The sequence below is a fragment of the Novosphingobium mangrovi genome, from assembly GCF_022818885.1.
GTDB lineage: Bacteria > Pseudomonadota > Alphaproteobacteria > Sphingomonadales > Sphingomonadaceae > Novosphingobium > Novosphingobium mangrovi.
Genome location: NZ_JALHAT010000002.1, coordinates 1 through 56905, shown reverse-complemented (window position 1 = coordinate 56905; position 56905 = coordinate 1). Strand labels below are relative to the sequence as shown.

The following is a 56905-nucleotide window of genomic DNA, read 5'->3' as shown; positions in this document are numbered from 1 at the left end:
ACGATCCTCTCGCTCCAGGGTGTGACCAAGGCCTACACCGGCCAGACCGGCGACGTGACGCGGGTACTCGACGGCATCGACCTCGATGTCGAGGAAGGCGAATTCATCGCGATCCTGGGCTTCTCGGGGGCGGGCAAGACCACGCTGATCTCCACCATCGCCGGGCTGGTCGAGCCCGACGCCGGGCAGATCCTCCTGCACGGTCGCCCGGTGGACGGGCCGGGCAAGGACCGGGGGCTGGTGTTCCAGTCCTACTCGCTCTTTCCCTGGCTGACGGTGGAGAAGAACGTCGCGCTGGCGGTCGATGCGGTGCACAAGGATCGCTCGCGCGCCGAACGGGCGGCACTGGTGCGCCAGAAGGTGGAGCTCGTGGGGCTGGGCCATGCGATGGACCGCAAGCCGGGGCAGCTTTCGGGCGGGATGCGCCAGCGCGTCTCGGTCGCCCGGGCGCTGGCGATGGAGCCCGAGATCCTGCTTCTGGACGAGCCGCTCTCCGCGCTCGACGCGCTCACCCGCGCCAAGCTTCAGGACGAGATCGAGCGTATCCGCAAGGAGGAGAAGCGCACCATTATCCTCGTCACCAACGACGTGGACGAGGCGCTGCTGCTGGCGGACCGGGTCGCGGTGCTCACGCCTGCACCCGCGGCCCATATCGGCAGGATCTTCACCGTTGACGTGCCGCGCCCGCGTGAGCGCGAGGCGGTGAACGACGATACACACTTCCAGTCGCTGCGGCGCGAGATCGTAGGCTATCTGGGGCACCTCAACGAAGCGGGATCGAGCGTGGGCGAGGCCAGCGTGGCCCTGCCCGAGGTGACCCCGCTCGACCTCTTCGTGAAGAGCGAGCCGAAACTGCCCAAGGCCTATGTCGAGGCGGGGCAGTCCGCGGTCGAGCAGCGCTATCTTGAATTCTTCAAGCTCAACAAGGTCTACCCCACGCCCAAGGGGCCGCTGACCGTGGTGGAAGACTTCAACCTCCTGATGGAGAAGGGCGAATTCATCTCGCTCATCGGCCACTCGGGCTGCGGCAAGTCGACCGTGCTGACCATGGCGGCGGGCCTCAACGCGATCAGCAGTGGCGGCATCGTTCTCGACAACCGCGAGATTTCGGGGGCGGGGCCGGACAAGGCGGTGGTCTTCCAGGCGCCGAGCCTGATGCCCTGGCTGACCGCGCGCCAGAACGTCTCGCTGGGGGTCGAACGGGTCTATCCGCACGCCAGCAAGGCCGAGCGGTCGGACATCGTCGACTACTACCTGGAACGGGTGGGGCTGGGCGATGCCATGGACAAGATGGCGGCCGAGATGTCGAACGGGATGCGCCAGCGCGTGGGCATCGCGCGCGCCTTCGCGCTCTCGCCGCGCCTGCTGCTGCTGGATGAACCCTTCGGCATGCTCGACAGCCTGACCCGCTGGGACCTGCAGGACGTGCTGGTCGAGACCTGGAACCGCACCAAGGTGACCGCGATCATGGTCACCCACGATGTCGACGAGGCGATCCTCCTGGCCGACCGCGTGGTGATGATGACCAATGGACCTCGCGCGACCATCGGCAAAGTCCTGAAGGTGGACCTGCCGCGTCCACGCGACCGCAAGGCGCTGCTCGAGGACCCGAAGTTCTATCAGTATCGGCAGGAGGTTTTGCACTTCCTCGCCGAATACGACCACGGTCCGGCCTCCAAGGCGGCCTGACCAAACGGGCCGCACTGCGCGGCCCGGGAACCCTGTGTCCGGGGGAATGGTACGGACGAAGTTGTAGTCCTGCCCGAAAGGGGCGGGGCCCGGCGCGCGCTCATGAGGGGCGGGGGGCAGGCAAGGACGCCTGCCATCCGAAGCGCAGGAAACAGGCTGCGAAGGCGCGAAGAACGCCCGGCCTGGTGCGGCGGACAACGACGTCTGCCTTCGATCCAGTTTCTGGAAGCAAACGGCGTGCCCGCGTGGGGGTGGGGCGCCATCGGAGGTACACGACGATGAAGACCGCGTATTCCACTTTTGTCACGCTCGCAGCCGGCACCGCCGCACTCGCGCTCTCGGCTCCGGCCCTTGCCAAGGCGGGCGCGCCTGTCCCCGTGGCGGACGGGGTGACCATCGATCCGATCATCGATGGCATGCTGCGCTACGAACATGTCGACCAGGATGACCTGGGGCGCGATGCCGACGCCCTGACGCTGCGCCTTCGCGGCGGTGTCGAGGTGAAGGCGCACGGCTTTTCGGCGCTGGCAGAGGCCGAGAGCACGCTGGCGATCCTCGACAATTACAACGACACGATTCCCGGCAATAACGGGTACCTGGGTGCCGAGCCGTACTCGGTCGTGGCCGATCCCGAGAACGTGGAAGTGAACCGCCTGCAGGTGGGATATTCGGGCAAGATCGGCTCGATCACCGTGGGGCGTCAGCGCATTATTCATGACGACGCGCGCTTTGTCGGCAATGTCGGCTGGCGCCAGAACGAGCAGACCTTCGATGCGGTGCGTGCGCAAGGAACTCTGGGGCCCGTCGTCCTGGATGCCACCTATTCGCTCTCGCAGCGCTCGATCTTCGGCGCCGACAGCCCGAACAAGTATTGGGACGGCGATTTCGTCCTGCTGGACGGCGGTGTGAAGGTGAAAGGCATTGCGTTCAAGGGCTTTGCCTACCTGCTCGACTATGATGAGCGCCTCGCCATGTCGAGCCAGACGTATGGCGCCATGGCCGCGGGCGCGATCCCGCTCGGCGGCACGGCGAAGATCGACATCAAGCTGCGCTACGCGCGCCAGAGCGACTACGGCGCCAATCCCATCAACTACGCGGCCGACTACTACGACGCCGAACTCGGCGTTTCGGTCGCGGGCTTCGGCTTGAAGGGGGGCTACGAGGAACTGGGGAGCGATGATGGCATGGCCGCCTTCCAGACGCCGATGGCAACCGCACATGCCTTCAACGGCTGGGCGGACCTGTTCCTGACCACGCCGTCGACGGGCCTGCGCGATTATTTCGGCGCGGTCTCCAAGGGCTTTGGCGATGTTGGCCCGCTCAAGGGGCTGAAGGGCATGGTGGCCTACCACCAGTTTGACAGCGACGTGGGCGGGATCGACTACGGGCACGAGTGGGACGCGAACCTAGGCTTCAAGGTCGCGGGCTACGGGGTCCTCTTCAAGTACGCCAACTACACGGCCGACAGCTTTGGCACCGACACCGAGAAGTTCTGGGTCCAGTTCGGCTTTTCGTTCTGATCACGCGGGGAAAGGGAGTAGTTACCGATGGCCTATCTTGCACCAACTGAATTCGTCACCAAGCTCATCGACGCGGGCGAATCCAAGATCATGATGTCGACCAAGGACACGCTGGTCCGCGCCTACATGGCCGGCGCCATTCTGGCGCTCGCGGCGGCCTTTGCGGTCACCATCAATGTTCAGACCGGACAGCCGCTGGCGGGCGCGGTGCTGTTCCCGGTCGGCTTCTGCATGCTCTATCTGCTTGGTTACGACCTCCTGACCGGGGTCTTCGTGCTGTGCCCGATGGCGGTCTGGGACAAGCGGCCGGGCTGCACCTGGGGCGGGGTTGCGCGCAACTGGGGCCTGGTCTTCACCGGCAACTTTGCCGGCGCGCTCACCACCGCGGTCCTGATGGCGATCTACTGGACCTATGGCTTCTCGACCGAACCGGCCGAAGTGGGCGCCAAGATGGCCGTCATCGGTGAGAACCGTACGGTCGGTTACGCGGCCTATGGCGCGGCGGGCTGGCTCACCATCTTCGTGCGCGCGGTCATGTGCAACTGGATGGTCTCGACCGGCGTCGTCGGCGCGCAGATCTCGACCACCGTCTCGGGCAAGGTCATCGCCATGTGGATGCCGATCATGCTCTTCTTCTACATGGTCTTCGAGCACTCGATCGTGAACATGTTCCTGTTCCCCACCGGCCTGATGCTGGGCGGCAACTTCACCATTGCCGACTACCTGGTGTGGAACGAGATCCCGGTGGTGCTGGGCAATGTCGTGGGCGGTCTCACCTTCACCGGCCTCATGCTCTTCAGCACGCACCGCAAGACCGCGCCGTCGCGGGTCGTCAAGATCGCTGCCTGAGCGTCCCCTGGCAGTGCGAAGGGGTGGGAGTGGGTGCTGGCATGCCACCACTTCCGCTCCTTCCTTGCCATCTGCGAAAGGGAGCGTGATGGGAGCGCGGCTTGTCGTCCGCCTTGGCTATTGCTCCGATGCCGGAGCCAAGGAGGCCAACCAGGATTTCGGGGATGCCCTCGTGCCCGAGGACGCAGCGAGCCTTGCCACCAAGGGTATCGCGCTGGCGCTTGCCGATGGCATCAGCACCAGCGCGCAGGGGCGCGAGGCGGCCGAGCTTGCGGTCTCCTCCTTCCTCACCGACTACATGGCGACGCCCGAGGCCTGGTCCGTGCCGACAAGCGCCGAGCGGGTCATCGCCGCGATCAATTCCTGGCTCTTTGCCCGCAACACCGGCGGGCAGGGCCCGGCGCTGGAGGACAGCGCGCGCGAGCGCGGCCTGGTCACGACCTTCAGCGCGCTCGTCCTCAAGGGCCGGTCGGCCTATATCTTCCACGTGGGCGATGGCCGTGTCGCGCATCTCTCGGACGGAGCCTGCCGGATCCTGACGCAGCCGCATCGGGTGGATCTGGGTGGAGGGGAGAGCCTTCTGGCCCGCGCGCTCGGCATTGATCGCCGGGTCGAGGTGGATCACGTGCAAACAGCCATCGCTACGGGCGACGTCTTCGTCCTGACAAGTGATGGCGTGCACGAGCACCTTAGCGATGCGGACATGCACAGGCTCCTTGCCGAGCCCGATCCCCAGCGCGCCGCCGAGGCGCTCGTGGCAGCCGCCCGGAGGGCGGGGAGCGGGGACAACCTCACCGCGCAGGTCCTGCGCGTGGAGGCGCTGCCCGAAGGCGACCTGGCCGATGTGATCGGGGATGGGCGCGAGTTGCCCCCCGCCCCGCCGCTGATGGCCGGGCAGAGCTTCGAAGGGCTGACGGTGCTGCGCACGCTCCACGCTGGGCACCGCAGCCATGTCTATCTGGTGCGCGAGGAGGCGAGCGGACGCCGCCTTGTCCTCAAGGCCCCGGCGACCGAGCAGGCGGGTGACGCGCACGAACTTCAGCGCCTGATGCTGGAGGAATGGGTCGCGCGGCGCGTGACAAACAGCCACCTGCTCTGCGCCCCGCCGCCGCGCAGTGAGCGCCGTCACGCCTACGCCCTGTTCGAATATCTGCCCGGCCAGACGCTGGAAGAATGGGCCCACGCGCAGATCGCGACTGACCTTGCGGCCGTGCGCAGCCTCGTCAAGCAGGTGGCGCGGGGGCTCCTGGCGCTCCATCGCCGAGAGATCCTGCATGGTGACCTGCGGCCGGCCAATGTCATCGTCGATGCCGATGGTACGGCGCGGATCGTCGACTTCGGCTCCGCGCTTGTCGCCGGGCTCGAGGAGCTGGCCCCGCGCGCAGGTGAGGCGCTCTATGCCGGCACGATGCAGTTCACTGCGCCCGAGATCTGGCTCGGTCATGCGCCCACGCGCGCCAGCGATCTGTGGTCGCTGGGTGCGCTCGCCTATTTCCTGCTCACCCGCAGCCTGCCTTATGGACCGCGCCTCAGTACAGCGCAGACGCGGGCCGCGCAGCGCAAGCTGCGCTATGTTCCCGCGAGCGAGATCAATCCCGAGGTGCCGGACTGGATGGACGCCGCGCTGGCCTGCGCGCTCGCCCTCGATCCTGCGCAGCGTTACGCCGAGCTATCGGAGTTTACCTACGATCTTTCCCGCCCGAACGCGGCGCTGCGCCCCGTCACCGCGCGGCCGCTGCTGGCGCGGCGGCCCGAGCGGGTGTGGCAGGCAATCAGCGCGCTTCTCGCGCTGGCGCTGGCCGCCTCGCTGCTGCTGGGAGGGCAGATCGCCGGGCGTCCTTCCCCCATTCCATCCCGAGACGTAAAGGAGAGAGAGCGATGATGACCAAGTCCGATGTCACCACCATGATCCGCGCCGCCAAGCGCGAGAAGGGGATCGGCTGGGCCGCGATTGCCGAAGAGGTAGGCCTCAGCGAGGTCTTCGTGACCTCCGCGTGCCTTGGCATGAACAGCCTTCTGCCCGACGCGGCGGGCAAGCTGGTGGACTTCCTGGGCCTGCCGGCCGAGGCCGCCGTGGTGCTGAGCGAGTACCCGACCAAGACCTTTGCCCAGACCGTTCCGACCGATCCGTGCATCTACCGCTGGTACGAGATTACCGGCGTGTTCGGCGAGGCGTTCAAGGAACTGGTCCAGGAGAAGTTTGGCGACGGGATCATGAGCGCGATCGACTTCGACATGCAGATCAACCGCGTCGCACATGAAAAAGGCGACCGGGTAGAAGTCGTCATGAGTGGCAAGTTCCTGCCCTACAAGAGCTGGTAATCGTTTGGAAAAGTCGTCTTCGGGGAGGAGGCGGCTTTTCCCTTTTTCGCTGCAGGTGCAAAAACAGTCTTGCCGGGAACTGTGCGAATCAGTTAAAAACGAGATCAGCGAGAATGCGCCGTCCGCAGAAGGACGATGTAAGCGCCTCGCCGCACTTTCTGACAACGCGTGGCAACGAAGCCGCCCGTACCATCCCTGCAAAGGGCATGGTCCGAGGCGGTTTTTTTGCGTGCGCGTCACGAACGGAGACGCCGACGTGAATGCACCTGTGAACTTCGAGGGGAATGCCTTTCCCGAAGGGCCGCGCGAACGGCTCGTGGTGATCGGCAACGGCATGGCCGGGTGCCGCGCGGTGGAGGAGATTCTGGCGCGCGAGCCCGAACGCTTCGAGATCACGATCTTCGGCGCCGAACCGCGCGTGAACTACAACCGCATCATGCTCTCGCCCGTTCTCGCAGGTGAAAAGACCTTCGACGAAATCGTCATCAACACGCCCGAGTGGTACGCCGAAAACGGCATCACGCTGGTGTCAGGCGACAAGGTTGAACGCATTGACCGCGACACGCAGACCGTCATCGCCGCTTCGGGTCGCACCGAGCCTTACGACAAGTTGCTGATCGCGACGGGTTCGGACCCGTTCATCATTCCCGTCCCAGGTAAGGACCTCGACGGCGTCGTGACCTTCCGCGATCTCGATGACGTCGACCGGATGCTGGCAGCCGCCGACAAGGGCGGTAGCGCGGTCGTGATCGGGGGCGGCCTGCTCGGCCTTGAGGCCGCGCATGGCCTCAGCCTGCGCGGCATGCAGGTGAGCGTGATCCACCTCATGCCCACGCTCATGGAGCGCCAGCTTGACGAGGCGGCGGGCTTCCTGTTGCGCAGCGAATTGGAAAAGCGTGGCCAGACCATCCTGACCGGCGCGAACACGAAGGAGATCCTGGGCAAGGACGGCCACGTAGCCGGCGTTCGCCTGGAAGACGGCACCGAGATTCCCGCCGACATCGTCGTCATGGCCGTTGGCATCCGTCCTGCGACGGCGCTCGCCAAGGAGGCGGGCCTTGAAGTCGAGCGCGGCATCCTTGTCGATGACCATATGGTCACTTCCGATCCCAATGTGCTCTCGGTGGGCGAATGCGTCCAGCACCGGGGCCTGTGCTATGGTCTTGTCGCGCCGCTGTGGGACATGTGCCGCGCGCTGGCCGATCATGTCACCGATCGGGCGACCGGCTACGAAGGCTCGGTCACCTCGACCAAGCTCAAGGTCTCGGGGATCGACCTGTTCTCGGCCGGGGACTTCTCGGGCGGGGAGGGCTGCGAGGACATCGTCATGCGCGACGCCGCGCGCGGGATCTACAAGCGCGTCATCGTCAGGGACAACCGGATCGTGGGCGCGGTGCTCTACGGCGATACCGCCGATGGTTCGTGGTACTTCGACCTCCTCAAGAAGGGCGAGGACGTCTCGGACATTCGTGAGGCGCTGATCTTCGGCCAGGCCTTCGCGTCCGGAGGTGCGCTGCTGGACCCTAACGCGGCCGTTGCGGCCCTCTCGGACGATGCCGAGATCTGCGGGTGCAACGGCGTTTCCAAGGGCCAGGTGGTCTCGTGCATCGAAGGCGGTGCACATTCGCTCGACGCGGTGCGGTCCGGGTGCAAGGCTTCGGCCTCGTGCGGTTCGTGCACCAACCTTGTCGAGAGCCTGCTGGCCGTGACGCTGGGCGGCGAGGTCGAGACCGGGCCTGCCACGATGTGCAAGTGCACCAGCTTCACCCACGACGACGTGCGCGCGCTGATCCTGGAGAAGAACCTCACCTCGATCCCGCACGTCATGCAGGAGCTGCACTGGTTGACGCCCGATGGCTGCGCCTCGTGTCGTCCGGCGCTCAACTACTATCTGCTCTGCGCGCTCCCCGGCGATTACGAGGACGATCAGAAGAGCCGCTTCGTCAACGAGCGCATGCACGCCAACATCCAGAAGGACGGCACCTATTCGGTCGTGCCGCGCATGTGGGGCGGGCTCACCAACCCGCGCGAACTGCGCGCAATTGCCGATGTCGTGGAGAAGTACGATGCGCCCATGGTCAAGGTGACCGGCGGCCAGCGCCTCGACATCTTCGGCATCAAGAAGGAGGACTTGCCCGCGGTCTGGGCCGATCTCAACGCGGCCGGGATGGTTTCGGGGCACGCCTACGGCAAGTCCCTGCGCACGGTGAAGACCTGCGTCGGTTCGGAATGGTGCCGCTTCGGTACGCAAGATTCCACGGGACTTGGCGTCAAGATCGAGCGCATGACCTGGGGCAGCTGGATGCCGCACAAGTTCAAGATCGCTGTCTCGGGATGCCCGCGCAACTGTGCGGAAGCGACCATCAAGGATTTCGGCGTGGTTTGTGTCGACAGTGGCTACGAACTGCACGTGGGCGGCAATGGCGGCATCAAGGTGCGCGCGACCGATCTGTTGTGCAAGGTGGCCACTGAAGAAGAGGCGATGGAGATGTGCGCCGCCTTCATCCAGCTCTACCGCGAGGAGGCGCGCTACCTTGAACGCACCGCGCCCTGGATCGAACGCGTCGGGCTGGAGCACGTCAAACTGGCTCTCGCCGATCCCGAGGCCGTGCGCGCCTACGCCGCCCGCTTCCACCATTCGCAAAGCTTCATGCAGGATGACCCCTGGGCCAAGCGCGCGGCGGGTGAGCGCGCCGATCTGCACCAGCACCTGGCGACGGTGCGTCCCTCCGATTCCTCGTATCAGCTGGAGAAGGCATGATGATTGGCGATTGGCTCGATATTGGCCCGGTCGGACAGATCGAGGCGGGCACCGCGCGCACGCTTCCGGTGGAAGGCGCGCAGGAACTGGCGATCTTCCACACGCTGCGCGGCGAATTCTTCGCCATCGTGAACGCCTGCCCGCACAAGAAGGGGCCGCTGAGCCAGGGTATCGTCCATGGCGACGTGGTGACCTGCCCCTTGCACAACTGGAACATCTCGTTGCGCGATGGGCGCGCCTTGGGCGATGATGAGGGCTGCGTGCCCACGATCCCGCTCCGGGTCGATGCCGGGCGCATCTACCTCCTGCGCGCTGCGGTTCTGGGTGGGGGCGCCGAGGCGGCGCCTGCCGAGGCAGAGGCCTGAGCGCCATGGGCGACACGGGCCCGATCCGCACGACATGCGCCTATTGCGGCGTCGGTTGCGGCATCACGGCCGACGTTGCCAGCGGCGCGGGCCGCGAGGTCTCGGTCTCCGGTGATACCAGGCACCCGGCGAACGCCGGGCGGCTGTGCTCCAAGGGCACGCACCTGGGGGAGACGGTCGGGCTGGAGGGCCGGCTCCTCCATCCCCGGATCGCGGGCGAGCGTGTGTCGTGGGACAGGGCGAGTGCCGAAGTCGCCGAGCGGATGCGCGCGTGCATCGCGCAGCATGGCCCGGACAGCGTCGCTTTCTATGTCTCGGGCCAGCTTCTGACCGAGGATTACTACGCGGCCAACAAGCTGATGAAGGGCTTTATCGGCTCGGGTAACATCGACACAAATTCGCGCCTGTGCATGGCCAGCGCCGTGGCGGCCTACAACCGCGCGTTCGGCGAGGACGTCGTCCCGTGTTCGTATGAGGACCTGGACGCGGCCGATCTCATTCTGCTGGTCGGCTCCAACACGGCCTGGTGCCACCCCGTCGTCTGGCAGCGCATTGAAAAGACCCGCGCGCGCCGGGGCACCAAGATCGTGGTGATCGACCCGCGCCGCACCGAGACCGCCGAACAGGCCGACCTGCACGTGCCCATCGCGCCCGATGGCGACATTGCGCTGTTCAATGCGCTGCTCGCCCGCATGCACGCACAGGGTCTTGTCGATGCCGCCTACATGTCCGCCCACGTCGAGATCGCGCCCGACTTCTGGGACGATCTTGCCTGCGATCCCGGTGTCGATCCCGAGATCTTCGAGGCATTGTGCGCGCTCGTCGCCGCACATCCACGCATGGTCACTCTGTTCTCGCAAGGGGCGAACCAGTCGGTCTGCGGGACCGACAAGGGCAACGCCATCATCAACCTGCACCTGGCGATGGGCAGCATCAACTGGATCGGCGCGGGGCCCTTCAGCATCACCGGCCAGCCCAATGCGATGGGCGGGCGCGAGGTGGGCGGGCTTGCCAACACGCTGGCCTGTCACCTTGGTTTTTCCGAGGAAGAGCGCCGGGCGGCGGCGGCCTTCTGGAATGCACCTGTCCGGTGCTCGGGGCCGGGGCTCAAGGCCGTGGACCTGTTCCGCGCGGTGCATGATGGCCGGGTGAAGTTCCTGTGGGTCATGGCGACCAATCCGGCGGTCTCGATGCCCGACAGCGCCGTCGTGCGCGAGGCTCTCGCCCGCTGCCCGACGGTGGTGGTCTCCGATGTCATTGCGGACACCGACACCGCCCGGCATGCCGATATTCTCCTGCCCGCCGAAGCCTGGGGCGAGAAGAACGGCACGGTGACCAATTCGGAGCGCTGCATTTCGCGCCAGCGCCGCCTGTTCGATGCGCCCGGCGAAGCGCGGGCCGACTGGCGCATCATCGCCGATGTCGCGGCGGCGATGGGTTGGGGGGAGGCGTTCGCCTGGAAGGACGCGGCTTCGGTCTTCCGGGAGTACGCATGGATGACAGGCCTCGCACAGGCGCGCGGAAAGTGCCTCGATCTCACGCATCTTGGCGATATCTCCAGCGCTGACTATGACGCGCTTGAACCCTTCCAGTGGGGTGGTGCGCGGCCTCTGGCTTCGGGCTATCCGACACCGTCTGGCAAGGCGCGCATGGTTCGTGTCGAGGTACCTGAACGGGTGCCGGATGCGGAGTTCCCGCTGCGGCTCAACACCGCGCGCTACCGCGACCAGTGGCATACCATGACCCGCACGGGCCTCTCGCCAACCCTGTCGCAGCACCGGCCTGAGCCGCTGCTCGAAGTGCATCCGCGCGATGCAGCGCGCTATGGCTTAGTCGCTGGCGGGCTCGCGCGGGTCGTGACCCGGCAGGGCCGCGCGGTCTTTCGCGTCGATGTGGGCGAGGGTCAGCGCCCCGGCGAGATCTGCGTGCCGATGCACTGGAGCGATGCCATGAGCGGGGAGGGGCGGGCCAACCGCCTGCCGGGAGCTCAGGTCGATCCGGTGTCCGGGCAGCCCGGTTTCAAGAACAGCGGGGCGAGGCTCGAGCCCGTTGCGGCCGACTGGCAGGCGTTCCTTGTCCGCCGCGATGCCATCGCGCCCAAGGGTCTTGCCTACTGGGCCCGCGCACGAATCGCGGAAGGCTGGCTCTACGAACTGGCGGGCGAAGGCGCGGTCGATCTCGACGCCTTGCTGCCCGAAGGCGAACGGCTCGAGGTGGCCGACACCGTCCGGGGCATGCGCCGCGTGGCGGTGCGCGCCGGGGACGGCACGCTGGCCGCGGCGATCTATCTCACCCGTGCGGGGCAGCTGCCCGCGCGCAGTTGGGTGGCAGGCCAGCTCGGGCAGGACAGCGCGAGTGCCTGCGAGCTTCTTGCCGGTCGGCCAAGCACGCCGCTTCCCGACAGGGGGCCGATCGTGTGCGTTTGCCATGGCATTGGCGCTAACGATATTGCCGCCGCCTGCGCGGGCGGTGCCGACAGTGTCGAAGCCGTTGGACAGTGCACCCAGGCGGGGACCAATTGCGGGTCCTGCCGTCCGGCCATTGCGCGCCTTCTTGAAACCTGTGCCACTCAGCCAAGGGAGCCTGCCGAATGACTGCCCGCCTTTACGACGACTTTTGCGCAGGTTCGGTCTGGCTCGTGGGTGCAGGCCCCGGCGATCCCGAACTCCTCACCCGCAAGGCCGAGCGCCTGATTGGCGCGGCCAGCGTAATTTTCCACGATGCATTGGTGGGCCCGGGCATCCTTGAGCTGGCAAGTCGGCGCGCGCGCCTCGTCTACGTGGGCAAGCGGTCGGGGCGGCATTCCAAGGATCAGAAGAGCATTGACGCGCTGATTGTCGAAGCGGCGCTCGCGGGCGAGCGCGTTGTGCGCCTCAAGGGGGGCGATCCCTCGATCTTCGGGCGCGCGAGCGAGGAACTGGACGCGTGCCGCGCAGCCGGTGTGCCGGTGCGGGTGTGTCCGGGCGTCACTGCGGCCAGCGCGGCGGCAGCGGGCATCGGCGCTTCGTTGACGCTGCGGGGGCTTGCCCGCAAGCTGACCTTTGTGACCGCCCATGCGCGTGCGGGCGAGGAGTTGCAACTCGACTGGGCGCGGCTGGCCGATCCCGAGGCGACGCTGGCGGTCTACATGGGCAAGGCGGCGGCTCCTGCGCTGTCGGTGCAGCTGATTGCGGCGGGCCTTCCGGCCGACACGCCGGTCGCTCTGGTCGAGAACGCGAGCCTGCCCGACGAGCGCCACTTTCACACCCGTCTCGACCTGCTGCCGCTGGCCTCGCGCACAGCCCTTGGCGATGGTCCGGCGCTGCTGCTGATCGGATCGGCGATGGAGCAGAGCCCGGATAGAGAGCATGAGCAGGTCATGAAACCTGGAGTTAAGGTGCTGAAATAGATTTAAAATGTCAAAAAACTAGGATACGCGGCCACGGACCTCGACCATGGGGAGTGGACGAGCCGCGAGGCCGGTTTCCGGCTGCCGAGTTACGGGGCCGGTCTCGCTTTCATATCGGCAGTCTCCGTAGTGAGTTGGGGCATGTGGCATTCAGGGCCAGCCTGCCGAAAGAACCTCGGCTTCGGCTTCTGCCGAAAGAGGGGCCCCCAGGTGCAATCCCGGCTGCACCAGATCGGCGCGCCCATCAGCATCGAGGGCGATGAGCCTCCAGGCATCCGCCTCCCGGCAGGCGAGGCCCGCGCCGATCGGACCTGCAAAACGGCGGCAGTAGGTGCCATCATCCCGGTGGTAGGTCGCCAGGACGGGGAAAAGCCTCTCGTCCCGGGGCGAGGTGTGCGGGTAGCTCTCGAGGGCTGTGGCGAGGGTGCCTGCGGCCAGCAACCTGTCTCCTGCATCGCGCACGTTGCCCACCTCCTGTCCGGCAGCGTCCTGCCCAGACGTTTCGGCAAAGCGGGCGAGGTCGAGACTGCTCCCGATCAGTACCCCCAGGACAAGCGCCAATGACAGGCCGAGCGCGAGGCCGGGGCGCTGGAAAATCGGGACCTTGCCCCTTGGCGCAGCGCCGGGCCGGCGGGGCTCTCCTGCGGCGTTTGCCTGCTCACGTCGGGCCCTGGCGGCGGTGAAATCCAGGATTGCGCCCTCGCGGGCTGCCGCGTGATCCTCGCGGGCTCGCCGCGCTGCCGAAAGGGGAAGGGGGCGTACCTTGCCCTTCGCGCGGCGCACCTTTTCAAGCCGGGCGGCAAGGTCGGGATCTGCGGCAATGGCCTCTTCGACCGCGCGCGCCTCCTCGCCGCTCAGTTCCCCATCCGCATAGGCCCGGAATTGCTGGGGGCTTATGTTCATGCGGTCTCTCCCGATGGTTCGGGACCCGGCCTTCTCGCCGTTCTCCCGACGCGATTTTCTTTCCTCTCAGGACTCGTGATGGCCCTTGCGCACGGGAGTGTACGCCAAGGCGTGCAGCCTGACGAGAGGCAGTGCAACCAGAAGCGGTGCGAAGGGCCCGTAGGCCTCCGGGAGCAGGTCTCAGGCCGCGCTGTCGACGAAGCGGAAGGTGACGGTATCGGACTGGATGAACATCGTCCTCTCGTCGGGCGAGAAGCGGTAGCGGCGGTCTCCGGGCAATTCACGGCCGACCCGATTGGCGATCTCGGGATCGGGGCAGAGTTTGCGGGTGGTGGCGATGGGGGTGATCTGGATCCGGCCCTCCATGAACTGCGCGGTCCATCTGGCGTTGCCGGTGTTGCACGCCAGGCGGAAGTGCGCCTCTCCCTTCACATTGAAGGTCAAGGTGAGCGCCTGCGATTGCTGCGCGGTGAGGGTGGTTTGCGAACCACCTTCCTCGATCCCGGCAAGTTGCCAGGTGGGCCCGATAAGGGCGCTCTGGCGTTCCTCGCGCGCATCGAGGCTGGCGCAGGCCGACGTGGTGGCGAGCAGAAGGGCGATGCAGGCGGACCTGCGGATCGGGGTGCGTGCAATCATGAAGGGGAAGGTACCTGTTTGCGGGGCTAGAACAAGGCGGGTCTGGGACATGTCGGGTCAGGGGGCCGGACCGCCACCATGGGGGGTGAGGGACGGTGGCGGTCCGGCGAGCCGTCCGTGGCGGGCGGCTGAAAGAAGGCGTGAACCCGGGCCAGGAGCGATCGATGCGCTCGGGTAAACTATAGGGTCGGAGAAACCCGGTGGCGATGAGCCTTTCCGACCCTGCTCCAAGAATGCCCCATGGCCTTGCCACGAGCCCATCGGGATTAGGCCGGATAAACGGGGGCGGAACCACCCGGCTTTCGGGCCGGGGAAGAGCGCGGGTGAGGGGCACGGAAGCGCAATCCTGGCGCAGCGGATGCGGTGTCGAGGCTTTGGGGAGGGGAGGGCTTCGATCATTCTCAGGACGAGGCCATCGAGGTTTTCAAGTTCGCGAGCTCCGCGGCAATCGAAGTGGCCCGAAGCCATGGGGCCACACGAAGTATCCCGTTGCCCTGGACTGCAATTCCTGGTGCGTACTCGATGGTTTACTATCCGTAGTAACCCGCTAGGTCTTGAAGACTGACCCGGTTCGGCCGGGAAACTTGGTACGCGAGGGGACAAATGCCATGCGATGTGGGACGCGCCGATGCACGAATGCGGGTCAACCCCTATGGGCCGGGGCGGCTTGTCATTCCATGATCCTATCCATGCTGACGTTGACATGTTGCCGCCGCTCGGCCGGAGAGGTGAAATGAGCAGTCCTGTGCGCCGTATCGTCCTGGCTGACGACCATGAGGCCATCCGCCTGGGGGTGCGCTCGGTCATCTCCTCGCATCCCGACTGGCGTGTGGTGGGCGAAGCGGGCGATGGCCGAGAGGCGCTGGAAGTGGTGCGCTCGGTGCGGCCCGATATCGCCATCATCGACTATTCGCTGCCGATGATGAATGGACTGGAGCTGACCCGCGCGATCAAGAAGGAACTGCCCCGGACCGAGGTGCTGGTCTTTACCATGCACGACCGTGAGGACGTGCTGGCCGAACTGCTGACGGCCGGGGCGAGGGGCTATCTCCTGAAATCGGAGGCCAGCAAGCACCTTCTGGCTGCGGTGGAAGCGCTTTCGCTGCGCCGCCCCTACTTCTCGGGGAATGTCTCGCAGACCCTGCTCGATCGCTTCGTGGAGATGGCTGCCCGCGAGGCTTCGGCTACCGCACTCACCCCGCGTGAGCGCGAGATCGTTCAGCTGATTGCGGAAGGGCGCCTGAACAAGGAGATCGCGGCGATTCTGGAGCTTTCGATCAAGACGGTCGAAACGCACCGCGCCGCGGCCATGCGCAAACTCGACCTCAAAAGCACCGCGGACCTCGTTCGGTACGCGGTGCGCAACAATATCATCGAGCCTTGAAGCGCCACCGGGCCGAAGGGCCCGGGCAGGACTTGGGGCAGGTCATCTCGTTGCAGATGCCCAGCGGGCTGCGCACTACCGCCGTAACCGCGGTCCCGCGATCAAGGGGGGAAACCCGGACTTCGCCGCCCACTTCGGACATGCGTGCGGCCATGCCGCGAAGGCCCACGCCCAGGCCCGAGACAATGGCCTTGCGGTTCTTGTTGCCCACGCCGAAGTCGCGCACGCGCAGGCACAGCCAGTTGCAGGTGCAATGAAGCCGGATCTCGGCACGATCCGAACGGCTGTGCTTGAACACGTTCATCAGCGCTTCCTGGGCGATGCGCAGGACGGCCAGTTCCATTTCCGGCGGGAAACCGTCACGGTAGCCACGCACCTTGAAGCGGATGTCGATCCCGGTCCGGGCGGACATGCCAAGGGCCAGGGCCTCCAGCGCACCGTCGAGGCCGTACTTCTCCAGCTCGGGCGGGTGCAGCATGTAGGTCAGGCAGCGCATCTGGTCCTGCAGGCGTGCGACGATCTCGCGCGCGCTTCCGCCGGACCAGTTCCCGCCCTGTTGATCAGAGCAGGCCAGTTCGAACTGGAGCTCGAGCAACAACTGGGCGGTAATGTCGTGCAATTCGCGCGCGATCTGGCGGCGCTCGTCGTTGCGAGCCCGCAAGACGTCGAGATGGGCGCCTCTCTCCCCCTTCAGGTCTGAAGCACTCGCTTTCCGTTCAAAGGCGCGCAGGACGCCTTGTCCAGGATTGACAGCTGTCGTTGCTACAGAATGCATAAATCCCCTTTCATCCGAAGCGCGATCCAAAGGGTTTGCGGATGTGTGAATTCTTATTTTTGTAACATTTGTATTGTTGTGTTTATTTTGTTTTCACATGGGGGTCATTTATACAATCGAATTCTAGTATTAATGGCAAATTAATCTCGGGTCTACCCCCTATTCACCATCGCCTCCCGGCGCGCCGCGCACGACGCAGCGAAAGCCGACGTGGCTGGTGGAGGTGTCGATCGGCTGGGCGTGCCGGGCCGCAGGGCGGTAGCGCCGGCAGTAATTGGGGGCGCACAAGTGCGAGCCGCCCTTCAGGACCTTTCGCGCGATCCGGATGCCGGGCATGGCCGGGTCGTAGCTCTCTTCCTGGGGGCCGCCGAGCGGGTTGCGGGGCGCACAGCACCCGTCCTTTTCGGCGTGGCCCTGGTGGCTTTGCGAGTAGAAGTCGCTGGTCCACTCCCAGACATTCCCGATCAGGTCATAAATTCCGTAGGGATTGGCAGGGTAGGTGCGCACAGGCGACGTGCGCAGATAGCCGTCAAGCAGCGTATTCTCGTTGGGAAAGGCGCCCTGCCAGGTGTTGGCTTTCGCAATGCCGCCGGGAAGGAGCTCATCGCCCCAGGCAAATTCCGCGCGGTCGAGGCCGCCGCGGGCGGCGAACTCCCACTCGGCCTCGGTCGGCAGGTCCTTGCCAGCCCACCTGGCATAGGCACATGCGTCCTCGTAGGCGATGTGTACGACTGGGTGATCCTCCAGACCCTCCAGGTCGGAGCCTTCGCCCAGCGGTTGTTTCCAGTTTGCGTCGCGCCTGTAATCCCACCACTGCGAGATGTCGTGCAGGGAGACAGGCCGGCGGGGCGGCTCGAACACCAGCGAGGCGGGAAAGAGCAGTTCGGGCAGGGCACCGGGATAGTCCGCAGGGTCGGGCGCAATTTCGGCGAAGGTAACGTGCCCGGTTGCCTCGACAAAGCGGCGGAATTCGCGGTTGGTGACCGGAGTCGTGTCGATCCAGAACGCATCGACCTGAACCCGGTGCGCAGGCGCTTCCTCGGGATAGTGCTCGTCCGAGCCCATCCAGAACGTCCCACCTTCCAATCGAACCATCTCTCTCAGATCGGGGCTTGTGCTCTGATCCAACTGATCCCTCCTCCGGACGCGTGCATTAGTCGGACAATGCACGGCCATCGGTTCAGGGGATATCGGGATTACCTGAAGGTCGGTATCGGTATAAACCCTGAGACGGTATCTGCGATCAGAAGCGTACCCCGGTGGTCGCGAGTACGCGCGTCGAAGTGGCGCCTGCCTGGATTTCCGCCTGCAGCGAGAGGTGGCGATTGAGCTCGACGTTGAAACCCGTCACCAGCGCGTAAGGGTGGCTCGTCTCCATTCCGACCTCATAGCGCAGGTAGAGCGCCTCGCCGTCCTCGAAGACCGGGCCGCTGGCCACGACGCCGCGAACGGTGGTGTCGAGGTCGAAGTAGTTTCCTCCGACATAGGGTGCGAAATAGGTGTCCTCGCCCAGGCGGAAGCGGGGCCCTGCCCGAAAGCCGACGTTGGTCGACTTGACGTCGGAGCGCTCCTTGGAAGAGATGCTCACCGTCTTCGCGATCGAGCCTAGCGCGAACCAGTGTTCGTTGCCGTAGACGAGCAGCGTGCCCAGCGTGACGGTGGTGTTGTTGACCTTGGTCTCGACCGGGAGATGCACCGTGCCGCACGGGCGTGCGGGGCGGCAGAAGGGAAAGGGGATGACCGCATCGGCATCGATGTCGATGTCGATGCGGTTGGTGCCGCGCACCTTGCCGATCGAGGCGAAGACGTTGACCCCGGGGAAGACCCATAGATCGGCCTTGAAGCCGAGCATTCGGTTGTCGCCCTCCAGCCGGCTCGTGGTGACCGAGGGCAGGGGGAGCATGTTCGCATCCGGCTCCGGGGCCGCTCCCTTGGCCACGGCGGCCGAGAGGTCGTGCGAATTGAAGTTGGTCGTGTTCCACACCATCAGCATGCCCAGGCCATAGGGTTCCGGGATGCGGTAGCCCCGGGCCCGTGCGGCATTGCCGCCCAGGGGGAAGAGGCGGCGGCGTGGCTCCTGCGGTGCGCTTTCCTCTTCGACCTGGGGGATCGCTTCGGACGAGGTGCGGGTGTCGGCCGCGAATTCGTCGGTGGGGGCGGCCGGGCCGACAGGGCCCTCGTCCAGGTCCTGTGCCAGAGCGGGAAGCGGTGCGCCGACCAGACAGGCGGCGAGCGAGACGAGCGCGATGCGGTGCAACATGGTCCGAGCATGGCGGGCACAGGCATCTGCGGCCATCGGGGGAAATCCCGAGGCGGCTGCCTGCGCGCCCGAACCGGACCGGGATGTCATGTCCCCGCCATGGGGGAACACCCGATGGCTGCCCCGGTTCAAGCCGTGCAGTCTGCCTGCGACCACGACGGTGCGGGGAGCGTGATGAGGACAGGGCGGCAGGTACGATTTTGGGGGACGGGTGTCGCTCTGGCCGGGGCGCTGGTTCTGTCGGCCCCGCTGCGGGCGCAATCGGCAGACCTCGCCAGGGAGATCGACGCGCAGGCAGACACGCTGCAGGCGATGGATGAAGAAGGGGGGCCACAAGAGCCCGAGGAGGGAGGAAAGGTTCGCTTTGGCAAGGACTTGCTGATTGCGCCGATCCCTGTTTCCAATCCGGCGCTCGGCACCGGCCTCGCCGTGACGGGCGTGCTCTATTACAACCCGAAGGACGAGCCGACGCCCTGGGTGACAGGTGTCGGGGCCGGGTACACCAGCACCGACACCTGGGGGGCGGGCTTCTACCACCAGATGTCCTTTGGTCAGGACCGGTTCCGGGTCGCGGCAATGGGCGGCTACGGCGATGCCCGGCTCAACTTCTACGGCATCGGCCCCAATGCCGGGGATGCAGGGGTTTCGGTCGACCTGCGCAACCGGGGAACATCGGCCTATCTCGATGGCGAGGTCCGGCTCTTCGACAAGGGGCTGCTTTCGAACCTCCACGTCGGCGCGCGCGTGAGTTACCTGCGCATTCGTTCGAGCATCGGCATTCCGACACCGAACCGCCCCGACCTGAACCTGCCCACCATCGAGCGGCGCAGTACGGTTTCGGCCATAGGCCCCTCCTTCACCTTCGATACCCGCAACCATCCCTTCAACCCCAGCAAGGGGGTCCTCGTCACGGGAACCTGGATGTTCGGTGCCGACTTTCTCGGCAGCGATTTCGAGCATCGCAAGCTGGAGTTGCTGTCGACCGGCTACTTCTCGCTCACCGACAGCACGGTGCTGGCCGTGCGCAAGACGGCCTGCGCGGTGAAGGGCAATGCGCCGTTCTACGACCTGTGCATGTTCGGCAAGAACGGGGATCTTCGTGGCTACGAGGCGGGGCGTTACCGCGACGGAGCCACCTGGGCCTTCCAGCTGGAGGTGCGCCAGCGCCTCACCCCGAAGCTGGGCGTGGTCGGCTTCGCCGGTGTCGGGGGCATTGCCGCATCGAGCGGGGATATCTGGAAGCACAGCCATACGCTGGCCTCGGGCGGGGCTGGTCTGCGCTACCTCGCATCCAAGGCCAACAACGTGAACCTGCGCTTTGACGTAGCCTGGGGCAAGGACGGCGCAGCCTACTACTTCGGCATCGGCGAGGCGTTCTAGGCGCGCGTGTGGGGAACGATCCACGCCGCGCCTGCGGGTAAATCCGGATTCGCCGCCGGGCTTGGCATCCTAGGCTATCGATGATCCCATTGGAGTGGAGAGATCGTATGATGAAGTGGGCATGTCACCGGCCTCTGGCCCTCGTCCTGGGGATGGCGGGCCTTGCGTTCGGGGCTCCGGGCGCCGAGGCGACCGAGAGCGGAGCCTCGCTCTACCTGCTGGGATCGGGCGGCCCCGGAACCGCGGTGATGCCCCCGCTCGAAGGGCTCTATTTCGACAAGATGGTCTGGGTCTATGACGGCTCGGCCGAGGCGAACCGGCGCATTCCGGTCAATGGCAATATCACGCTGGGTCTCGACACCACGATCGTTGCCGACTTCACCACCCTGCTCGCGGTGCCTTCGACCAATTTTCTGGGCGGAACTCTGGCGGTGGGCGTCACCATGCCTCTGGGCGCGCCCATCATCGATGCCGAGGGGCTGTTGACGGGGCCGGCGGGCGGGACGACGCTGACAGGCTCTCTCCACGACAGTGCGCTCACCACCGGGGACCCGGTGGTCCTGACGCAACTGGGGTGGCAGGCCGACAAGCTGCATATCCAACTCTCCACGATGACCAACGTGCCGATCGGCCACTACCGCGAGAGCGGCCTTGCCAACCTCTCGCTGCACCGCTGGGCCGTCGATGGCTCGCTCGCCCTGAGTTGGCACGATCCGGAAAGCGGCTGGGATATCAGCGCCAAGGCCGGGTATACGGCAAACGGCGACAACCGCGATTCCGGCTATGACAGCGGCGATGAGATCCACATTGAGGGCGCCATCGAGAAGGCGCTTTCGCCCAAGTTCTCGCTGGGCATCCAGGGCTATTACCAGAAGCAGGTCAGCGATGACCGCGGCATGCTGGGCCCCTTCCGGGGCGAGGTCGTCGCGGTGGGGGCGACCGCCGCGACGACGGTGATGATGGCCGGCGTTCCGGCCACGTTCCGGGGCCGGATCATGGAGGAGATCGACACGACCAATCGTCTCGAAGGGACCTCCTTCTGGCTCGATTTCACGGTGCCGATCCACATGAACATGCCTGCGGGCTGACGCAGCCGGGGACGCGCCGTGCTGCGATGGCGCTCCGCACGGTCCTTGGGGACTGCGGGTTAATCCCGATACCCGCACGCTGGCGCTTCCGGGAGGATGCGCCACGCAAAGCCACTGCCAGAGGAAATTCCGACATGAAAAGAGCCATATCCGTTGCGAGCGGCGCGCTTCTGATGCTGGCGGCCCCGCTTGTCCATGCGCAGGAGGACGAAGCGGTCTCGGTGGCAAGCGATGCGCCGGCGGAACAAAGCTCGAGCGCGGGGCTCGCCGAGCAGCTCGCCAATCCGGTCGCCAACCTCATCTCGGTGCCCATCCAGTTCAACTACGACTGCTGCTACGGCCCCGCCGACGGGGACCGGCTGACCGTGAACGTGCAGCCGGTCATCCCCTTCTCGGTCGGGGAGGACTGGAACCTCATCACCCGTACCATCGTGCCTATCATCACCCAGGGCGAGACGGTGCAAGGCGCGGGGGGGATGAGCGGCCTTGGCGATGTGGTGCAGAGCTTCTTTCTCTCGCCCAAGGAGGCGAAGAACGGGCTGGTCTGGGGTGTCGGACCGGCCATCCTCTACCCCACCGGGAAGACCGGGTTCTCGGCTGAGAAGTGGGGCGCGGGGCCGACCGCCGTCGTGCTCAAGCAGGGCGGGGGCATGACCTACGGCCTCCTTGCCAACCACATCTGGTCCTTTGCGGGCGATTCCATCGAGCCGGGCGTCAGTGCCACCTTCATCCAGCCCTTCGTCACCAAGACACTGCCCGATTCCACCGCTTTCACGATCAACACCGAGACCACGCGCGACTGGAAGCGCGATACCTGGACGGTGCCGATCAACTTCGTGGTGAGCCATGTCTACTCGGTCGGCAAGCAGCCGATCAGTCTGGCGGTCGGCGCGCGCTACTACGCCGAGCGGCCCGAAGGCGGCCCGAACTGGGGCGCCCGTTTCGTCGCCACCTTCCTGTTTCCCCAATGATCCCGATTGGCCGGGCGGTGACGGGCCGGGAAGGGATGGCGCGGCAAGGGTCAGACCTCCGGGCACTCAGGAGTTTCCCCGATGGGGAGAGGGCGCGGGCGCGGCGATAGTCGTTGGGCTGGAACTCGATCCGGCAAAAGGGGCGGACCGCGCACGATCCCGGGCCTGTCCGGGGCGTTCGCCCGGTATGAGGAAGGATGTACGTCTATGTTCAAAGCGAACTTGCGACACGTAGCGCTTGCGCTGGCCTGTCTGGCGGTCGGTGCTCCGCACATGGCCGGCGCGCAGGAGGACGCGGACGCCGAAGTCCCCGACAATCCGATCGATCCGGCCGCGATGGCCGCCCTCGATGAGATGAGCGCCTCGCTCCAGCAGCTGGCCAGCTTCACCGTGACCTCCGAAGCGACGAGCGAAATCGTGCTCGAGGCCGGGCAGAAGATCCAGTTCGGCGCCCATGTCGAGGTCAAGGTGCATCGGCCCGATGCCTTCCGCGTCGTCAGCACGGCCGACACCCAGACCCGGGAGATGTTCTACGACGGTAAGAGCTTCAGTCTCTTCGCGCCCAAGCTGAACTACTACGCCACGTTCGATGCCCCGCCGACGATCGGCCAGACCATCGACAAGGCGCGCACCGAGTTCGGTCTGGAAGTGCCGCTGGCGGATCTGTTCATCTGGGGGACCGACCAGACCATGCGCAGCCGGATCCTTGGCGCAATGGTCATTCGCCCCGAGACCATCGGCTCCCGCACGTGCATGCACTATGCGTTTCGCCAGCAGCGCGTCGACTGGCAGGTCTGGATCGACCAGGGCCCCCGTCCGCTTCCCTGCAAGCTGGTCATCACCAACCGCGACGATGCCGCGATGCCCCAGTACACGGCGGTCCTGACCTGGGATACCACCACCCCGGTCAGTGCGGCCGAACTGGCCTTCACGCCGCCCGCGGGTGCCACGCCCATCGCGATCAGCGAAGTTCCCGAAGCCGAGGAGACGGCGCAATGACCTCTCGTGACCCCATGCGCGTGCTGGCTTTCGGCACGCTGTCCATCGCTCTGGCCGCTGTGCCGCTCCCCGCGCTTGCGGTCGATGCCGCGACGCGCGGCGCGCACGTGGCCACGCCCCTTCCGGTGGCGGCCAGCGACGCGCCGGCACAAGCCGCGCTCATGGCGCCGCCACGCGGACGCCCGAGCCACGGCGGAGGCAATCGACCCAATGCCGGGCGTCCCAACCACAACAGGCCGAGCCACAATCGGCCCAGTCATGGGCACCGTCCCCCCGCGCGCGGCAGTTCGCACGTGACCATCAACCACTACGAGAACAACAGTCACCACGGCGGCCATCATCATCACGACCACTGGGACAGCTGGGACGATCACTGGCACCCGGTACGCACTGCGGCCACCGTCGCGGTCACGGCGGCCGTGGTCGGATCGATCGTGCGCAGCGTTCCGCCCAACTGCAGCACGGTGATCGTGAACGGCATCAGCTACTCGCAATGCGGGAACACCTGGTACCAGCCCCAGTACGCGGGCTCTTCGGTGCAGTACGTCGTGGTCAATCCGCCGCGCTGATCACTCGCGGCGCGAAGGCCGACAGGCGCAGTAGGGGAACGCGATGAGCCTCCTTTTCGTGCTCAAGCTGGCGCTGGCTTTCAGCATCATGCTGATGGTCTTCGCGCTGGCGTTGCGGGCCCGCGTCGCGGATCTGGGCTACATGGTGGTGCACTGGCGCGAAGGGCTGGGCGCGCTGGCCGCCATGTACCTCGTCGTCCCTGCCGTTGCGATCGTCCTGGCGGGGTGGCTCGACATCTCGCCGGACGTGAAGGTCGCGCTTGTTGCCATTGCCTTTTCGCCCCTGCCGCCGATCCTGCCCGCCAAGCAGCTCAAGATGGGGGCGAGTGCGGGCTATGCGACCGGTCTCCTCGTCATGGCAACCCTCGCCTCGATCCTGATCGCCCCCTGGGGCATGCCGGTTGCCGCTGCGCTGCTCAAGGCCCATGCCCATAGCCTGACCCCGATGAGCGTGGCTGCGCCCCTGCTCGTGACGGTCCTGATCCCGCTGGTGCTGGGCCTCATCGCGCGGCCCTTGCTGGGCCCCCATGTCGACAAGGTCGGGGGCAAGGCAAGCCGGGCAGGGACCATTCTGCTGCTGCTGGGCGTGGTGGGACTATCCGCGGGGCTTATCCCGGCGATTTCGCACGTTGTCGGGCAGGGCACGCTGCTGGTTCTGGCGCTGGCGGTCGTGGCGGGCGTGCTCGCGGGCTACATGCTGGGCGGCAAGGAGGTGGGCAACCGCAAGGCGCTGGCGTTGGCGGCCGCCTCGCGCCACCCGGGCGCGGCCATCGCCATCGCAACGCACAGTTTCCCGCACGCGGCTCAGGCACCTGCAGCGATTGCGCTCGCGGCCATCGTCTCGGGTCTGGTCTGCGTACCGATCCTCAAGCTCATGGAGCGCCCCTGAGGTTGCGCTCCGGCGCAGCTCAGAACGAGGCCTGCAGAACGAGGGCGGGACCGTTCATCTTGTAGCGCACGCGCCCGCTCCAGGCGTCCTTCTCGATACCAAGCCGGTAGTCCACATAGCGGTAGGCCACCCCCAGTGCGAGGTGGTCGAGAACGCGGTAGTTGAGCCCGGCCTGCACGTTGACGAGCTTGCCGTCGTAGTCCTTGATCTTGAGCGAGAGATAATCCACCCGGCCGCTTGCCTCGAGGCGCGGGGCCACCTGCCAGGTGCCGAACAGGCCGACCGTAGGCAGCGGCGCGAAGACCTTCTTGACCCGGGTTGTTGCCTGTACGGCATCGTTTCCGATGACCGCCTCGCCCGACAGCGAGATGCGAAAGTCGGTTGCGTGGAGGCCCAGAGCCGCGCCGATCTCCAGATCGGGCTTCTGGACGAAGGCATAGCCCACCGTGAAGCGGTAGACGTCGCTCTCGAAGCTGCTGCCGATGCTGGCCGATGCGGGGTAGGTGGTGCCGTCGAAGACGATGTCGCGCGCGATCCCGATCTCGCCGCTGCGTTCGAGGCGGAAGAAGTCGGCGCCCACGATCACCTTGCCCAGGCGCGAGCCGAGCGAGACGGCGGGGACGACCTCGTTGCGGTCGAGCGCGAGGTCGCGCTCCATGTCGATGTCGGTGCCGATGGCGCTCTGCGTGTTGGCGGTGGCCCGCACCTTGGTGTCGACCTTGGGGATATAAGCCTGAAGGTTGATCCAGTAATTGTCGGCCAGCGTCTGGGCCTGGGCCGGCACCTGCCACAGCGCCGAAGTCAGCAGCGCGCCTGCGAGCGCTGTGGCACGTCGGGCGCGGCGGGCCCTTGGCTGCACGTCGTGATCCATCTCATCGTCCTCCCGGCGCCCGATTGCGCCCTTGCCGCACGCCCTGCGGCGAAGGGGCACTCTAGCGCCGGGGAAGGGGATGGCTCATCGGGGTTTCTCCCAAGTCCAACTCGGGGTGATCCCGCAAATTGCAGGCTTTGGGCGCATTCCGCAGGCACCAGGGCGCCGTTCGTCTTCCGGGGCAAGTTGTTGCAATGCGGTCGCCTCTTGCCATGCCAAGGTGCTGCACCGCGCATCCGGGGCGGTGCGGGTAAGGCAGGAGAGGGGCGCGCGTCAGTCCGCCGTGCCTGCAAGGAAGGCCGCCAGCGCCGCGCCCGTGGCGGCGGGCTGGTCCTGGACGGGAAAGCCGCTGGCATCGGGCAGGATGACCGAGCGCACATCGCGAAGCCGGGTTTCGGCCTCTTCGCGATAGATCAGGAAAAAGGTGTCGCGTTCGCCATAGAGAAGCAGCGTGGGGGCCTCGACCTGGCGCATGAGGGTGGGAAAATCCGTGAGCGCGACGCCGCGCTCCTGCGGGCGGATCCAGCGTCCGGCCATGCGGCGGCTCGTGTTCTGCTCGGCGGCGATGCGCGGCGCATCGTCGAGGTGGAAGACGGCCTTGGACAGCGCGGCGGGGCTGGGAAGGGGATCGCCTTCGGGCGTGAACATTCCGGCCTGTCCGGCTTCCTTCTCCATGACCTCGTCCCAAGTGCGCGCGGCGCCCAGAACGCAGGAGGGAAGGGCGAGGCGCTCCACCATCTGCGGGCACAACGCGGCAAGCGCGACCGCCACGCACCCGCCGAGCGAGGTCCCGGCAAGGTGGACTTTTGCAAAGCCCATCTCGCGGCCCAGCTCTGCCAGCGCCCCGCGCACGAGCATTGCGGTTTCGTGCACGCTCTGAACCTCGGGCGGCGTGCCGTCCCAGGTCGAGGCGCCGTGTCCGGGCAGGTCAATGGCAATGACCATGCGGTCCTTGGCAAGCGCTGGCGCAACCCCGCGCCAGTCCGCAACCCAGCCCCCCCAGCTTGTGAAGGAGCACGACCGGAGGCTGATCACCGGGCGTGCCGAGCGTTGCATAATGCAACCGACCACCGGCGCGGCGCACCCAGCCATGGCTGTCCCAGATGTCGGGCGGAGGCGGAGCGAAGGTGATGTCGGAAGCGGAATTGGCCATGGCGCGTGTGGTGAACCCTCCTGTCGAGGCCAGGGCACAGGCGCCGCCGATGAGACGGTTCAATGTTCGACGCGTGACCATGGCGGGTATTTCCTCGTGCGGTGCGTGGGGTGGACGGGCAGGCTCCCCACAGGTGGACGCCGGGTCGAGCCGCCGCCCGGTGCCTATCCGCGTGCCGAGAAGTGGCAAGCGTCGGGCCTCGCTCCGGCGCATCTATCCTAGGCTGCGCGAACACGGCGCACGGCAGGCAGGGGAAGCGAGATGGCACGGACGGTGAGCAAAGCGATGCTGGGGGCGGGGTTTCTGGCCCTGGCCTGTGTCGCGATGGCGAATGCGGGCGCGCAGAAGGCGCCCTCGGGCGCGGCCGAAAAGCTCACCTATCATGTCTCGCCCGGACGCGAGGGCTGGACCGACCGCGAGCCTGCACTCGATCCCCAGAGCGTCACGGCCTCCGACTTTGGCCAGATCTGGCAGTCGCCCAAGCTCGATGGCTTTGGCGAGAAGCCCGCGCGCCTCTTCGCCTCGCCACTCTACATTGGCGATCTGGATTTCACCGAGGGCGCGTTTGCCGGAAAGCGCCTCGCGCTCGCCTACGCGGTCAGCAGCACGGGCTATGCCTATGCGATCCATGCCGGGGACCAAGCTGGCGCCGAGGCAGGCGCGATCCTGTGGAAGCGCCGCCTGACGCCCAGCCCATGCCAGGACGGCCAGATGGGCAACCTGGCCACCCCCGTGATCGACAGGGAGGCCGGACGTCTCTACGTGACCAGTTGCCGGGGCGACTGGGTCTGGGACATCCATGCGCTGGATCTTAGGACCGGCGAGGAACTGCCCGGCTGGCCGCTGGAGGTCAGTGCGCGCACGGTGACCGCCGATGTAAACCGCAATGGCACCTCGCATTTCGTGGAAGGGCAGATCTACTTCCAGCGCGGCGCGCTGGCGCTGAGCGGGGACGGAGATAAGCTCTACGTTGCCTTCGGGCCGGACATGCAGGGCTTCCTCGTCTCGGTCGACACGGCGCGCGAAGGCGGGGGCCGCGCTCAACCGGCGATTTCCAGTGCCTTCTCCTCGATGCCGAGCGAGACGATGGAGCAGGGCGGCATGTGGGGCGCCTCGGGACCCGCCATCGATCCGGAAGGGCGCATCTACATCGCCTCGGGCGCGAGCGTACTTAACGCGCTCAATCAGGGCGGCATCGCCGGGGTCTACCCCGAAGTCGAGCACGCCTGGGGACAGTCGATCCTCCAGTTCCGTGACACGGCGGACAAGGGACTGGTCCTTGCCGGAACCTTCTCGCCCTTCAACTACTGCCAGACGGCGGCCTCGGACATCGACATCGCCAGCAGCGGGGCAGTGGCTTTCGATCTGGAGCCCGGGCGTGCAACCTCGCACCGCCTGCTGGGTCTGGGCGCCGCCAAGCAGGGGCTCGCCTTCCTCCTTGATCGCGACCACATGCCGGGGGGCACCACACGCCGCCCGGCCTGCAGCGAGGATCCGGCCTCCGATCCTTCGCTGCTGGCGCCCGAAGACCAGCCCGCGTTCGGATCGCGCGGGCCCACGCTGATCTTCGGGCCCTATTCGGACAGCATAGGCATGGGCAATTCGGCGAAAAGCCGCAGTGTCCTCGCCCACTTTCGCAGCGCGCAGGGGGCGCACTATCTCTACTACGCAGGAAGCGCGAAGGAGGGGGAGGACTTTGGCACCAACGTACCGCCCAGCCTCGTGCGCGCCCGCGTCGTGGCCGAGGCGGGCAAGGCGCCGTTCCTGCGTGTCGATGCGCGCGAGATGACGGTGACCTTGCAGAACCCGGGCGCGCCTGTCGTCTCGAGCCATGAGGGCAAGGGCGGCGTGGTCTGGGTGCTCGACACCAATGTACCGCGCAGCGTCGATATCTACCAGCCCGACGCGCCCGGGGCACGGCTCCATGCCTTCGACGAGGCGACGCTGAGCCCTCTCTGGAACAGCGGCAACGCGCTTTACACTTCGGGCAAGTACAACGAACCGGCGGTGGTCGATGGCATGGTGATCGTGGGGACCGACCGGTTGCAGGCCTTCGGCAGGCGTACGGCCACGACGCCCCGCTTCGCCGATGCCCCGGTGCGCGAGGTCAAGGCGGGGTCGGATGCAAGCGTGGGCAAGGCCGTCTACGGCGCGCGCTGTGCAAGTTGCCACAGCGCGGCGAGTTCGGGCGCGCCCTCGGTTAAGACGCTCGCGACCTATCCGCTGGAGCGCATCGTCACGGCCATGACCACGGGCAAGATGCAGGAAATGGCCTCTGGCCTCAGCCGTGACCATATCCGCGCCGTCGCCGAGCATGTGCGCCGTCAGGGGCAAGAGCGCTAGGCGCGAACCGCTGCGTCAGGCTCGGCGCCGGTAGAGCCAGTTTGCCGGAAGGCCAAGGCGCAGGCACGCCTGCGCCGGGGGAGCGCTGCGCAAGGGGATCCGCTCGAACAGGGCGCCGAGCGCTCGGATTACCCGGCGCTCCCAACCGGCAAGGCGGAAGTGCCTGTCGGTGAGGCCGAGTTGGCGCTGCGTCCATTCGGGTAGCGTGGCGATGGCGGCGCGGATCATCATTCGCTGGAACGGACGCAAGGGCGCGGGAACGGCGGGCGTGCGCTCCATGATCGAGAGAAATTCGAAGACGATCGAATGGGCGACGATCCGCGGGCGCATCTCTTCGAACCAGGCCTTCTGTTCGGAGAGGCTGAGCGGCGCGCCGGTCGCCCCGAACAGCCCTGCGATGGGCTTGCTCTCGGCGTAGAAGCGGTCGCGTTGTTCGTCGCTGAGCGGGCGGCACCATTTCGCATAGGCCTCCATGAAGCCATAGCCGACGGTGGCCTGAACCCAGTCGAGCAGGACCGGGTCGTTGGCGTGGTAGGGTTCTCCGTCGGGCGTGGTGCCGCGCACCTTCTCGTGCATGCGCACGACCCCGCCGATCAGCTTGCTGGCGACCTCGCGCGGCGCATAGACGCTGACATGGGTGGCGAGCCCGGTGCGGCGAAGGCGCGTGATCGGGTCCTTGGGAAAGATCGAATGGCCCCAGACCCCTTCGCGCACCCGCGGCTCTCCGAGTTCCAGAAGGACCGCCGTGATCCCCCCGATGAACAGCGAGACCGGGTTCTTGTAGACCTGCCAGGCCACCGAGTCCGGCTCGTACCAGGCCGGTGCCCCCGCCGGCTTGGCAAAGTCGATGGCGGGACGGGGGGCGGGCTTCGCGCCGGGACCCGCGTCGGCGGTGGAAGCGGAAGCTGTCTGCGTGAGGGCCATCTGTGTCTCCTTCAGAAGCCGTAGGACAGGGTAAGGCCATAGGTGCGCGGCATGCCTGCGAAGCGCACGTTGAGGTTCTGGTTGTCGACCACGCTGGTCCAGTAATAGGTGTTGGTAAGGTTGCGCGCCCAGAGCGAGAGGCCCCAGTTTCCGTCCGCGCTTTGCACGCCGATGCTGCCGTTCAGCAGGAAGTAGTCCTTGATCGCGAAGAACGGATCCTCGCCGAAGTCGGAGTGTGTCCTGGACTGGTAACTGGCATTGAGGCTGGCGCGGAAGTCGAACTTGGTCGACACCGGCACGACCACGAGCGCGGTCCCGCTGGTCGAGAACTTGGGTGCAAAGGAAAAGTTCGCGCCGCTGAAGTCGGTCGGGATCCCGGCCGCGTTCGCGCCGGTGTAGTTCTTGACCTTGGTGTCGAGGTAGGTCGCGTTCCAGGTCAGGGTCAGTTCGTTGATCGGCTGGAGCACGATCTCGCCGTCGATACCCCAGGCGCGCGACTTGGGGATGTTCACCAGCCTCTGCAGCGCGCCGAAGGTGGGATCGGGCACGTAGGAGCTGAACTGCTTGTCGGTGTAGTCGTAATAGAAGCCCGTCACATTGACCTGCGCGCGGTGGCCCCAGAAGCCCAGGCGCGCGCCGATCTCGTAAGCGGTGAGCTTCTCCTGCGTCGCCGGCGTGAACTGCACCGCACGGTTGGCCGGGACGATGGGGATGTTGCCCGACTTGATCCCGCGCGCGACCGAGGCGAAGAGCAGGGTGTCGGCATTGGGTTCGTACTGCAGCGCAAGGCGGCCGGAGAAATTGCTCTCGTTGAGACGTGAATAGACCTCGTGGTCGGTGTTGGTGACCGGATCGTAGGTCGTGCAGCCGTTCTTGACGACCTCGGGGGCGATGACACCATAGGTCTGGAAGATGATCGCGCGCGCGGCCGTGTTGACGATGGGCAGGTAGTTGCCGTTGACGTCGATGGAGCACCCGTTGAGCTCGGTCTTGTCGATCCCCACACGCATGCCGCCCGACATCGTGAGCTGCGAGGTCAGTTCGACTTCGCCGTTCATGAAGGCGCTCATCGTCTCCGACTTCGAGCGTGCGCCGCCGCCGCCGGCGCGGAACGCATTGACGACGTCCGCCGGGGTGTAGCCCGAGGTGTTGAAGATCGCATTGGCCACAGGGTCGGCCATGAGGCCGAGCGTGGCGAGGCGCAGGTAGCGAACCGAGGAGTTCTCCCCGATGAGGAATACGGTGCTCTCGTGCATCTTGTCGTGCGCGTAATACCCGCCAAGGGTGAGGTCGAAGCCATCGCCGTCGATCTCGGCGCGAAACTCCTGCTGGAACGACTTGATCCCCGCGTCATAGCGCGTGGCGATGATCTCGTAGGGCGCGCCCGAGAAGTCGACCACGTCATTTCGCGAGAAGTCGTTGTAGCCCGAGATCGAGATGAAGCTGAGGCGGTCGTTGGGGCTCCAGGTCAGCCGCAGCTGGGCCGAGATGAAGTCGCTGTCGGCCTTTGGCGCACCGATGCCCGGCGCAAGGCCCAGCGTCTGCGAAAGCTGCTGGGTGGTATTGAACCCGGCCTGGCTGGCCTTGGTGGGCTGGTAGGTGTCGAGATAGTCGAGCAGGCCCGGCACGTTGGCATCACCCGGCCCGAACGAAGGCGCGGCCAGCGAAAGCCGGTTGGTGAGGTTGAGGCTGATCGCCTGACCGGCCTGCGTGTCCGAACGGTCGCGCCAGCCCGAGACCGAAAGAAAGGCCGAGAAGTCGTCCCCCGGCTCGATGAGCAGCGAGGCGCGGCCCGCCAGACGGTCCTTCTCACCAAGGCGATCTCCGCGCAACTGGTCGACCTGCCAGCCCTTGTCGCTGTTCTCCCAGCGGCCCGAAACGCGCAGCGCCGCGATATCGCCGAGCGGCAGGTTGAGCATGCCCTCCAGGTTATAGGTCTGGTAGTTGCCGAACTCGGTCTGGACGCGGCCTGAGGTCTTGCCCAGAAGCGGCTTGGCGGTGATGAAGTCGATCAGGCCCGCGGTTGTATTGCGACCGTAGAGTGTGCCCTGGGGGCCCTTGAGCACCTCGACGCGTTCGAGGTCGAAGATCGGACCTCCGGCCATCGAGGGGTAGGGGTAGGCGAGTTCGTCCTGGTAGATGCCGACCGTCGAGGTCGCGGTGATATTGACCGTGTTGAAGCCGATGCCGCGCAGGGTGAAGATCGGCACGCCCGAATAGGCCGGCGCGACGCTCAGGCCCGGAACCGCCGTTGCCAGCGCGTTGACGTCGTCGATGCGCAGGTCTTCCAGCGTATCCTGCCCCAGCGCCTGCACGGCCAGCGGGACCTCGTAGATGCTTTCGCTTTTGCGCTGGGCGGTGACGATGATTTCGGGCATGCTCGGTTCGGCCCTCGTCGGTCTTGCGGCTTCGTCCTGAGCCTGGGCTGCCTGAAGGGGCAGGAAGGCGGCTCCGATCGCCATCCACGCCGTGCTGCTGACCAGTGCTGTTCTGCGCATCTCTCGTTCCCCTCTCCTGCCTCCCCTTTCTGGGGTTTGGCCTTATTTTGTTTACTTGCATAATTACATTCTGTACTTCCGAAGCGGAAGCTATCGGATCTGATAGGGGTATGGTGGGTAACAGCGAACTGGCACAACTGGCGCTCCAATTGCGCGAGGAAGGGCGGTCCCTGGGGCTGCCGCTTGTCGCGACCTGCGCCGATATCAGCTCGGCGCGGCCCACGCTGGACGAGCACGGCGAACCGGTTGCGAGCCTGTTCGATTTCACCCGCCCTGCGGCCGGATACTGGAAGAAGGGCGATCTCGCGCTGCGCAACGCCATGGTCGCCCTGATCCGCAATCTGGGGGATCCCTTCTACTACATGGACGGAGCCGTGGGCAGCTGGCGCCCGGTCAAGGTGACGCCCCGTCTGGAGGAACTGGGGCGCAGCGTGAACTACGCCGTGCGCAGCGCGATCATCGCGCCGGTACGTCTGCCGCGCAGCACGTTGGGTGCGGTGGTCTGGGCGAGCGACGGGGAAGGGGTGGATGTGCGCCCCCTGTTCGAGGCGCATGCCCTCCAGCTCCACGGGCTGGCCGCGCGCTTCATCTCGGCCTGCGACGCCCTCGCGCATGGCGCACCCGAGATTGACCTGTGCGCGCTCACCCGGCGCGAGGTGCAGTGCCTCAAGCTGGTGGCGGCGGGGAAGACTGACAGCGAAATCGCAACGATTCTCGGGCTCGCGACGCCCACCGTGCGGTTCCACATGAAGAAGGCCAGCGCCAAGCTGGAAGAGAACGGTCGGCTGCGCACGGCGCAGCGGGCGATTGAACTGGGCTACGTGTCCACGCGGCTATGACGCGAGGAAGCCCTGTCCGACATCGGCCTGCAGGGGCAGGCGCATGGGAGGTATGAGTGGCAGTTGGTGAAGCAGGTGCGAGGAAGCGCTCGCCCGGACGGCGCAAGAAGGGCGCGAAGGCCTCGACGGCGGATCTGTTGCTCGATGCGACGAGCAGCCTCATGGTCGAGCGCAATTCGGCCGACGTGACCTTTGCCGACATTGCTGAACATTCGGGGCTCAATGCGGCGCTGATCCGCTACCATTTCGGCAGCAAGGCGGGCCTTTTCATGGCGCTGCTGGAGCGCGATGCGGGCGGGACGTTCGGCAATCTGGAGGCCCTGGTGAGCGCGGACATGCCCGCCGATCAGAAGCTGCGCCACCATGTCTTCGGCGTGATCAAGACCTACTGGCGCTACCCCTACATGAACCGTCTGGTCGCCGCGCTTTCGCTGGAAAGCGATTCGGAGGCCGCACGGTTCATTGCCGAGCGTTTCACCCTGACCCTGGCCGATGCGCAGCGCCGTATTCTCGAGCAGGGTGAGCGCGAGGGGCTGTTCCGTCCGATCGACCCGATGATGTTCTATTTCTCGGTGATCGGCTCGTGCGACCACCTGTTCAATGCGCGCCATTCGCTCAAGTTCGCTTTCGGTGTGGAGGACATCGATGACGATCTGCGCTGCCGCTACAGCGAGCATGTCGCTGGGATCCTTCTGGAAAGCGTGATGGTCTGACAGCAGCCTTGCGCACTGTTTTTTAATTGAGTAATTAAATTGATGGAGAGTCGATAGATAAGACGTCCGGAACGATAACGGGACAGGGGAACGACGATGGGAGACGTCCGAACTCACCGAAGCGGTGTACCTGCCGGAAAGGCGCAGGCCATCGACTTCGAGCGCATGCCGCGGCTGGGAGACATTCCGGCCTATTTCGCGCAGGATCGCCCCGAGAGGGCGGCCATGCGCTTCGGCACGCGGACCACGTCCTGGTGCGAGCTGGACCGACGCGCGACCGAGGTCGCCCATGCGCTGGCGGCTGAGGGCGTGAAGCCCGGGGACAGGGTGGCCTTCATCGGCAAGGGCAGTGATCGTTTCTTCGAACTCCTGTTCGGGGCCGCACGCCTTGGCGCTGTCGTGGTGCCGCTGCAATGGCGTTTGGCCGTTCCCGAAGCCGAAGCGATCCTGGCGCATTGCGCGCCGCGCCTGCTGTTCCTCGAGGCAGACCAGTTTGCCCATCTCGGCAGCTTCGCAGCCTATGGTGGGCCCGACGGCTGCATCGCGATGGGACCGGGAAGTTCGTGCCGCCTGTTCGACGACTGGCACGGGCACGCGCGGCCCACCGGAGCCTTGCCCGAGGTCGATCCGGCCAGCGCAGCGCTCCAGCTCTACACCTCGGGCACGACCGGCGAACCCAAGGGCGTGGTGCTCAGTCATGCCAATATCCTCTCCGGGCGGCGCGATGCGATGCGTGCCGGGATGCGTTGGAACGAATGGGATGAGGGGGACGTCAACCTCGTCGCGCTGCCGCTCGGCCACATCGGCGGGGTGGGCTGGGCGATCGTCGGCTTCTTCAATGGCGCGACAACCCTCATCCACGCCGAGTTCATGCCCGATGCCTTCATCGCGGCGCTGGCCGGAGAGAGCGTAAGCAAGACCTTCCTGGTGCCCACCGCGATCCAGATCTTGTTGACCCGACCCGGTATCCGCGAGCGAACCTTTCCGCAGCTGCGCACGATGCTCTACGGGGCCAGTCCCATCGCGCTCGATCTCCTGCGCGAGGCGACCGAGGTCTTCGCCTGCGAGTTCGTGCAGCAATACGGCATGACCGAGACCTGCGGGACCGTGGTCTACCTGCCGCCTGAAGACCATGACCCGGCGGGGAACGAGCGGATGCGCGCGGCGGGCCTGCCGATGCCGGGCGTGGAGCTGCGTATTGTCGATCCCTCCACGCGCGGCGCGCTCGGCGTGCGCGAGGTGGGCGAAGTGGAAACCCGCTCCGTCGCCAACATGCTGGGATACTGGCATGCGGCGGACAAGACGGCGCAGGTTCTCGATGCCGAGGGCTGGCTCAAGACCGGCGATGCCGGCTATCTCGACGAGGACGGCTATCTCTATATCTGCGACCGCTTCAAGGACATGATCTGCACCGGGGCCGAGAACGTCTACCCGGCCGAGGTCGAGAACGCGATCTACGGTCACCCCGCGATTGCCGAGGTGGCCGTGATTGGCGTACCCGACGCACGGTGGGGCGAGGCGGTCAAGGCGGTCGTGGTGCTGAAGCCGGGGGCAGAGGCGCAGGAAACCGATATCCTTGCCTTCGCGCGCATACGGATTGGTGGGCACAAGGTCCCCAAGTCGGTCGACTTCGTGGAGGGCCTGCCGCGCACGCCTTCGGGCAAGGTGATGCGCCGCAAGCTACGCGATCCCTATTGGGAAGGGTGCGAACGCGGCGTCAACTGACGCGGCGTTCGCGCAGTTTTTCGGCTTCAGCGTGGCGGCATGCGGATAGCGCCATCGAGCCGCACGGCCGCCGCGTTGAAGTAGGTCGTCTCCACCATGCACAGTGCGAGCGCCGCGAATTCGGCCGGGTCGCCGAGGCGCCTGGGGAAGGGGACGGAGGCCGCGAGCGCGTCCAGCACCTGGGCGGGCGCAGCGTTCATCAGCGGCGTATCGAACAGGCCGGGCAGGATCGAATTGACCCGTATTCCCTCGCCCATGAGGTCGCGGGCAATCGGCAGGGTCATGCCGACGATTCCCGCCTTGGAAGCCGAATAGGCGGCCTGACCGACCTGGCCATCCTCGGCCGCGGCCGACGCCGTGTTGATGATCACCCCGCGCTCACCTTCCTCCATCGGATCGAGCGTGAGCATCCCTGCGGCGCTCATGGCGATGCAGGCAAAGTTGCCCACGAGGTTGATCGCGAGGGTCTTCTGGAAGATGTCGAGCGGGAAGTGGCTGATCGACCCGTCCTTGCGCGAGCGGGAGGCGGTCTTGAATGCGCTGCCCGTGCCCGCGCAGTTGATGAGGATCCGCTCCTGACCGTGGGCGGCCCGCGCGGCCGCGAAGCCTGCGGCGATCTCCTCCTCGCGCGTCACGTCGACCCGGCAGAACGTGCCGCCAAGTTCGCGGGCCAGAGCCTCGCCCTTGTCGCCCTGGAGGTCGAAGATGGCGACCTTCGCGCCGCGCGCGGCCAGAGCACGCGCGCTTGCTTCGCCAAGGCCCGAAGCGCCGCCGGTGATGACGGCGCTTGTTGTCGTATCGATCTTCATGGGGTTCTCCTCTTCAGAGGCGCTCGATGATGGTGACGTTGGCGATGCCCCCGCCTTCGCACATGGTCTGGAGGCCATAGCGCTTGCCATGGGTGCCCAGCGCGTGGACGAGCGTTGCCATCAGCTTCGTTCCGCTCGCCCCAAGCGGGTGGCCAAGCGCGATTGCCCCGCCATGGACATTGAGCTTTGCGGGATCGGCGCCGGTATGGCGCAGCCAGGCGAGCGGGACCGAGGCGAAGGCCTCGTTCACTTCAAAAAGGTCAATGTCCGCAAGTTTGAGTCCGGCCCTTTCGAGTGCACGGTCGGTCGCAAACAGTGGCTCCTCGAGCATGATCACCGGGTCGCCCGCAGTGACCGTCAGGCTGTGGATGCGCGCAAGAGGGGTAAGGCCGAAGGTCTTGAGCGCGCGTTCCGAGACGATGAGAGCGGCCGAGGCGCCGTCGCAGATCTGGCTGGCATTGGCCGCGCTGATGACGCCGTCGGGGGCGAGCAGTTTGACCGACTGGATCGATTCGAGCGTGGCGTCGAGGCGGATGCCTTCGTCATGCTGGTGGAGTTCGGGGCCTTCGGGCGTGTCGATGGGAAGGGGGACGATCTCGGCCTCGAAGTGCCCGGCCTTCGTGGCGGCAATGGCCTTGCGATGGCTTTCGAGCGCGAAGGCATCGAGGTCGTCCCTGGAGAACCCGTGCTTGCGGGCCATCGCCTCGGCGCCGCTGAACTGGCTGAAGACGATGCCGGGGTAGCGCTCCTCCTGGTGGGGCGACTTGGGTATGCCCAGGCCCGCTTCGGCAAAGAGCGACATCGTCGCGCCCATGGGGACGCGCGTCATCGATTCGACCCCGGCGGCGATGACCACGTCCTGCGTACCCGAAAGCACGGCCTGCGCGGCGAAGTGGAGGGCCTGCTGGCTGCTGCCGCACTGGCGGTCGATGGTGACGGCGGGCACCGATTCGGGCAGCGAAGAGGCCAGTACCGCGTTGCGCCCGACGTGCATCGACTGCTCGCCCCCTTGCGTCACGCAGCCCATGATGACGTCCTCGATCCCCTTTGGATCCATGCCGGTTCGTTCGACCAGCGCATCGAGTGTGGCCCCGGCCATGTCGGCGGGATGCCAGTCGGCGAGCTTTCCTTTGCGGCGTCCTCCGGCGGTGCGCACCGCGTCGACGATATAGGCGGTTTCAGCAGGCATTGTTCCCCTCTCCCGGATAGTCTTGGCCGGTTCCGATCCGGCGCGGTGATATCGTACCATCGAATTTAATTAATTGAACAATGAATTTTGGAGGGGTAGCGTCGGCGTTAGACCCGATGGGAGGCGTTTCGGTCACTTTCCGGCCTGCCAAACGGCATTCGGAGTCGCTGAATTGACACGAGGAGAGGGAGTGCCATGGCAAGCACGGCAATGGCTTACGAGCAGATCGATCTTGCGGTTCACGACCGGGTGGCGACGATCACCTTGAACCGCCCGGACAAACTCAACGCCTATACGATCCGGATGATGGAGGAGCTGATCCACGCCTTCGACCGGGTCGACAGCGACGACGAGATCGGCGCGGTGATCGTCACCGGTTCGGGGGAGCGCGCTTTCTGTGCGGGGGCGGACCTGGAAATGGGCACCAAGGCATTCGAAGGCGCGGGCAGTGCCGATTCGCCGGTCCGCGCGGACGGTTCGATCGACTATGCCTCCGAGGCCGCGCGCGACTACGGCGGACGGCTGACGCTGCGCATGTTCGAATGCCTGAAACCCGTAATCGGCGCGGTGAACGGGGCCGCCGTCGGGATCGGGGCGACAATGCTCTTGCCCATGGACGTGCGCCTCGCCTGCGAGGAGGCGCGTATCGGCTTCGTCTTTGCACGCCGGGGAATCGTGCCCGAGGCGGCCTCGTCCTGGTTTCTGCCGCGCATCGTCGGGATTTCGGCTGCGCTTGACTGGACGATGAGCGGGCGGCTGGTCCCGGCCGCCGAAGCCCTGGGGGCCGGGCTGCTGAGCGAAGTCGTCCCGCGCGAGAGTCTGCTGGAGCGGGCGCAGGCGCGCGCACGGTCCTATATCGAGGCGAGCGCGCCGGTCTCCGTGGCGCTCACAAGGCAGATGATGTGGCGGGGGCTGGGCATGGCGCATCCGATGGAGGCGCACCGCATCGACAGCCGCGGGGTTCTCGCCCGCGGGCGCAGCGGCGATGCCCATGAGGGTGTCGGGGCCTTTCTGGAAAAGCGTCCTGCGCAGTTTCCCGATCGGGTCTCGCAGGACATGCCCGACTTTTTCCCGTGGTGGGAGGATCCGCGCTACACCTGAACAGGTGATCGGACGCTCAGAGCGCGCGGCCGATCACCTCCTTCATGATCTCGCTCGTACCCCCGTAGATGCGCGAGACCCGCGCGTCACGCCAGAGACGGGCGATCGCGTACTCGTTCATGTAGCCCGCCCCCCCGTGGAGTTGCAGCGCGCGGTCGCATACGCGGTTCTGGAGTTCGGAGTGGAAGAGCTTGGCTGCGGCGGCTTCTTCCACGGTCAGTTCGCCCGCCACGTGGCGGGCAATCGCCCAGTCCAGGTGGGCCCAGCCTACCTGGAGCTCGCTTGCCATTTCGGCAAGGGTAAAGCGGGTGGCCTGAAAGTCGAGGATGGCCTTGCCGAAGGCCTTGCGCTCGCGGGTGAAGGACAGCGCCTCGTCGAAGGCGCGCTGGGCGCTCGCCTGCGCGCCCACGGCAATGGTCAGGCGCTCCTGGGGAAGTTGCTGGACAAGGTAGGCAAAGCCGCGCCCTTCCTGGCCGATGACATTAGTGGCCGGAACCCGCACGCCTTCGAAGAACAGTTCTGAGGTGTCGGCGGAATGCTGGCCGATCTTGTCGAGATTGCGCCCGCGCGCAAAACCAGGTCGGTCCGCCTCGACCAGCACCAGCGAGAGGCCCTTGGCGCCAAGCGTCGGGTCGGTCTTGGCCACCAGGATGACGAGGTCGGCGTGCTGGCCGTTGGTGATGTAGGTCTTGGCGCCATCGACGACCAATTCGTCGCCCTCACGCCGCGCGCTGGTGCGGATCGCCTGGAGGTCGGAGCCCGTTCCCGGCTCGGTCATGGCGATAGCGACCACCGCCTCCCCGGAGATCATCCGGGGAAGCCATGTCGCCTTCTGCTCGGGGGAGCCGTAGTGCGCAATGTAGTCCGCTGTGACATCCGACTGGAGCACGATTCCCGCCGAGGAGCCTGCATAGGCCAGCTCTTCCCCGATTACGGCGTTGGCCCGGAAGTCGAGGCCGAGCCCGCCATGCTCTTCGGGGATGCCCGGGCACAGCAGGCCCGCCTCGCCGCACTGCGTCCAGAAGGCGCGGTCGATGATTCCTTGCTCCTCCCACCGGTCGAGGTGGGGAAGAAGGTGGCTGGCGAAGAACTTGCGGACCTGATCGCGCAGGAGTTCATGCTCGCTTTCAAAGATCGTGCGGCGGCTGGTGTCGAGCCGGGATATCTCTGCCATCTTGCGTCTCTCCCTCAGGCCGTGGCGGGCCAGGTGTGGAGCGCGGCCCCGTCATCGGCCAAGCGCCGCAGGAGCGGGGCGGGCGTCTCTCCGATGGCTTCGAGCCTCGCGATGATCTTTTCGAGCCCCACGGTGTCGGCCCAGAACATCGGCCCGCCGGTGACAGGCGGCCAGCCGTAGCCCATGACCAGGGCTACATCGATGTCCGAGGCGCGCAGTGCGATGCCTTCCTCCAGAATGCGTGCGCCTTCGTTGACAACAGGCAGCAGCAGGCGCTCGACGATCTCTTCCCCAGAGAACAGGCGCGGCTGCGTTTCGGCGCGGAATTGGAACTCGCGCACGAGCGCTTCGGTGACAGGCGAAGGGCTGGGGCGGCGCGTCGCGTCATAGTCGTAGAACCCGGCCTGACGTTTCTGGCCCCAACGGCCGGTCTCGCACAGCACCTGCGTGACCGTGGAGGAGGTGCTGGTTGCCGGATCCCATCCGATCACGTCGAGCCCGACCAGGTCGAGCATGGCGAATGGTCCCATCGCAAAACCATAGGCGACCATCGCCTTGTCGACCTCCCAGGGGAGGGGGCCTTCCAGGATCAGCGCCTGCGCCGCGTCCATGCGCGGGGTCATCATGCGATTTGCGATAAAGCCATCGCAAACGCCCGAAAGCACGGGGATCTTGGCAATCGTGCGGGCGAGGCCCATCGCTGTCGCGACGACGTCCGGGCGCGTCGCCGAGCCGCGCACTACCTCCAATAGACGCATGACATTGGCGGGAGAAAAGAAGTGGAGGCCGATGACGTCACCGGGCCGTGAAGTCGCCGCGGCTATCGCGTTGATGTCCAGAAAGCTGGTGTTGGTGGCCAGGATGGCGCCGGGCCGGGCAATGCCATCGAGCCGGGCGAAAATCTCCTGCTTGAGCGTCATCTTCTCGAACACGGCCTCGATAATGAGGTCTGCCTCGCAAAGATCGGCCATGTCGAGGCTGGGGTGCAGCCGTTCCGTGCAGGCATCGAGCGTCGCGGGCGTGAGCTTGCCCTTCTTCAGCGATATTTCGTAGTTGCGCCGGATCGCGGCGACGCCCCGTTCGAGCGCGGCGTCTTCCTGTTCGACCAGCGTGACGGGGATCCCGGCGCTGAGGAAATTCATGGCGATGCCGCTTCCCATCGTGCCTGCACCGATCACTCCGACCTTCGCAATCGGCCGCTTGGGCGTGCCGGTGGGGAGATCGGGAACCCGCGCGGTCTGGCGCTCGGCGAAGAACAGGTAGCGCAGCGCGGCCGATTGGCGGCTGGCAAAAAGCTCCTGGAAGAGTTCGGCCTCGCGGCGCATGCCCGCCTCGAAGGGGAGCGTGACTGCCGCTTCGACGGCGCGCACGATGTTCTCCGGCGCCTGGTAGCCCTTGAAGGCGCGGGCGTTGTCGGCGCGGAAGCGGGCAAAGAGTTCGGCATCGTGCGGGAGCGACAGGCCTTCGCTCCGTTCGCGCACGGGGACGGGCGGCGCACCGCTGAGCACCGCGTTCCGGGCAAAGGCGATGGCGCCTTCGAGCAGGTCCCCCTCGACGATGGTGTCGATCAGGCCGATCTCGTGGGCCGGGGCGGCCGCGACCGGCTTGCCCAGGACCATCATTTCCAGGGCTGTCTGCGCTCCCACGATCCGGGGGAGGCGCTGCGTGCCGCCCGCTCCCGGAAGAAGCCCGAGCGCGACCTCGGGCAGGCCGACCTTCGCCGACGGCGTGGCAACGCGATAGTGGCAGCACAGCGCCGTCTCGAGCCCACCGCCCAGCGCGGTCCCGTGGATCGCGGCGACGGTCGGCTTGGGGCAAGCGTCGATGCGGGCGAGGACGTCGAGAAGGTCCGGGGCGTCGGGATCGGGGGCATCGAACTCACGGATGTCCGCGCCCGCGATGAAGGTGCGCCCGGCGCAGGCCAGCACAACGGCGTGCGCCTCCGAATCATCCGCCGCCCTGGCAAAGGCGTCCATCAGTCCTCGCCGCACAGCACCACCCAGGGCGTTCACCGGGGGCGAGTCGATCGTGATGACCGCAACAGTGCCGACACGCGCGTACGTGGTGACGTCGTTGATGCTTTGTGCGCTCTCACGCACGGCGTCCAAGGTCTGTCCGCTGGCCATCCTGCAACTCCCCTCTTGAATTAATTGGTTGAATAAATAACAGTGGTGCGAGATTTGACAAGAGCCGTTGGGAGGGCACTGGGCATGTTGCAGACACGCTTCACACGGGAATTCGGCATCGCGCATCCGGTCGTGCAGGGCGGCATGATGTGGGTGGGAGTGGCCGAACTCGTTGCCGCCGTTGCCAATTCCGGGGCCCTGGGGTTCCTGACAGCGCTGACCCAGCCTACGCCCGAGGCGCTCGCGAAGGAGATCGCGCGGACGCGTTCGATGACCGACAGGCCCTTCGGGGTGAACCTCACGATCCTGCCTTCGATCACGCCGCCGCCTTATGCCGAGTACCGCGCGGCGATCATCGAGTCGGGCGTTCGCATCGTCGAGACAGCGGGCTTTCGGCCCGAGGAACACGTCGCGCATTTCAAGGCCAACGGGGTCAAGGTGATCCACAAGTGCACCGCGGTGCGACATGCGTTGTCCGCCCAGCGGATGGGCGTTGATGCCGTCTCCATCGATGGCTTCGAATGTGCCGGGCATCCAGGCGAGGACGATATTCCGGGCCTCATCCTGATTCCGGCGGCGGCCGACCGGCTTTCGGTGCCGATCCTGGCCAGCGGCGGTTTTGGCGATGGACGCGGGCTTGTCGCGGCCCTGGCGCTCGGCGCAGATGGCATCAACATGGGCACGCGCTTTTGCGCGACGCGCGAGGCGCCGATCCATGACAATTTCAAGCAGGCGCTTGTCGCCAACGACGAGCGCGCGACCAAACTCATCTTCCGCAGCTACCGCAATACGGCCCGGGTCGCGCGTAACGCGATTTCGCAGGAGGTCGTGGAGGCGGAAGGACAGGGCCGTCCCTTTGAAGACATCGCGCACCTCGTAAAGGGGGCACGCGGACGCGAGGGGCTGGAGAGCGGCGACCTGGACCGGGGCATCTGGACGGCGGGGCTCGTCCAGGGGCTCATTCATGACGTGCCAAGCGTGGCCGAACTGGTGCAGCGTATCGTGGGCGATGCCGAGGATCTGATCGGGCAGCGCCTCGCCGCGATGGTACAGAGTGCGCCAGCTCCGGTTGCGGGGGTGTCCTGAGCATGAATCTGGAATGGAGCGCTCAGGAAGAGGCTTTTCGCAAGGAGGTGCGCAGCTTCCTGGCCGACAATCTCGATGAGGATCTGATCGCGGCGGGGCGGCTGGCAACGAGTGTCTACCCCGATCACGAAGCCAGTATGCGCTGGCAGAAGATCCTGCATGCCAAGGGCTGGGCAGCGCCGCACTGGCCGGTCGAACACGGCGGGCAGGACTGGAGCGCGGCGCAGCGCTACATCTTCGAGAGCGAGCGCATCGCGGCCGGAGCCCCTTCGCTCTCGCCCATGGGCATTCATATGGTCGCCCACGTTCTGGTGCGGTTCGGGACGCAGGCGCAGAAGGCCTGGTTCCTGCCCCGCATCCTCTCGGGCGAGGTCTTCTTCTGCCAGGGCTATAGCGAGCCGGGAGCAGGCTCGGACCTCGCCTCGCTGCAGATGGCCGCGCGGGCCGACGGGGATGCCTTCGTGCTCAACGGATCGAAGATCTGGACGACCCATGCGGCCGAGGCCAACTGGATGTTCGCGCTCGTGCGCACCGCGCGTGAGGATCGCCCGCAGAAGGGCATCACCTTCCTCCTGCTGGAGATGGACAGTCCCGGTATCGAGGTGCACCCCATGCTCATGGCCTCGGGCGAGGAAGTGCAGTCGCAGGTCTTCTTCTCCGACGTGCGCGTTCCGGCCGACCAGGTGCTGGGCACGGTCGGGGAGGGGTGGTCGGTGGCCAAGTACCTCCTCGAATTCGAGCGTGGGGGAAGCGCCTACGCGCCCGACCTGGAGGCTCGTGCCGCCCGGCTGGCACGGTTTGCAGCCGAGGAGGCGGGGGGCGACGGGCGCTCCTTGATCGAAGATCCGCATTTTGCCGGGCGGCTTGCCGCCTTGCGCGCGCGTATCCGCGTTCTGGGAACGATGGAACTGCGCCTGCTCTCGGGCGCGCAGGAGGGCGCGAGCGTGGGGGCGCTGTCCTCAATGATGAAGGTTCTGGGAACCGAGACCGCGCAGGCGCTCACGCAGCTGACGCTCGAGGCCGCGGGGCCCCGGGCGCTGGCCTATCAGCCCCATGCCGTGCGCCCGGGCGGGCCGACGCCGCTCCATGCGGTGCCGGAGGATGGCTACGTGGGCGGTGAGGCGTGGCAGGCGCTGGCGCCGCTGCGCTATTTCAACGAGCGTGCGGCCTCGATCTATGCCGGCTCCAACGAGATCCAGCGCAACATCCTGGCGCGGGCCGTGGTCGGCCTGTGAGCGAGGAGGGGCGTCGGCCTAGGCGGCGGCCTTCAAGGTCCGGGCGTAGGCCGACACCGCGTGGTCGTGCGAGCCCAGCTGCTGGATGAGAGCCGTGGCGCGGCGGAAGTAGTGGCTGACAGCCAGTTCGTCGGTCAGGCCCATCGCGCCGTGCAGTTGCACCGCGTTCTCACCGACGAAGCGCAGCGCCTCATGGGTCACGATCGTTGCGGCCTCGATTGCGGCGCGGCGTTCTGCGGGAGGCGCGGTCAGGCTCAGCGTGGCGAGGTGGCTTGCCGACTGCGCCATTTCCACCTGCATCAGCATGTCGACGATGCGGTGTTGCAGCGCCTGGAAGCGGGCGAGGGGCTGGCCGAACTGGTGGCGCTGGCGGGTATATTCGACGGTGTCCTCGTACATGCGGCGCGCGATCCCGGCGCCCTGTGCGAGAAGACCGGCGCGCAGGTCTCCATCGGCCTGCTCCAGAGCCGGAGCCGCTGCGTCGCGTGCGCCAAGGAGGCTCGTGTTCGGCACCAGGACGCCTGCAAGCGTGACATCGCACGCGGTGCGCTCGTCGATCATCCGCACGGGGGCCAAGTCCAGGCCGGGCGCGTCGATGGGCACGCAGAAGAGCGATATTCCGGCCGCATCGCGCACCGCACCTGACGTTCGGGCGGTGACAAGAAGGTGGGACGCATCCTGCGCGCCAATGGCGAGCGCCTTGTCGCCGTGGAGGCGCCAGCTCTGGCTCTCGGCGGTGGCGGTTGTCGCGACATGGTGCAGGCCGTTGCGGGCCTGAGGCTCCCAGTGCGCGAGCGCCGGGCGCGCCTGTCCGGAAACGAGGTCTGCAAGAAGCTGGAGGCTGGCAGGTGTGGCGATGGCTTCGAGCAGGCGGCCACACAGGATCACGGTTTCGCTCCATGGTGCACAGACGAGCGCCTCGCCCAGCACCTCCTGCACGATCATCGCCTCGACGGGTCCTCCGCCAAAGCCCCCGAGCTCTTCCGCGAAGGGGGCGCCGGTAAGGCCCATTTCGGCAAGTCCGTCCCACAGCGCGCGGGCGCATACGGGATCGCGCAGGGTGTGGCCACGCGCTTCGAAATCGTGCTGGTCCAGGAGGTAGCGCCGCAGCGTGTCCTTCAGGATGGACTGTTCCTCTGTCAGCTCGAAATCCATGGCGCATCCTTCCTGTCGTGTTGACAGCGCGCACCTTGCATATGATTATTTAATCAAGCAAGTAATAATGATTTTGGCGGCGAGCAGGGAGAGTGGCGATGGCATCCGAATGCGGCATGGAAGGGCGTACGCTTCTGGTCACGGGGGCATCCTCCGGGCTCGGTGCGCATGTCGCGCGCAAGGCCGCGCGGCGCGGGGCGAAGGTTGCGCTGCTGGCCCGTCGCAAAGAGGCGCTTGCGCGCGTGGTGGCCGAGATCGTTGAGGAGGGAGGCGTCGCGCTTGCGGTGGTCGGAGACGTCGCGCGCGAAGAGGACCTTGTCGCGGCCTTCGACCGGATCGAGGCGCACTTCGGCTCTGTCAATTCGGTGCTGGTCAACGCGGGGATGAACTGGAGCGGCAAGGCGCTGGACCTGCGCGTCGCGGATTTCGATGCCGTCTTTGCCGTCAATGTGCGCGGCGCCTTTCTGACGGCGCGCGAAGCCGCCCGGCGCATGGTCGCGGCGGGCAGCGCGCAGGACGGGCGGATCGTCCTGGTCTCCTCCATCACCGCGCAGACGCAGGGGAGCGGTCTTGTCGCCTACAGCGCCTCGAAGGCGGCGGTGAGCCATCTCGGTCGGTTACTGGCCAACGAATGGGTGCGCACCGGCCCCAACGTGAACGTGATCTCACCGGGCTACTTTGCCTCGGAACTCGCCGGAGACTGGTTCGAGACCGAGGCGGGCCAGCGGCAGGTGGCGGCGATGCCGCGTCGACGCCTCATGGACGAGGACGCGCTCGACGCGGCATTGCTCCACCTGCTTTCAGCCGAGAGCCGCTGTATCACCGGCGCCGACATCCGGATCGACGACGGGCAGACCTTGTGAGAGGTCAGGTCTGGATCACCTTGTTGGTGGGGGCGGTGATGCCTTTGTAGGTGAAGTTGCGGAGGCGCACCGCACCTTCACCCGCCGCGTAGATACCGATGCGCAGGGCGAGGAAACCGCCGAAGACATTGTGATGCATGCCCGAGACTTCCATGCGCGTGCCGTGGCGCTGCCAAGTCGCTCCGTCATCGGTGGAATAGTGCCAGGTGATCACGTTCTCGACGTTGGTGAGGCGGAGCCGCAGCGTGCGCGTGGACAGGGGAATGGCCGCCCATTCCAGCTCCTGCGAATACTCGAAGAGCTTGAGCGCTTCGGCGGTGAACCCCAGACCCGCAAAGGCCTTGTCGTTGTAGAACAGGATAAGGCCCGCTTCGGCGGCCGGATCGAGGAGGTCGAGCGAGATTTCGGCCTCGTAGCTGCGGTCCGGGACGGTGCAGGTGAGCGGGCTGGAATCGGCAGGCGAAGTCCCGCGCGCCGCGATCTCGAGACTGGAGCCGCGATAGTTGGCGCGTGTCCCGTCCTCGGCCTTGGGAGCGTGGAAGGACCACTGCGTGCCCATGCGGTTGGCCGTAAAGTCATCCGACAGCGCCGGGGCTGAAGCCGAACGCGTCCCTCCGGCAGGGATCGGGAGTGGGAGCGAGAGATCGCCGCCAATGGCCTCGAACCAGCCATCTTGGGTCCAGCGTATCGGCTCGAGCAAGGTCTGGCGGCCCAGCGTGTACATCGCGTTCTCGTAGCCGTGATAGACCATCCACCAGTCGCCCGAGGGGCCTTCGACGAGCGTAGCATGGCCGCGCGACCACCACGGTTCGTTGACGCTGGTGGTGCGCACGATAGGGTTGTGTGGGCAGTGCTCCCAGGGCCCGTGGACCGAGCGCGAGCGCGCGGTGATGACCATGTGGCCGGTCACGGGACCCGCCGTCCCGCCCACGGCGGTGACGATGTAGAACCACTCGCCCCGGCGCAGGAGCTTCGGGCCTTCGGGGGCGAAGTTCTCGGTCACCCACTCGTCGGGGAAGCGCCAGGGATCGTAGGCGGGCTCGACCTCGCCGTCTGTGGCCAGGCCATCGTCGGTGAGGCGTACCTTGCGGATGCCGTTGACGAAGAGATAGCGCTTGCCGTCCTCGCCCACGATGTGGCCCGGATCAATGCAGCCCGGGATATTGAGGTCGACCGGCTCGCTCCAGGGCCCTTCAATCTTGTCCGCCCAGATCGCGTAGATGCCCCAGGGCTTCCCCGCGGGTGCAGCGGGAATGTAGATGTAGAAGCGCCCGTCGTGCTTGCAGATGTCGACCGCCCAGACGGTGCCGATGTTGGTGTGCAGCGCCGGGCCGACAGGGGCCCAGTTCACAAGATCGGTCGAGCGCCAGATGACGAGCCCGGGATAGGAATCGAAGGAGGAGAACGTCATGTAGTAGACGTCTCCGTCCTTCAGGATCGAGGGATCGGGGTGATCGCCCGCTACGATGGGGTTGCGGAAGTAGCCGTTGCCAAGATCGGCCTTGCGCTGGCCGTTCGCGCCCGTGCTCCAGCCCTCGGGCATCTGCGCGAGGCTCTTGGCGGCGAGCGGTGCGGCGGATGCGGCCACGGCGCTGGCGGCGGTGCCCTTGAACAGGCTGCGGCGGGAAAGGGTCACGAGAGGGTCTCCGAAAGAGGCAGGCGCACGCGGCGCATCAGTTGGTAGCGGGCGCGAGCGTGACAAGGGTCACGTCGTTGCGGCGCATGGGAAGCGAAAGGTCAAGCGTGCCATCCTGCGCCACGCTGACGACGCGGTCGCTTTCGGGCCGGTCGGCGGTTTCGGCCTGCATCTGCGCCATCTGGTCGGCATCGAGGGTCTCGGGCATGCCCATGTCGATGTAGAGCGAGAGCGGGTCATTGCGGCGATAGCCGGTGCGGTGAACCTGGAGGTGGTAGGTGCCCGGGCGCAGGTGGTCGAAATGCAGCTCGACCGGGCGGCTTTTCGCGGTCGGTACCAGGCGGGTGAAGAAGGGCTTGTTGCTGACCTTCTGTTCGGGTTGCTGCCAGTCCCAGATCACGGCGGCCACATTCTGTCCGTCGCGCGCAACGAAGCTCTGCGTGTCCTTGACCGCAATGGCGTCGCCCCGAAGGGCATTCAGGTACTTGTAGGTGAACCAGGCGGGCTTGCGGATGCCGTCCTTGTTCATCAGGCCAAAACCGCCGTGGAAGGGGGTGGGCGGCGGGCCTGGTTCCTCGAAGAGGTCGGTGTAGGCCCAGTAGCTCATGCCCTGAACCGCGCCTTGCGTGCCCTTGAGGCGCGAGAGGATGTAGGGGGCCGAGATGTAGCTGTCGTGCACGAAGTCGCGCGGGGTGTAGCTCGTGCTCCATTCGGTGAAGAAGAGCGGGATGCCGGGGTAGGCCGAGGCCTCGATCTGCGCGCGCACGTCGAGCACATCGGAAATGACCGCATCGGGCTTTTCCGTAAGCTTGGTGTCCTGTTTGCCCTCCTCATCGAGGAAGCCGCCTTCCACGCCGTAGCTGTGAGTGGCGATGAAGTCGACCGGAAGGCCGTTGGTGTGGGCATAGGACAGGAATTCCGGGACCCAGGCCGCGCCCGCTGTCGCGGGACCGCCGACGCGCAGGGCCGGGTCGATGGCCTTGATGGTGCGCGCGGTGTCGGCGTAGAGGCCGAAGTAGGCGTCGCGGTCGGCGTTCTCCCAGAAGCCGTCGAGGTTGGGCTCGTTCCACAGCTCGAAATACCAGCGGCGCACTTCGGCCGCGCCGTAGCGATCGCGCAGGTGCGTGACGAAGGCGTGGACCAGATCGCGCCACTTGTCGGGCTGGGGATGCGAGGTGTTGCCCTTCCAGTAGAACAGCTGGAGATCGGAGGTGCGCATCACCGCGGGCGTCCAGCCCAGTTCGATGAAGGGGCGGATGTTCTTGGCCAGCAGCGCATCGTAGAGCCGGTCGATCCCGGTCCAGTCGTAGACGATCTGCCCGTCGACCTCCTGCACCGTGCCCAGCGTATCGTGGAAGATGTCGTGGAAGCGGATGTAGCGAAAACCCAGTTCATCAGAGACGGTCTGGAGTTGGGCCTGGCTGTCGGGGCGGATGAGCGTTCCGGGAAAATCCGAGCCGACCGACTGCGTGGCGAACCGGTCCATCGGGCCCGTGGTCTTTGCAGCGTCAATGGTGATGTGGCGCACGGCGCTGTCGGGCGCGGCGCTGGCCGCCAGAGACGTTCCGCCCAGAACAAGGGCCATGCCCGCTGATATCGCGCTTTTCACTACCCGCTCCCATGTCTTCTTGTCGGGCTACTGTTAGCGCAATCATTTTATGGTGCAAGCCTCTTCCCGCACAGAACGGGATCGCCGCGTTGATAGCGTTCTCGTCAGAAAGGTCTGGCGCCGTGGGGTGGGATGTCAGCTAGGCTCGGGCGCCGCGCGACGCGGGCGAAGGGTGACGAGGCACAGGACCGCACCAAGGACGGAAAGTCCGGCCGAAACGATGGCGGCCTGGCGCCAACCGGCAAGGATATCGCCGCCCGGCGCATTCGCGATCATCAACGCGACAAGGGTAAGGCCGGTCGCCGAGCCGAGGTAGCGCGCGGTGTTGTTCGCGCCGCTGCCGATGGCCGCATCGCGCGGCGGGACGCTGGCGATGGCCTGCTGGCCGAGCGCGGCGTTGAGGTAGCCGTTGGCCGCGCCGGCGAGCAGCATGCCGGGGATGAAGCCGATGACGCCGCCCATCTCGTCGGCAAAGCCGGTCGCAAACTGGCCGATCCCGCAGGCCAGAAGCCCGGCGACGATGACGCGGGGAGGGGTGGCGCTTTCGGGGAGGTAGCGCGCGCCCATGGCGGTCACCGAACTGGTCGCGGACCAGGCCATGAGGACAAGCGCGCCGATCACCGGCGAGAGGCCGTAAGCGCGCTCGAGCACGGTGGCACTTACCGACATCAGGCCCAGCACGCCCGCGCCCGAGAAATAGGCGCCAAGGGTTGCTCCGATGAAGTCGGGGCGGCGGAACAGGTCGAGATCGAGCATGGGGGCGGCGCGGCGCTTCTCGATCAGGACGAAGGCGGTGAGAAGGAGCAGGCCCAAAGCAATCAGGCCGAGAACTAGCGTGCCGGAATTGGCGCCGCGTGCCTGCGTCATCGCGGCAAGCAGGGAGGCGATGCCTCCGCCGAGGGTGATGGTGCCGCCAAGGTCGAGCGGGCGCGGCGTTCCGGCATGGGATTCGCGAAGGACACGGTGCGCCGCCGCACCGAGGGTGAGCGAGATGATGCCCTCGACGAGATAGACCGTGGCCCAGCCACCCAGGACTTCGAGCGCGGCGGCAAGCAGGGGGCCTGCCGCTACGCCCGCGCCCAGCGCCATCGCCCATATGCCGGTGGCGTGGCGGCGGCGGGTGGGATCGGGGAAGCTCTGGGCCAGGAGGCCGAGCCCGGCGGCCATGATCCCTGAACCACCCATGCCCTGCGCCACGCGCAGGAGGATGAGCGGGATGGGGCCGCTCGCCAGGCCTCCTGCGGCGAGCGTTGCGCCCATGATGGCCAGGCCCGCGACGAACACGCGCTTGCGCCCATAATCGTCGGCGAGCGCACCGCCGGGAAGGAGGCCGATGGCGCAGCCCAGCGGCATGGCGCTCAGGATCCAGGCCTGCGCGCCCGCACCTGCGCCGAGCGCCTCGGAAGTTGCGGCGAGCGTTGTGAGGGGCAGTGTGAAAACGACCAGCACCAGCGCCGTTGCGAGCGAGACGATGGTGAGCGCCTGCGTGGCTTCACGCTGCGTGGCCGCGTCCCGGTGTGCGTCGGGGGTACTGGTGCCGGTCATTCAGGCGATCAGTTGCCGTTGCCAAGCTTGCCGAGCGCGGTCGCGCCCGAGAAGGCCTTGGGCCAACCGGCGTAGAAGGCCAGGTGGCCCATGGCTGCGCCGAGTTCCGCCTTGGTGAGACCGTTCTCGATCCCGCGCTGGAGGTGGAAGCCGAGCTGGTCGGCATCGCCGCTGGCGGTCAGCGCGACGATGGTGACGAGGCTGCGGTCACGCGCGGCCAGGTCCTGGCGCAGCCAGAGCTCGTTGAAGAGCACTTCGTTGGTCATTTCGCCGAGCGTCGGGGCGATCTGGCCTACGCCGTTGTTCACCGCGCTCTCGCGCTGGCCATCGTTGGCGGGCTTGTCGTTGAGCGGGGTCGTCGCGGGCTGGATGGCCGAGGCGTCGATGCCGCGCTCCTGGAACACCTCGTCGGCGATCTGGACGGCCGAGAAGGCGTTGGGCCAGCCCGAGTAGAAGGCGAGCTGGGTGATGAGGCCGCCGATCTCGGTGGGCGTCACGCCGTTGTCGAGCGCGCGTTCGAGGTGCGGGCGGATCTGCGCGCTCTTGCCGGTCGAGACGAGGACCGAGAGGGTCACCACGCTGCGGTCGCGCGGCGAGAGTTCTTCGCGCTTCCAGACATCGCCGAACAGGACGTTGTCGGTGTAGCGGGCAAGGGCGGGGGCGGCGCGCTGCATGTAGTCGGGGGCGACCGATTCGGCGGCCGAAGCGGCCCCGGGCATGGCGACGGCTGCGGCCGCGGCGAGGATGTGCTTGTTCATTGTCTTCTCCAGTATCGTATTGGAATGACGAGTGGCACCCCTCATGGCTCCCGTTTGCCGCCTTGAGGAAAATGCGACGGGACGATGAGATGCGTTCATCGTCCCGTCGGCGCTCGTCCGGATCAGGCCAGAGGGCCGTAGCCGGGGCGCTTGAACAGGGTCTTTTCCTTCGCCTGGATTTCCGGCGCGTAGACACTGTTCATCCATTTCGAAGGGGACACGTCCTCGATCCCGACCGAGACCGACTGCGCGCCATGGCCAAGAGTTTCGGCGATGAGGGCGGTGATGCGGTCGGCCAGTTCCTGCTTTTCGGCATCGCTATGGCCGGGGTACATCTTGATCGCGACGTGGGGCATGGGAAGTGTCCTCTTCTCGTCTTGTCGGTGGCCGGGATCAGCGGGCGACGTAGCCGCCGTCGACGGCGATCACGTGGCCGACCACGAAGCTGGCGCCGGGGCTCGAGAGCCACATGACGGCGTTTGCAACTTCCTCGGCGGTGCCCAGACGGTCGATCGGGACGTCGCGCATCATGCCATCGACAGCGTTCTCGCGCTCCATCATCTCGGCGACCATCGGGGTGTTGATGATGCCCGGCGCAACCGCGTTCACGCGGATGCCCTGTGCGGCGTATTCAAGTCCCGCCGTCTTGGTCAGGCCATGCACGCCGTGCTTGGCGGCGTGGTAGGTCGAACGGCCCGGAACGCCGACGAAGCCGCCGAGCGAGGAGTTGTTCACGATCGCGCCCGAGCCCTGCTTCTTCATCTGCGCCAGCTCGTACTTCATGGCGAGGAACACGCCGCGAAGGTTGATGCCGGTCATGTGGTCGAAGGCCTCGACCGACGTTTCGGCCAGATCGGCGACATCGCTCTGGATGCCAGCGTTGTTGAAGGCCATGTCGAGACGGCCGTAGGTTTCCACGGTCTTGGCTACAGCCGCCTCGACCTCGGTGGCCTCGAGAACATTGCAGGTGATGGGAAGGACGGTGAAGCCCTTGTCGGAAAGGCTCTTGGCCGCTTCGACGAGGACGTCGGCGCGGTTGTCGAGCATGGCGACCGAAGCGCCAGCCTTGGCGTAGGCCTCGGCGGCGGCAAGGCCCATGCCGGAAGCGGCGCCGGTGACGAGGGCAACCTGGCCGGAGAAATCATAGGTCGGGTTCATGGAAGATACTCCTGGAATGGGGGGAGCGAAAGGACGGCCCGGTTGGGCTCAGGCGTCCATCGTCGCGATGTCGATCACGAAGCGGTACTTCACGTCCGACCGCTTCATACGCTCGTAGGCCTCGTCGATGCCGTCAGCGCGGATCATCTCGATGTCCGCGGTGATCCCGTGCTCGGCGCAGAAGTCGAGCATTTCCTGGGTTTCGGGAATGCCGCCGATGAGCGAACCGGCAATCGAGCGGCGGCCCATGATGAGGTAGCCGATGTTGGGCGAGGGGTGCGGGCTGTCGGGCAGGCCGACGAGGGTCAGCGTGCCGTCGAGGGTGAGGAGACCCGTGTAATCGTCAAGCTTGTGCGGCGCGGCGACGGTGTCGAGGATGAAGTCGAAGCTGCCCGCGTGCGCGGACATCTCGCCGGGATTACGCGAGACGACGACCTCGTCGGCACCCAGCTTCAGCGCATCTTCGCGCTTGCTTTCCGAGGTCGTGAAAGCGACGACGTGCGCGCCCATCGCCTTCGCGAGTTTGACGGCGACATGGCCAAGACCGCCGATGCCGACAATGCCGACCTTCTTGCCCGGCCCTGCCTTCCAGTGGCGCAGCGGCGAATAGGTGGTGATCCCCGCGCACAGCAGCGGCGCCACGGCGGCGAGCTGTTCGGTGGGATGGGTGATCTTGAGCACGAACTTGTCGCTCACCACGATGTCCTGCGAATAGCCGCCAAGCGTGTGGCCCGGCGCTTCCTCGCAGTCCCCGTTGTAGGTAGGCGTCATGCCGTTTTCGCAGAACTGCTCGAGGCCCTGTTCGCATGGGCTGCAGTGCTGGCAGCTGTCGACCATGCAGCCAACGCCCACCACATCGCCCTCCTTGAAGGCGGAGACGTCGGCGCCCACAGCGGTGACGCGACCGACGATCTCGTGGCCGGGCACGCAGGGGAACAGCGTGCCGCCCCATTCGCCGCGCACGGTGTGCAGGTCCGAGTGGCACACGCCGCAGTAATCGATGGCGATCGCAACGTCGTTCGCGCCGGGTGCGCGGCGCGTGATGGTCATTTCCTCGAGCGGACGGTCGGCGGCGGTGGCGCCGTAAGCCTTGGTCATATCGGTGTCCTATGCTGGAAAGCGGTGGTTCGCTTCTCCAGTTAGGGCAGGGGAGGCTTCGCGATTAGCCGCCGCGTGTTCGATGGAGCGTTGAGCCATTTTCATCCATGGCCCGGGAACGCACCTGAAACGCCTAAAGGCCGAGCGGGGCCATCTCGCGGACGAGTTCGATCAGCAGGCGCAGTCCGGTGGGCACCTGGCGACGGCTGGGATAGTAGATCTGGAAGCCCGGGCCGGTGGTGGCCCATTCGTCCAGCACGGTTTGCAACTGGCCGCTGGCGATGAAGGGGGCGACAACGGGTTCGGGGCCGTACATCAGGCCGCCTCCGCCAATCGCAATGGAGACCATCGAGCGGCTTTCATCGACAGTGATCTGGCCGGGGACGGCAATGTCGAATTCCTCGCCGTCGCGGCCCATGAACTCCCAGCGGTAGATGCGGTCATCGCCCAGCCGTACGCCCAGACAGCGGTGCTCCTTCAGTTCCTCCGGGTCCTGCGGGGTGCCAAAGCGCTCAAGGTAGGCGGGAGCTGCGGCGACGATCCAGCGGATGTCGGGCGAGAGACGCTGGGCGATCATGTCCTCGGGCACAGTGCCGCCGTAGCGGATCCCGGCATCGAAGCCCGAGGCGACGACATCGACCATGCGGTTGGAGGCGACGATGTCGACCTCGACATCGGGGTAGCGCTCCATGAACACCGGGATCACCGGCGAGAGGAGCAGGGCGGCGGCATCGGCCGCGACGTTGAGGCGGATGCGGCCCGTGGGCGTATCGCGGAAGCGGTTGAGCGCGTCGCGCGCCTGATCGATCCGGGCAAAGGGATCGCTGATCGCCTCGCGCAGTTCCTCGCCGGCCGAGGTCAGCGTGACCGAGCGGTTGGTACGGTTGAGGAGCCGCACGCCAAGGCGTTCTTCCAGCCCCCGCAGCGAGTGGCTGAGGGCTGAAGGGCTGACGCCGATCTCAAGAGCGGCTTTCCGGAAACTGCCGTGGCGGGCAATCGCGAGGAAGTAGGAGAAATCGGCGATGTCGGTGCGACTTATGGACATGGGCCTCTAATGAGCCCTTGTTCGCGATACCGCAACCGGCCCGTGGGGAGGATCATGAAGACTCCCGCCTGTGGGGGCGGCTGCGGTTCGCGGACGCGATGGCCCTTAGTTCGCGGGGCCGGTGTACTGCGCGTCGGTCACGGGTTCCTGCCAGTTCACGCCCTTACCGTTCAGTGATTCAGTGATTGCGACGTGGGTCATGGTTTCGGCCGAGGTTGCGCCATGCCAGTGGCGGACATTGGGCTTAACGTAGACCATGTCGCCCGTGCAGATGCGCTGGGGGTCCTGGCCTTCGGCCTGGGTCCAGCCACAGCCGCCGGTGACGTAGAGGGTCTGGCCGGCCGGGTGGGTGTGCCAGTTGGAGCGTGCGCCGGGGGTGAAGGTGACAAGTGCGGTACCCGCCTGGCCGGGCGCAGTGGCCGAAGTCAGGCGGCGGATGTAGGCGGTGCCGGTGAAATAGTCGGCAGGGCCTTCCTGGGCCTCGGTCTCGTTCTGGTCGACCACGACCTGATCGGCCTCCTGGCCCTTGTCCTGCGCGCTGAGCGCAGAGGCGCTGCAGGCAAGGCCCGCTCCGGCAAGGGCGGCGGCGAGGGCGAATTTCGACATGGGGCAGTCTCCTGAAATGTGGTGCGTCGAGGGTGCGCGGTGGCCGGGCCTCCACCCGCAAAACGGGCGCGCCGGACCTTGCACGATGCCCCTCTAACGCAGCAGGTCCGGCTCGGGTCCATGAGTTCAACTCAACACTGTGTGTAGGCACGAGGCCATTGTCGAGCGGCGGGGCAGGGCGCACATGGGAGCCATTCCGGGATGGCGGGCGTTTCGCCTGCTATCGAATGCAGGAGCACATATCATGAGCGACACGAACGACCTCACCAAGCAGGACGCCGTCGTCCTTCGCAACGGCACCGCCGAAGCCATCAAGGGCCCCGAGCAGACCTTCACCGGCACCGTGCGCATCGACCGCATCTTCAATCCGCCCGAACCCGCCCGTGCCGGTTTCGCCATCGTCAACTTCGAGCCGGGCGCGCGCACCAACTGGCACACCCACCCGGCCGGACAGACCCTCTACGTCACGCAGGGCGTGGGCTGGCACAAGTGCGAAGGCGGTGAAAAGACCGAGATCCGCGCGGGCGACACCGTGTGGTGCAACTGCGGCAAGCGCCACTGGCACGGCGCGACCGACACCACCTACATGCAGCACATCGCCATCACCGAAGCCATCGACGGCAGCCCGGTGAACTGGATGGAAGCGGTCTCCGACGAGGAATACCTGTCAGGTCCGGTCAAGAAGGACTGATCCGGCAAGACCCCGTCTCTCGACAGCCCCTCGGGTCGCACCGGGGCTGAACGGCAGGGCGCGCACGAGGACCGCACAGGCCGGTGCGCGCCCGTCCCGACCAGAAAAGGAATTTCCCATGGCACTTGCCGACAACTACATTTTCGACCTCAGCGACAACGTCGTGCGCACGCCCGTCAGCTACCTGACGCGTTATGGCATCACGAT

48 protein-coding genes (1 of these 48 cut by a window edge) are annotated in these 56905 nt (G+C 66.4%); 25 read left to right on the top strand and 23 right to left on the bottom strand.

What is annotated here, in order from left to right; all coding sequences use genetic code 11:
• The 9 genes from MTR65_RS01470 to cobA all read left to right on the top strand — a co-directional run.
• A protein-coding gene (locus MTR65_RS01470) for an ABC transporter ATP-binding protein (protein WP_243796545.1) crosses the window boundary here: on the top strand, positions 1-1689 show its 3' portion. 6 nt of this gene lie to the left of the window's left edge; 1689 of the gene's 1695 nt are visible here — the last part of the coding sequence; the start codon falls outside the window, past its left edge; it ends in the stop codon at positions 1687-1689.
• 278 nt (positions 1690-1967) lie between these two features.
• A complete protein-coding gene (locus MTR65_RS01465; protein ID WP_243796543.1) occupies positions 1968-3209 on the top strand; it encodes an alginate export family protein in 1242 nt (413 codons plus the stop codon).
• A gap of 27 nt (positions 3210-3236) precedes the next feature.
• The gene (locus tag MTR65_RS01460) at positions 3237-4058 is read left to right on the top strand and encodes a formate/nitrite transporter family protein (RefSeq protein WP_039388003.1); all 822 of its coding nucleotides are present in this window, start codon (positions 3237-3239) and stop codon (positions 4056-4058) included.
• 88 nt (positions 4059-4146) lie between these two features.
• Entirely contained in the window at positions 4147-5940 is a 1794-nt protein-coding gene (locus MTR65_RS01455; RefSeq protein WP_243796542.1) for a bifunctional protein-serine/threonine kinase/phosphatase, read from the top strand.
• Positions 5937-6380, top strand: a complete 444-nt coding sequence (gene cynS, locus MTR65_RS01450) for a cyanase (protein WP_243796541.1) — start codon at positions 5937-5939, stop codon at positions 6378-6380. The genes MTR65_RS01455 and cynS overlap by 4 nt, the downstream gene beginning before the upstream one ends.
• Positions 6381-6636: 256 nt before the next feature.
• The gene (nirB, locus tag MTR65_RS01445) at positions 6637-9141 is read left to right on the top strand and encodes a nitrite reductase large subunit NirB (RefSeq protein ID WP_243796699.1); all 2505 of its coding nucleotides are present in this window, start codon (positions 6637-6639) and stop codon (positions 9139-9141) included.
• Positions 9141-9506, top strand: coding sequence for a nitrite reductase small subunit NirD (gene nirD, locus MTR65_RS01440; protein ID WP_226633635.1), 366 nt, complete (start codon positions 9141-9143; stop codon positions 9504-9506). The genes nirB and nirD overlap by 1 nt, the downstream gene beginning before the upstream one ends.
• A gap of 5 nt (positions 9507-9511) precedes the next feature.
• Positions 9512-12100, top strand: a complete 2589-nt coding sequence (locus MTR65_RS01435; RefSeq protein WP_243796540.1) for a nitrate reductase — start codon at positions 9512-9514, stop codon at positions 12098-12100.
• Positions 12097-12894, top strand: coding sequence for a uroporphyrinogen-III C-methyltransferase (gene cobA, locus MTR65_RS01430; RefSeq protein ID WP_243796539.1), 798 nt, complete (start codon positions 12097-12099; stop codon positions 12892-12894). Before MTR65_RS01435 ends, cobA begins: the two co-directional genes overlap by 4 nt.
• A gap of 150 nt (positions 12895-13044) precedes the next feature.
• Here the strand turns inward: cobA and MTR65_RS01425 are convergent, their stop codons facing one another.
• Together MTR65_RS01425 and MTR65_RS01420 are read right to left on the bottom strand one after the other, a co-directional pair.
• Positions 13045-13797: an anti-sigma factor family protein gene (locus tag MTR65_RS01425; RefSeq protein ID WP_243796536.1), complete on the bottom strand. Its 753-nt coding sequence runs from the start codon at positions 13795-13797 to the stop codon at positions 13045-13047.
• Positions 13798-13977: 180 nt separating this feature from the next.
• Positions 13978-14433 carry an META domain-containing protein gene (locus MTR65_RS01420; protein WP_243796535.1) on the bottom strand — a complete coding sequence of 152 codons (456 nt, stop codon included), beginning with the start codon at positions 14431-14433 and terminating at the stop codon, positions 13978-13980.
• A 733-nt stretch (positions 14434-15166) separates the two neighbouring features.
• On the opposite strand from MTR65_RS01420, the gene MTR65_RS01415 reads away from it, so the two are divergent.
• Complete coding sequence (locus tag MTR65_RS01415; protein WP_039387993.1) at positions 15167-15817, top strand: response regulator; 651 nt, start codon at positions 15167-15169, stop codon at positions 15815-15817.
• On the opposite strand, the gene MTR65_RS01410 is transcribed toward MTR65_RS01415, so the two are convergent.
• The 3 genes from MTR65_RS01410 to MTR65_RS01400 form a co-directional block, all read right to left on the bottom strand.
• A complete protein-coding gene (locus MTR65_RS01410; protein WP_243796534.1) occupies positions 15804-16478 on the bottom strand; it encodes a sensor histidine kinase in 675 nt (224 codons plus the stop codon). The two genes, MTR65_RS01415 and MTR65_RS01410, sit on opposite strands and share 14 nt — an antisense overlap.
• 273 nt (positions 16479-16751) lie before the next feature.
• Positions 16752-17687, bottom strand: coding sequence for a formylglycine-generating enzyme family protein (locus tag MTR65_RS01405; protein ID WP_243796698.1), 936 nt, complete (start codon positions 17685-17687; stop codon positions 16752-16754).
• Between the two features lie 148 nt (positions 17688-17835).
• Positions 17836-18942: a porin family protein gene (locus MTR65_RS01400; RefSeq protein WP_243796533.1), complete on the bottom strand. Its 1107-nt coding sequence runs from the start codon at positions 18940-18942 to the stop codon at positions 17836-17838.
• 24 nt (positions 18943-18966) lie between these two features.
• Here MTR65_RS01400 and MTR65_RS01395 point away from each other — a divergent pair, with 24 nt between their 5' ends.
• From MTR65_RS01395 to MTR65_RS01370, 6 genes are all read left to right on the top strand, one after another.
• Positions 18967-20232 carry a BamA/TamA family outer membrane protein gene (locus MTR65_RS01395; RefSeq protein WP_243796532.1) on the top strand — a complete coding sequence of 422 codons (1266 nt, stop codon included), beginning with the start codon at positions 18967-18969 and terminating at the stop codon, positions 20230-20232.
• A 107-nt stretch (positions 20233-20339) separates the two neighbouring features.
• Positions 20340-21320, top strand: a complete 981-nt coding sequence (locus MTR65_RS01390) for a SphA family protein (RefSeq protein ID WP_243796530.1) — start codon at positions 20340-20342, stop codon at positions 21318-21320.
• 134 nt (positions 21321-21454) lie between these two features.
• A complete protein-coding gene (locus tag MTR65_RS01385) occupies positions 21455-22291 on the top strand; it encodes a hypothetical protein (protein ID WP_243796527.1) in 837 nt (278 codons plus the stop codon).
• A 207-nt stretch (positions 22292-22498) separates the two neighbouring features.
• Positions 22499-23290 carry a DUF2092 domain-containing protein gene (locus tag MTR65_RS01380; RefSeq protein ID WP_226633385.1) on the top strand — a complete coding sequence of 264 codons (792 nt, stop codon included), beginning with the start codon at positions 22499-22501 and terminating at the stop codon, positions 23288-23290.
• Positions 23287-23859 (top strand): hypothetical protein, encoded by a 573-nt coding sequence (locus MTR65_RS01375; protein ID WP_243796525.1) that lies wholly within the window; start codon positions 23287-23289, stop codon positions 23857-23859. The genes MTR65_RS01380 and MTR65_RS01375 overlap by 4 nt, the downstream gene beginning before the upstream one ends.
• A 43-nt stretch (positions 23860-23902) precedes the next feature.
• A complete protein-coding gene (locus tag MTR65_RS01370) occupies positions 23903-24748 on the top strand; it encodes a hypothetical protein (protein ID WP_243796523.1) in 846 nt (281 codons plus the stop codon).
• 19 nt (positions 24749-24767) lie between these two features.
• Here the strand turns inward: MTR65_RS01370 and MTR65_RS01365 are convergent, their stop codons facing one another.
• Positions 24768-25619: a hypothetical protein gene (locus MTR65_RS01365; protein ID WP_243796521.1), complete on the bottom strand. Its 852-nt coding sequence runs from the start codon at positions 25617-25619 to the stop codon at positions 24768-24770.
• Positions 25620-25892: 273 nt separating this feature from the next.
• Entirely contained in the window at positions 25893-26654 is a 762-nt protein-coding gene (locus MTR65_RS01360) for an alpha/beta fold hydrolase (RefSeq protein WP_243796518.1), read from the bottom strand.
• A gap of 391 nt (positions 26655-27045) precedes the next feature.
• On the opposite strand from MTR65_RS01360, the gene MTR65_RS20210 reads away from it, so the two are divergent.
• The gene (locus MTR65_RS20210; RefSeq protein WP_243796517.1) at positions 27046-29115 is read left to right on the top strand and encodes a c-type cytochrome; all 2070 of its coding nucleotides are present in this window, start codon (positions 27046-27048) and stop codon (positions 29113-29115) included.
• Positions 29116-29130: 15 nt separating this feature from the next.
• On the opposite strand, the gene MTR65_RS01350 is transcribed toward MTR65_RS20210, so the two are convergent.
• Both MTR65_RS01350 and MTR65_RS01345 read right to left on the bottom strand, forming a co-directional pair.
• Positions 29131-30039, bottom strand: a complete 909-nt coding sequence (locus tag MTR65_RS01350) for an oxygenase MpaB family protein (protein ID WP_243796516.1) — start codon at positions 30037-30039, stop codon at positions 29131-29133.
• Between the two features lie 11 nt (positions 30040-30050).
• Positions 30051-32537: a TonB-dependent receptor gene (locus tag MTR65_RS01345; RefSeq protein ID WP_243796515.1), complete on the bottom strand. Its 2487-nt coding sequence runs from the start codon at positions 32535-32537 to the stop codon at positions 30051-30053.
• Between the two features lie 110 nt (positions 32538-32647).
• Here MTR65_RS01345 and MTR65_RS01340 point away from each other — a divergent pair, with 110 nt between their 5' ends.
• The 3 genes from MTR65_RS01340 (at position 32648) to MTR65_RS01330 (ending at position 35814) form a co-directional block, all read left to right on the top strand.
• A complete protein-coding gene (locus MTR65_RS01340) occupies positions 32648-33376 on the top strand; it encodes a response regulator transcription factor (RefSeq protein ID WP_243796514.1) in 729 nt (242 codons plus the stop codon).
• Positions 33377-33432: 56 nt separating this feature from the next.
• A complete protein-coding gene (locus MTR65_RS01335) occupies positions 33433-34089 on the top strand; it encodes a TetR family transcriptional regulator (RefSeq protein WP_243796513.1) in 657 nt (218 codons plus the stop codon).
• A gap of 96 nt (positions 34090-34185) precedes the next feature.
• Entirely contained in the window at positions 34186-35814 is a 1629-nt protein-coding gene (locus MTR65_RS01330) for a long-chain-fatty-acid--CoA ligase (RefSeq protein WP_243796511.1), read from the top strand.
• Positions 35815-35840: 26 nt separating this feature from the next.
• Here the strand turns inward: MTR65_RS01330 and MTR65_RS01325 are convergent, their stop codons facing one another.
• Positions 35841-36623, bottom strand: coding sequence for an SDR family NAD(P)-dependent oxidoreductase (locus MTR65_RS01325; RefSeq protein WP_243796508.1), 783 nt, complete (start codon positions 36621-36623; stop codon positions 35841-35843).
• A 13-nt stretch (positions 36624-36636) separates the two neighbouring features.
• Positions 36637-37812 (bottom strand): acetyl-CoA C-acetyltransferase, encoded by a 1176-nt coding sequence (locus MTR65_RS01320; protein ID WP_243796506.1) that lies wholly within the window; start codon positions 37810-37812, stop codon positions 36637-36639.
• A gap of 210 nt (positions 37813-38022) precedes the next feature.
• Between MTR65_RS01320 and MTR65_RS01315 the strand changes: the two genes are divergently transcribed.
• The gene (locus MTR65_RS01315) at positions 38023-38913 is read left to right on the top strand and encodes a crotonase/enoyl-CoA hydratase family protein (RefSeq protein ID WP_243796697.1); all 891 of its coding nucleotides are present in this window, start codon (positions 38023-38025) and stop codon (positions 38911-38913) included.
• Between the two features lie 16 nt (positions 38914-38929).
• On the opposite strand, the gene MTR65_RS01310 is transcribed toward MTR65_RS01315, so the two are convergent.
• Positions 38930-40087 (bottom strand): acyl-CoA dehydrogenase family protein, encoded by a 1158-nt coding sequence (locus MTR65_RS01310; protein WP_243796502.1) that lies wholly within the window; start codon positions 40085-40087, stop codon positions 38930-38932.
• 14 nt (positions 40088-40101) lie between these two features.
• Positions 40102-42213: a 3-hydroxyacyl-CoA dehydrogenase NAD-binding domain-containing protein gene (locus tag MTR65_RS01305; protein ID WP_243796499.1), complete on the bottom strand. Its 2112-nt coding sequence runs from the start codon at positions 42211-42213 to the stop codon at positions 40102-40104.
• An 84-nt stretch (positions 42214-42297) separates the two neighbouring features.
• On the opposite strand from MTR65_RS01305, the gene MTR65_RS01300 reads away from it, so the two are divergent.
• Positions 42298-43299, top strand: coding sequence for an NAD(P)H-dependent flavin oxidoreductase (locus MTR65_RS01300; protein WP_327194306.1), 1002 nt, complete (start codon positions 42298-42300; stop codon positions 43297-43299).
• A gap of 2 nt (positions 43300-43301) precedes the next feature.
• Positions 43302-44534 (top strand): acyl-CoA dehydrogenase family protein, encoded by a 1233-nt coding sequence (locus MTR65_RS01295; protein ID WP_243796498.1) that lies wholly within the window; start codon positions 43302-43304, stop codon positions 44532-44534.
• A gap of 18 nt (positions 44535-44552) precedes the next feature.
• On the opposite strand, the gene MTR65_RS01290 is transcribed toward MTR65_RS01295, so the two are convergent.
• The gene (locus tag MTR65_RS01290) at positions 44553-45689 is read right to left on the bottom strand and encodes an acyl-CoA dehydrogenase family protein (RefSeq protein WP_243796497.1); all 1137 of its coding nucleotides are present in this window, start codon (positions 45687-45689) and stop codon (positions 44553-44555) included.
• A gap of 98 nt (positions 45690-45787) precedes the next feature.
• Between MTR65_RS01290 and MTR65_RS01285 the strand changes: the two genes are divergently transcribed.
• Entirely contained in the window at positions 45788-46552 is a 765-nt protein-coding gene (locus MTR65_RS01285) for an SDR family NAD(P)-dependent oxidoreductase (protein ID WP_243796496.1), read from the top strand.
• A 4-nt stretch (positions 46553-46556) separates the two neighbouring features.
• Here the strand turns inward: MTR65_RS01285 and MTR65_RS01280 are convergent, their stop codons facing one another.
• From MTR65_RS01280 to MTR65_RS01240, 9 genes are all read right to left on the bottom strand, one after another.
• Positions 46557-48188, bottom strand: a complete 1632-nt coding sequence (locus tag MTR65_RS01280; RefSeq protein ID WP_243796495.1) for a family 43 glycosylhydrolase — start codon at positions 48186-48188, stop codon at positions 46557-46559.
• Between the two features lie 37 nt (positions 48189-48225).
• A complete protein-coding gene (locus MTR65_RS01275) occupies positions 48226-49773 on the bottom strand; it encodes a GH39 family glycosyl hydrolase (protein WP_243796493.1) in 1548 nt (515 codons plus the stop codon).
• Positions 49774-49932: 159 nt separating this feature from the next.
• The gene (locus MTR65_RS01270; protein ID WP_243796490.1) at positions 49933-51342 is read right to left on the bottom strand and encodes an MFS transporter; all 1410 of its coding nucleotides are present in this window, start codon (positions 51340-51342) and stop codon (positions 49933-49935) included.
• Between the two features lie 8 nt (positions 51343-51350).
• Positions 51351-52100 (bottom strand): carboxymuconolactone decarboxylase family protein, encoded by a 750-nt coding sequence (locus tag MTR65_RS01265; protein ID WP_243796488.1) that lies wholly within the window; start codon positions 52098-52100, stop codon positions 51351-51353.
• 122 nt (positions 52101-52222) lie between these two features.
• On the bottom strand, positions 52223-52456 hold the full coding sequence (locus tag MTR65_RS01260; RefSeq protein ID WP_243796486.1) for a tautomerase family protein: 234 nt from the start codon (positions 52454-52456) through the stop codon (positions 52223-52225).
• A gap of 37 nt (positions 52457-52493) precedes the next feature.
• Positions 52494-53258: an SDR family NAD(P)-dependent oxidoreductase gene (locus MTR65_RS01255; protein ID WP_243796485.1), complete on the bottom strand. Its 765-nt coding sequence runs from the start codon at positions 53256-53258 to the stop codon at positions 52494-52496.
• Positions 53259-53306: 48 nt separating this feature from the next.
• Positions 53307-54356: an NAD(P)-dependent alcohol dehydrogenase gene (locus MTR65_RS01250; protein WP_243796484.1), complete on the bottom strand. Its 1050-nt coding sequence runs from the start codon at positions 54354-54356 to the stop codon at positions 53307-53309.
• A gap of 133 nt (positions 54357-54489) precedes the next feature.
• A complete protein-coding gene (locus MTR65_RS01245; RefSeq protein WP_243796483.1) occupies positions 54490-55401 on the bottom strand; it encodes a LysR family transcriptional regulator in 912 nt (303 codons plus the stop codon).
• Between the two features lie 105 nt (positions 55402-55506).
• Positions 55507-56007 carry a (R)-mandelonitrile lyase gene (locus MTR65_RS01240; protein ID WP_243796482.1) on the bottom strand — a complete coding sequence of 167 codons (501 nt, stop codon included), beginning with the start codon at positions 56005-56007 and terminating at the stop codon, positions 55507-55509.
• Positions 56008-56251: 244 nt separating this feature from the next.
• On the opposite strand from MTR65_RS01240, the gene MTR65_RS01235 reads away from it, so the two are divergent.
• Positions 56252-56698 carry a (R)-mandelonitrile lyase gene (locus MTR65_RS01235; RefSeq protein WP_226633412.1) on the top strand — a complete coding sequence of 149 codons (447 nt, stop codon included), beginning with the start codon at positions 56252-56254 and terminating at the stop codon, positions 56696-56698.
• Positions 56699-56905 lie beyond the last annotated feature (207 nt).

What these genes read in the sequence shown, in the direction of transcription:
- MTR65_RS01320 (WP_243796506.1), bottom strand. Translation starts at nt 37,812, where the DNA reads ATGCCTGCTGAAACCGCCTATATCGTCGACGCGGTGCGCACCGCCGGA.
- MTR65_RS01285 (WP_243796496.1), top strand. Translation starts at nt 45,788, where the DNA reads ATGGCATCCGAATGCGGCATGGAAGGGCGTACGCTTCTGGTCACGGGG.
- MTR65_RS01305 (WP_243796499.1), bottom strand. Translation starts at nt 42,213, where the DNA reads ATGGCCAGCGGACAGACCTTGGACGCCGTGCGTGAGAGCGCACAAAGC.
- MTR65_RS01400 (WP_243796533.1), bottom strand. Translation starts at nt 18,942, where the DNA reads ATGACATCCCGGTCCGGTTCGGGCGCGCAGGCAGCCGCCTCGGGATTT.
- MTR65_RS01405 (WP_243796698.1), bottom strand. Translation starts at nt 17,687, where the DNA reads ATGGTTCGATTGGAAGGTGGGACGTTCTGGATGGGCTCGGACGAGCAC.
- MTR65_RS01270 (WP_243796490.1), bottom strand. Translation starts at nt 51,342, where the DNA reads ATGACCGGCACCAGTACCCCCGACGCACACCGGGACGCGGCCACGCAG.
- MTR65_RS01275 (WP_243796493.1), bottom strand. Translation starts at nt 49,773, where the DNA reads ATGGCCCTTGTTCTGGGCGGAACGTCTCTGGCGGCCAGCGCCGCGCCC.
- MTR65_RS01325 (WP_243796508.1), bottom strand. Translation starts at nt 36,623, where the DNA reads ATGAAGATCGATACGACAACAAGCGCCGTCATCACCGGCGGCGCTTCG.
- MTR65_RS01385 (WP_243796527.1), top strand. Translation starts at nt 21,455, where the DNA reads ATGAAAAGAGCCATATCCGTTGCGAGCGGCGCGCTTCTGATGCTGGCG.
- MTR65_RS01265 (WP_243796488.1), bottom strand. Translation starts at nt 52,100, where the DNA reads ATGAACAAGCACATCCTCGCCGCGGCCGCAGCCGTCGCCATGCCCGGG.
- MTR65_RS01340 (WP_243796514.1), top strand. Translation starts at nt 32,648, where the DNA reads ATGGTGGGTAACAGCGAACTGGCACAACTGGCGCTCCAATTGCGCGAG.
- MTR65_RS01240 (WP_243796482.1), bottom strand. Translation starts at nt 56,007, where the DNA reads ATGTCGAAATTCGCCCTCGCCGCCGCCCTTGCCGGAGCGGGCCTTGCC.
- MTR65_RS01290 (WP_243796497.1), bottom strand. Translation starts at nt 45,689, where the DNA reads ATGGATTTCGAGCTGACAGAGGAACAGTCCATCCTGAAGGACACGCTG.
- MTR65_RS01395 (WP_243796532.1), top strand. Translation starts at nt 18,967, where the DNA reads ATGGCTGCCCCGGTTCAAGCCGTGCAGTCTGCCTGCGACCACGACGGT.
- MTR65_RS01315 (WP_243796697.1), top strand. Translation starts at nt 38,023, where the DNA reads ATGGCTTACGAGCAGATCGATCTTGCGGTTCACGACCGGGTGGCGACG.
- MTR65_RS01310 (WP_243796502.1), bottom strand. Translation starts at nt 40,087, where the DNA reads ATGGCAGAGATATCCCGGCTCGACACCAGCCGCCGCACGATCTTTGAA.
- MTR65_RS01390 (WP_243796530.1), top strand. Translation starts at nt 20,340, where the DNA reads ATGATGAAGTGGGCATGTCACCGGCCTCTGGCCCTCGTCCTGGGGATG.
- cynS (WP_243796541.1), top strand. Translation starts at nt 5,937, where the DNA reads ATGATGACCAAGTCCGATGTCACCACCATGATCCGCGCCGCCAAGCGC.
- MTR65_RS01245 (WP_243796483.1), bottom strand. Translation starts at nt 55,401, where the DNA reads ATGTCCATAAGTCGCACCGACATCGCCGATTTCTCCTACTTCCTCGCG.
- MTR65_RS01425 (WP_243796536.1), bottom strand. Translation starts at nt 13,797, where the DNA reads ATGAACATAAGCCCCCAGCAATTCCGGGCCTATGCGGATGGGGAACTG.
- MTR65_RS01460 (WP_039388003.1), top strand. Translation starts at nt 3,237, where the DNA reads ATGGCCTATCTTGCACCAACTGAATTCGTCACCAAGCTCATCGACGCG.
- MTR65_RS01365 (WP_243796521.1), bottom strand. Translation starts at nt 25,619, where the DNA reads ATGGATCACGACGTGCAGCCAAGGGCCCGCCGCGCCCGACGTGCCACA.
- cobA (WP_243796539.1), top strand. Translation starts at nt 12,097, where the DNA reads ATGACTGCCCGCCTTTACGACGACTTTTGCGCAGGTTCGGTCTGGCTC.
- MTR65_RS01465 (WP_243796543.1), top strand. Translation starts at nt 1,968, where the DNA reads ATGAAGACCGCGTATTCCACTTTTGTCACGCTCGCAGCCGGCACCGCC.
- MTR65_RS01415 (WP_039387993.1), top strand. Translation starts at nt 15,167, where the DNA reads ATGAGCAGTCCTGTGCGCCGTATCGTCCTGGCTGACGACCATGAGGCC.
- MTR65_RS01435 (WP_243796540.1), top strand. Translation starts at nt 9,512, where the DNA reads ATGGGCGACACGGGCCCGATCCGCACGACATGCGCCTATTGCGGCGTC.
- MTR65_RS01455 (WP_243796542.1), top strand. Translation starts at nt 4,147, where the DNA reads ATGGGAGCGCGGCTTGTCGTCCGCCTTGGCTATTGCTCCGATGCCGGA.
- MTR65_RS01330 (WP_243796511.1), top strand. Translation starts at nt 34,186, where the DNA reads ATGGGAGACGTCCGAACTCACCGAAGCGGTGTACCTGCCGGAAAGGCG.
- MTR65_RS01345 (WP_243796515.1), bottom strand. Translation starts at nt 32,537, where the DNA reads ATGCGCAGAACAGCACTGGTCAGCAGCACGGCGTGGATGGCGATCGGA.
- MTR65_RS01380 (WP_226633385.1), top strand. Translation starts at nt 22,499, where the DNA reads ATGTTCAAAGCGAACTTGCGACACGTAGCGCTTGCGCTGGCCTGTCTG.
- MTR65_RS01235 (WP_226633412.1), top strand. Translation starts at nt 56,252, where the DNA reads ATGAGCGACACGAACGACCTCACCAAGCAGGACGCCGTCGTCCTTCGC.
- MTR65_RS01370 (WP_243796523.1), top strand. Translation starts at nt 23,903, where the DNA reads ATGAGCCTCCTTTTCGTGCTCAAGCTGGCGCTGGCTTTCAGCATCATG.
- nirD (WP_226633635.1), top strand. Translation starts at nt 9,141, where the DNA reads ATGATTGGCGATTGGCTCGATATTGGCCCGGTCGGACAGATCGAGGCG.
- MTR65_RS01350 (WP_243796516.1), bottom strand. Translation starts at nt 30,039, where the DNA reads ATGGCCCTCACGCAGACAGCTTCCGCTTCCACCGCCGACGCGGGTCCC.
- MTR65_RS01255 (WP_243796485.1), bottom strand. Translation starts at nt 53,258, where the DNA reads ATGAACCCGACCTATGATTTCTCCGGCCAGGTTGCCCTCGTCACCGGC.
- MTR65_RS01420 (WP_243796535.1), bottom strand. Translation starts at nt 14,433, where the DNA reads ATGATTGCACGCACCCCGATCCGCAGGTCCGCCTGCATCGCCCTTCTG.
- MTR65_RS01250 (WP_243796484.1), bottom strand. Translation starts at nt 54,356, where the DNA reads ATGACCAAGGCTTACGGCGCCACCGCCGCCGACCGTCCGCTCGAGGAA.
- MTR65_RS01295 (WP_243796498.1), top strand. Translation starts at nt 43,302, where the DNA reads ATGAATCTGGAATGGAGCGCTCAGGAAGAGGCTTTTCGCAAGGAGGTG.
- MTR65_RS01300 (WP_327194306.1), top strand. Translation starts at nt 42,298, where the DNA reads ATGTTGCAGACACGCTTCACACGGGAATTCGGCATCGCGCATCCGGTC.
- MTR65_RS01375 (WP_243796525.1), top strand. Translation starts at nt 23,287, where the DNA reads ATGACCTCTCGTGACCCCATGCGCGTGCTGGCTTTCGGCACGCTGTCC.
- MTR65_RS01260 (WP_243796486.1), bottom strand. Translation starts at nt 52,456, where the DNA reads ATGCCCCACGTCGCGATCAAGATGTACCCCGGCCATAGCGATGCCGAA.